Source organism: Bacillus thermotolerans, from assembly GCF_000812025.2.
In the GTDB taxonomy this organism is placed as follows: Bacteria; Bacillota; Bacilli; order Bacillales; family Domibacillaceae; genus Quasibacillus; species Quasibacillus thermotolerans.
On the sequence record NZ_JWJE02000030.1, the window covers coordinates 1 to 49,040 of the forward strand.

Here is a 49,040-nt window from a genome sequence, read left to right on the forward strand (position 1 = left end):
AAGCTCCCTTCCGTCCGCTCGACTTGCATGTATTAGGCACGCCGCCAGCGTTCGTCCTGAGCCAGGATCAAACTCTCCAAAAAGATGTTTGCATTGCACAGGATGTGCAGGCATCTGCGTTGTCACAGGACGTGACGATCTTAGCAGATGATCCTTTACTCATAATTAAATCAAGAATTAACTGGCATGTATTTTGTTCAGTTTTCAAAGATCAATTTCAACGTCACCGTTTTCAGCGACCTTATTAATATAACAAATTCCAAAGTTTGTGTCAACAACTTTTTTCAATTTTTTTGTCGAATTGAATATTGTTATTGGCAACGCATATAAATATACCACCTGTTGCTTTTTCACGCAAGTGTTTTTTTACTTCACCGATTCATAAAAAGGTCCACACCTTTTCCCGTCTTTTGGCAAGCATAGGCTCGGTCCTTTTTCCAAATAAAAAAGGATGCCCTTCAGGCACCCCTTTCTCTATTCTTTGTGTCTCATTAACGGGAAGAGCAGTACATCACGAATGGAAGGAGAGTTCGTTAGAAGCATAACAAGGCGGTCAATGCCAATACCTAGTCCTCCTGTTGGCGGTAAACCATACTCTAATGCTTCTACGAAATCTTCATCCATTTCATGTGCTTCATCGTTTCCTTGTTCACGTTCTTTCAATTGAGCTTCAAATCGCTCACGCTGATCAATTGGATCATTTAGTTCAGTGAAGGCATTGGCGTGTTCACGGCCAACAATAAATAACTCGAATCGATCTGTGAACCTTGGATCTTCATCATTTTTCTTCGCTAACGGAGAGATTTCAACCGGATGTCCGTAAATGAATGTTGGCTGAATTAACTTCTCCTCTACCTTCTGCTCAAAGAACTCATTTACAATATGACCATATTGCATTGTTTCCTTGTACTCAATTCCATGCTCTTTCGCCAGGCTGCGCGCCTCTTCATCGGTCATTTCCTTCCAGAAGTCCACACCTGTGTACTCTTTTACTGCATCTACCATATGCAGACGGCGCCATTCCGGCTTCAAATTCACTTCATACTCTCCATAGGTAACGGTTGTTGTTCCATATACCTCTTCTGCAATGTGAGCGATCATGCTTTCTGTCAAACTCATAATGTCTTTATAATCTGCATACGCCTCATACAATTCCAGCATGGTGAATTCCGGGTTATGTCGAGTGGAAACCCCCTCGTTACGGAATACACGACCAATCTCATAGACTTTTTCCATGCCGCCGACAATTAACCGCTTTAAATGAAGTTCAATCGCAATACGCATGTAAAGCTCCATATCTAGAGCGTTATGATGCGTAATGAATGGGCGCGCTGCTGCCCCTCCGGCAATAGAATGCATCATTGGGGTCTCTACCTCTAGATAGCCTTGATCGTCCAGGTAGCGTCTCATTGACTGAATAATTCGGCTGCGAGAGATAAATGTTTGTTGACTTTCAGGGCTTGCAATTAAATCCAAATAGCGCTGCCGGTAGCGCTGCTCTACATCTTTCAAGCCATGGAACTTATCAGGAAGCGGACGCAATGCTTTCGTTAGAAATACATATTCGCTTACCTTAATAGATAGTTCTCCCACTTTCGTCTTGAACACTGTTCCACTTACGCCGACAATGTCCCCGAGATCCGTCATGTTGAAGATTTCATACGCTTCCTCTCCAACAGTGTCTTTGCGCACATAAATTTGAATTTGTCCGGATAAGTCCTTCACATGGGCAAACCCAGCTTTTCCTTTTCCGCGCTTTGTCATTACACGTCCTGCGATAGTGACCTGTTCCTCTTTCTCTTCCAGCTCTTCTTTAGTGAGCGATTCATATGCCTCAAAAACCTCTTGAGCTGTATGAGTTCGCTCAAAGCGCTTGCCAAAAGGATCAAGCCCCTTGTCTCTTAATGTTTGCAGTTTTTCTCTTCTGACCAGCAGCTGATCATTTAATTCCTCATGGCTCATTTTCTTCACTCCTATTTCATGATCGCTTTCGCAAATTATCCAGCCTGTGTAGACGCTTCCTTCTCAGTTGCCTCTTCAGCAAAGTTCGTCAACAGTGTTGCCAGCTCATCTCTTGTTTCGCATGCATTAACTTGTTTGCGTACGTGGGCATTTCCGCGAATACCTTTCAGATACCATGCAGCATGCTTTCTCATCTCGCGTACAGCAATATTTTCATTCTTCAACGCAATTAAGCGATCCAAGTGCAGCAGACAAACGTTGATTTTTTCCTTCGCTGTCGGCTCTCCCATTGATTCGCCCGTTTCCAAGTAGCGGACTGTACGGTAAATCATCCACGGGTTCCCGAGAGCTGCCCGTCCAATCATTACACCGTCGACACCTGTTTCATCAAGCATACGCTTAGCGTCTTGCGGTGTCTGCACATCTCCATTGCCGATCACTGGGATGTTCACCGATTCTTTAACTTCCTTAATAATATCCCAATTCGCTTGACCTTCGTACATTTGAACGCGTGTGCGGCCGTGAAGAGCTACCGCTTGTCCGCCTGCCCTCTCAACAGCGCGAGCATTGTCTACAGCATAAATATGATCCTCGTCCCAGCCCATGCGCATTTTGACTGTAACCGGTTTGCTCACCACATCTGTTACAGCAGCTACCATTTCATAAATCTTATCTGGATCAAGCAGCCACTTAGCACCAGCGTCACACTTCGTGATTTTTGGCACAGGACACCCCATGTTAATATCAATAATATCAGCATTTGTGTTCTTATCTACGAAGCTTGCTGCCTTTACAAGGGATTCCTTCTCTCCTCCAAAAATCTGCAGGCTGAGCGGTTTTTCTCTTTCATCAATGTAAAGCATATTCATTGTTCTTTCATTTTGAAGAATGATCCCCTTGTCGCTGACCATTTCAGCACATACAAGACCAGCTCCGAATTCTTTTACCGTCAGACGAAAAGCAGAATTGCATACTCCCGCCATCGGAGCGAGCACAACCGGATTCTTCATTTCAATATTTCCGATTTTCAACACGTTTATCACCTTCCTCTCTCACCCTTCAGCAGCGGCTCATCGGCTGGCAGGCATCATAAACTTTATATAGAAACATCTCTTCTATCCGGCGACAGACAGTAGAATATTTTAAATAACTTCTGCACTCTATTATATAAGAAAATTTTCTCCGTCCGCTTGCTTCCACAAACGAACACCTTCTCTTCCTTGAACGGCCGATACAAGATCTTCTAAGGACTGATCACTACCCGGCATAAGAGCTTTTGGTGCAACTTCAGCAAGGGGGATCAGTACAAACGCACGTTCCAGCATTCTAGGGTGCGGAATGATAAGGTTCTCTGATTTTATATTGTCTTGGTTATACATTAAAATGTCAAGGTCTATTACCCGGGGACCCCACTTAAACTCTCGAACGCGGCCCAGCTGCTGTTCAATCAGCAGACAAGCTTCCAGAAGCTCTTCCGCACTCAAAGAAGTGCTTGCCTGCAAAACAAGGTTTAAAAATGCCGGCTGTTCTGTGTAACCCACTGGATCTGTTTCATAAATAGAGGATACTCTTTCGATTCGGATCTTCTCATGGGCGTCCAATAGACGAATAGCTTCCTGCAGATGACTGAAACGATCACCTAAATTTGTACCAAGCGATAAAAAAGCTCTATTGTCCATATTGTTCTCTTCCTCTCGTTACCTCAACCGCCACATGATCATAGTGGCCTGGAATCGGAGGATCCGGCTTGATTACTTTAATGGTACAAGAAGAAATAGACGGAAATCTCTCAAGCAAAGCACCAGCTATTTGCTCAGCTACCGACTCGACAAGCTTAAAGGTTTTCTTTTCAGCAATCTCCTGACACACTTGGTAAACCTCTCCGTAATTCACCGAATCCTCCAAGTTATCTGTCCTGCCTGCTTTCTGCAGCGGCACGGTGAGTACGGCATCTACAATAAAGCGCTGACCCAGCCGATTCTCTTCAGGAAACACACCATGATATCCATAAAACTTCATACCTGTTACATAAATTTTATCCATCTCTTTATCCCTTCCCAACTAAAGCATCCATCATTTTAGCCATACGGCTGATCGGCTTCACGTCATGAACACGGATAATATGGGTGCCTTTTTCAATACCATAGCAGCAGACAGCACCTGTTCCTTCCATTCTTTCATCCACCGGTAGATCAAGAACATGGCCGATAATGCGCTTTCTTGATACACCGAGAAGAACAGGGAACCCTAATGCAGCAAGCTTATCTAAGTTTTGAATTAAGAGAAGGTGCTGATCCATGTCCTTTACAAACCCAAGACCCGGATCGAGAATAATCTGACCCTCCTTGACACCTGCTTTTAAACAAATATCAATGCTTTCATATAAGTCAAGCAGCACATCGCGAAGGAAGGAATCATACTCCTCGTTTTCCCTATTATGCGTTAAGATAATGGGCACATTCTTCTCAGCAGCTACAGCGGCAATTTCAGGGTCCTTCTTCGCCCCCCAAATGTCATTAATGATATGAGCGCCTGCTTCTACCGCGCGGCTGGCCGTTTCTGCTTTATATGTATCAATGGATAGAGGTACGTCAGCAGCTTCAGCTACTGCTTGAATAACGGGAACTACCCGCCCGATCTCTTCCTCCGCAGAAATAGCTGTGTAACCAGGCCGAGTGGATTCACCTCCGATATCAATCATATCAGCTCCAGCTTCGGTCATTTCTTTGGCATGAGCGACAGCTGCTTCTAAACGGTCAAATCGTCCACCGTCAGAAAACGAATCAGGTGTCGCATTTAAAATACCCATTACATATGTTTTTTTCGTAAAATCTAATGTGTATGGACCAGCTAATACTTTCACCTTTTTTGCTCCTTCCATCTTTCAAACTGTTTACATTTTAACACGATTAGACTGTACGCATAAAAAAACAGGCTGATTTCTCAGCCTGCTTTCGCACGTATTTCTTATTCTTCGTCAAAGTCGTATAGTGGTGTACTTAAGTAGCGCTCACCGTTACTCGGAATGACAGCTACTACTTTTTTGCCTTTGCCCAGCTTCTCTGCCACTTGTACCGCTGCTTTGATCGCTGCACCTGAAGAGATTCCTCCAAGAATACCTTCTTCACGGCCAACTTTTCTTGCCATTTCGAACGCTTCATCATTCGTAATGGTGATGACCTCATCATAAATTTCTGTGTTTAATACATCTGGCACAAAGCCGGCGCCAATTCCCTGGATTTTATGAGGCCCTGGTTTACCGCCGGAAAGAACCGGAGAATCTGTTGGCTCTACTGCGTAAATTTTCACTTCAGGAAATTTCTCCTTAAGCACTTGGCCTGCACCAGTAATCGTACCGCCTGTTCCGATACCAGAAATGAATGCATCTACTTGATCCATCTGCTCTACAATCTCTTTGCCTGTTGTCTGGCGGTGGATCTCCGGGTTTGCTTCATTCTCAAATTGCTGAGGCATGAAATAGCCTTTCTCCTCTGCCAGCTCTTTCGCTTTACGGATCGCTCCGCCCATTCCATCAGGTCCTGGAGTTAGGACAAGCTCTGCTCCATAAGCACGAAGAAGCTTGCGGCGCTCCATACTCATTGTTTCCGGCATAACAAGGATTGCACGGTAACCTTTCGCCGCTGCTACCATCGCTAAACCAATTCCCGTATTTCCACTTGTCGGCTCAATAATTGTGCCGCCCTTTTGAAGCTTTCCTTGCTCTTCTGCTGCCTCAATCATAGCTAATGCAATACGATCCTTTACGCTGCTTCCCGGATTCATATATTCTAATTTCAAATATACATCTGCACTATTTTCTCCAACTACATTGTTCAACTTTACGATTGGTGTTTGACCGATTAATTCGGTTATTGAATTTGCTACACGCACCATTTCCGCCACCTCAATCCCGAGTATTTTTATTGGTTAAATTAAATTTATCAGTCATTTCAAAAAAAGTCAATTATTTAATTTCTAATATACGCCTATTTAGAGAAAAAACCTGCAAAACATAAAATGTTTGCAGGTTCTCCACTAGTTAACCGAGGAAGCCTCTTCCTTCATCTGCTCAAGTTCATCCTTTGTGAAAAGATAGGTTTCATTACAGAAGTGACATTGCGCTTCTGCTTGTCCATCTTCATCAATCATTTCTTGAATTTCCTCTTTGCCTAGCCCGATAATGGCATCTCCAAACCGTTCTTTAGAACAAGTACACTCAAAGCGGACTGGCATTGTTTCAAGAACCTTCACGTTTTCCTCTCCCAAAATGTAATAGAGAATCTCCTCAGGTGATAGTCCTTTCTCAATCAACTTTGAAATCGGGGTCATGTTCGTGATTTGCTCCTCAATGCGAGAAATCACATCCTCTTTTGCACCAGGCATAATCTGAATAATGAATCCCCCTGCTGCCAAGATAGAGTTATCTGGATTGACAAGCACACCTACACCAACGGAAGATGGAACCTGTTCAGAGGAAGCAAAGTAATACGTAAAGTCGTCTCCAATTTCTCCAGAAACAATCGGCGTCTGTCCACTGAAGTGATCGCGAAGGCCTATGTCCTTTACTACTGTCAGCGTGCCGTTTGTGCCGACCGCACGCCGTACATCTAATTTTCCTTGAGCATTTAAATCAAAATGTGTCTGCGGATTGGTGACGTATCCTCGCACGCTGCCTTGTGTATTCGCATCTACAAGAATAGCCCCAATTGGACCTCCGCCTTCTACCTTGATCGTTATCTTGTCTCCGCCCTTCATCATGGCTCCCATCATGACACCCGCTGTCATGGTGCGGCCGATCGCTGCGGATGCCGTTGGCCAAGTATAATGCCTTCTCTGAGCTTCGCCGACTGTTTCGGTCGTATTAGCTGCATAAGCACGAACCTGTCCATCAAAAGCCAATGCTTTCACCAAATAATCCTTCACGAGAAAACCCCTTTCTCTCTAAATTTAAATGTTGCGTTTATAGATTAAACACAGCCCCTTGAGCGTTAAAAACGGATCAACAATATCAATACTCTCAGCTTCTTTACCGATTAAAGGTGCCAAGCCGCCCGTCGCGATAACCGTTGGCGTCTTTTCGCTTTGTTCCTTCATTCGGTTCACAATGCCATCGACCTGGCCGACATACCCATATAATATACCCGCCTGCATAGCCGCCACTGTGTTTTTGCCAATAACATTTGCCGGACGGGCAATTTCAATACGCGGAAGCTTTGCAGCTCTGGAGTAAAGAGCTTCTGTGGAGATTGTGATACCAGGTGCAATCGCTCCTCCCATATAGTGACCGCCTTCATCAATATAACAGTACGTAGTAGCCGTACCAAAATCAACAATGACGAGCGGGCTTCCGTATTCATGAATACCAGCCACCGCATTTACAATCCGGTCCGCCCCTACTTCTCTCGGGTTCTCATATTTAATATTTAAGCCAGTTTTGATACCAGGCCCTACAATCATGGGCTTTACGTGAAAATACTTCTTGCACATTTGCTCAAGAGAAAACATAATCGGCGGGACCACTGAGGAAATGATAATTCCCTCAATTTGCTCAAACGTAATGCCGACATCTTGGAAAAGGCTTTTTACAATCATGCCGTATTCATCTTCTGTTTTATGTCGGCTTGTCTCTATTCGCCAATGAAACTTTAATTTATCATTTTCATATACACCTAACACAGTATTTGTATTCCCTACATCCAACACAAATATCACAGTTTTCACCACACTCATTTAAACTTTTTCTTGCCGACATTCATCATACCACATAAAAGCGCTAACATCATTATTCTCTCTCCTTAAATAGACCTAAGTCTTTGGAAGAAAACACCTCTATGAATAAGCTTCTGCAGCTTTTATTCTTTCATTCGCCCTTTTATCTTCTAAGGAGCCAAGCAGATAGATGTTCAGCACGAAAAAAAGACGCCGATAATGCTCGGCGTCTTTTCCATGTTAAGCTTTTGGATCGTCTTCTTTGTCTGACTCCTTCGGCACCTGCTCTTCAGAAGGGTTGTTCTCTTCTTGAACAGGCTCTGCCTGCTTTTGCACGTTCACTTTCACTTGATCATTTGAGGAGGAAATTTCGATCGTTTCCTTCTTCTCGTCTGACGCATACTTACGGTCAGGCAATGTGCCGTGATCCATGAGGTGCTTAATTTGGTCAGCATCTAGAGTTTCAACTTCAAGAAGTGTGTTAGCGATCAGTTCCAGCTTGTCACGATTCTCAGTCAGGATGTTCTTCGCACGTTCATAACATTCTTTAATAATCGTCTGAATTTCACGATCAATTTCATAAGCAATTGCATCTGAATAGTTCGGTTCATTGTTAATATCGCGACCAAGGAAGACTTGTCCTCCAGAGCTTTGGCCGAATTGCAGCGGTCCAAGCTTATCACTCATACCAAATTCCGTTACCATTCGGCGAGCAATGCCTGTTGCACGCTGGAAGTCATTATGAGCCCCTGTAGATACCTCACCAAAGATAATATCCTCAGACACCCGGCCTCCAAGCAAGCCAGTAATTTTATCAAGAAGCTCTGGCTTTGTCATGAAGTAACGGTCTTCCTTCGGCAACATAACTGCATAGCCGCCAGCCTGTCCACGAGGAACAATTGTTACCTTATGAACCATGTCCGCTTCATCTAGCACAAGGCCGATGACGGTATGTCCAGCTTCATGAAAGGCCACAATCTTTCTCTCTTTCTCAGAAATGACACGGCTCTTCTTCGCTGGGCCGGCAATGACCCGGTCAACCGCTTCATCCACATCGCGCATATCAATTCGCTTCTTGTTCTGTCGAGCAGCTACGAGAGCCGCTTCGTTTAACAAGTTTTCCAGGTCTGCCCCTGAAAATCCAGGTGTTCTAAACGCAATGGCTTTTAAGTCTACTGACTCATCAAGCGGCTTATTGCGAGCATGAACACGAAGGACTGCTTCACGCCCCGTAACATCTGGGCGGTCAACTGTAATTTGACGGTCAAAACGTCCCGGACGCAGCAAAGCCGGATCCAGGATATCTGGACGGTTTGTCGCAGCGACGATAATAATACCTTCATTGGCGCTGAATCCATCCATTTCAACTAGTAACTGGTTCAGTGTTTGCTCACGTTCATCGTGACCGCCGCCTAAACCAGCGCCACGCTGACGTCCAACCGCATCAATTTCATCAATGAAAATGATACAAGGTGCATTCTTCTTAGCATTCTCAAACAAGTCACGTACACGAGATGCACCAACACCAACAAACATCTCAACAAAGTCCGATCCACTGATAGAGAAGAACGGTACACCAGCTTCGCCAGCTGCTGCTCGTGCCAAGAGTGTCTTACCAGTTCCCGGAGGCCCTACTAAAAGCACCCCTTTAGGGATTCTAGCTCCTAGTTCTGAGAACTTACGAGGATCCTTCAAGAACTCAACTACTTCGACTAACTCTTGCTTCTCCTCATCTGCTCCCGCTACATCTTTAAATCGGACTTTTTTCTTCTCATCATTGTACAAGCGGGCTTTGCTCTTACCGAAATTCATAACCCGGCTGCCGCCGCCTTGTGCTTGATTCAATAAGAAGAAGAATAAAAGAAAAATAATTAAGAATGGAATGATTGTGGTGAAAAAGGAAACCCATCCGCTTGTCTCTTTAGCAGGAAGAACTTCTACCTCAGTATCCTGTGCTGCCGCGTGAATACGCTCCAGCATATTCTCACTGTTCATCACGTACGCAAGGAAGTATTCACCTTCCTGCGCGCCTTCGAGCTGACCGCGAATTTCATAGACTCCTCTTTCCGGCTGCATAGAGAATGTCTCCACTTGGCCGTTTTCGAGCTGTGTAATAAACTCGTTATAGCTTATATTTCTATTGGGTTCATTACTGTTGTTGAAGTAACTGACAACTCCAATAATGACAAGAAAAACAAGTAAATAAAATATGGTATATCTAAAAATACGGCTCATCCCTGACCTCCTCCCACGGACAAAGTGCTGTATACAATACTATCATAGTAAAACTTGCCATTACAACTATTTAGCATACGGTTAAAGCTATTCCTGCACCTACCTAGCAACTTGCCTTACTCCTCTGTTGCTCTTTCATATATCTCGGGTTTTAGCACCCCAATATAAGGAAGGTTACGGTATTTTTCCGCATAATCCAAACCATAGCCTACAACGAATGCATCTGGAACATTGAAGCCAATTATATCCGCCGCAATAGCCGCTTTTCTTCCTGTCGGTTTATCCAGCAGCGTAACGATTTTAATGGACTTTGCCTTCCTGTATCTGAATAATTCCACAAGATAGCTTAATGTTAAACCGCTATCAATAATATCTTCAATAATCAGCACATCTCGGCCTTCTACAGATGTATCCAGATCTTTAACGATCTTCACTTCACCTGAAGAAGTAGTCGACCTCCCATAGCTTGATACATCCATAAAATCCATTTCTAAATAGGTGTCCATGCGCTTCAGCAAGTCAGACATAAAAGGCATTGCACCTTTCAATACCCCGACAACAAGTGGAAACTTGTCTTTATACTCTTCTGTAAGCTGAAGTCCAAGGTCCTTAATCTTCGCTTGAATTTCTTCCTCTGTAATCAGTACTTTCTCAATATCCTGATTTAGCAACTTGTTAGCCTCCTAGAAGTGATTACTACTTGTATAGAATAAAAAAACTTGACCGTCAGTCAAACCTGTTTGTTCGTACCTGGACCTCTTAAGGCCCGGAACCCAAATCAGCTTCCCCTCATGATCTGTGACGATTGGCCACTGCATCCTTTTAGAAAGAGGAACCTTCTCATCAATAAATAGATCCTTCAACTTCTTCGAACCATCCATGCCTTTTGGGTGAATTCGGTCTCCTTGCCTGCGTGTGCGTATGCAAAGCGGGAGCTTCACTTGCGAGGACAGAACGAAGCAGCTTTCCTTGTCCCTATTTTCCGAGTCATTCCTGCTGAGGGTAAATTCCCCTCCGTACGGCCATGAGATTTGTTCTCCTACATTTAATTCAAAAGCGTAGTCCTGAGCCTCTGCCTGACTAAATCGAAAGACACAGACCTGATACTCGCGGCAAACTTTCAGCCCATGCGGCAAGTCCAATGTCCATGAGGGTTTTTCCTGCTTTAGAAGCTGTAAGATTTGTTGAATATGTATGAAGGAGAAGGGGGTTTTGTCTTTGTAGAGATAGTTTAATATTAGATGAATCCCTCTTCTTTGTAAAGGCAAAGGCATTGCGAGAAAAGGCTTAATATCGAGCACTGATTCATGCTTATTTCTTCGCCACACCTTACTCATTTCCTCCCGGGCGAGCTCATCCAAAAGCAAGCGGTCAGCCCTCTCCTCCTCGCTGAACCGCTGAAAATGCTCATGAACTTGAGGGTTCTCCTTCTTTAAAAAAGGAAGAACAACATGCCGGAAGCGGTTGCGCGTGTAATCTGCTTTTTCATTGCTCGGATCACGCCGGGGATTGAGCTTATAATGAGCGCAATACCTTTCAATCGTTTCCTTATCAAGCCCCAGCAGCGGACGAATAATTTCTTTTTCCCCGAAAGGCCTCCTTACTGGTATTCCTTGCGGGTTCCCTCCTCTGGTCATCTGCATTAGTACCGTCTCGACCTGATCATCCCCATGGTGAGCAAGCGCCAGCTTACCTGCTTTCATCCTCTCCATTCCTCTTTTAAAGAAATCGTATCGAACGCGCCGGGCGGCTTCCTGAAGTCCCTCGCCAGATACCTCCATCTCCTTCGCTACATCAATTTGCTCCGAATAAAAAGGTATGTTTCTCTCGATGCAAAAATGTTCTACAAATTTCAATTCGCTGTAGGATTCTTCGCCTCTGAACATATGATCCAAATGCAGGGCACAGACCTCAATTGCCAGGCTTTGCCTCCGGTCAGCTAAGTAAGCAAGCAGCGATAGAGAATCAGGTCCTCCGGAGACGCCTACGGCAATAATGTCTCCTTTTTCAATTAATTGATGCCGATGAATAAATGTCTTTACCTTCTCTTCATATGCCAGCATATGCTCCTCTTCCTGCCTTTTTTATTTACTATACTATCATTGTTGTTAAACAGCGCCAAAGAGTCACATAAGTACTTCCGTTAAAATATACAACACATACAAGACGGCTGTTCCTAACACAGAGGCCAGACCAAACAGCTGTTTCTCTTTTTTTTGCTGCCGGCGCCGGGCGGTTCTTCCGTTATTCTTTACTGAATGAGAGGGGCGGCTGGACGGTTTTCTGCTTTCGTGAGAAGCAGCTCCGAGCGCCTCAAGCAATTCCTCTCTCATTTCCTGGGCAGATGCATATTCCCCTTGTAACGCTTTAACCAGTACAGGAGCATAGGCTCGGAGCTCCTGTTTTTGCTTAACCTTCAAAATGAGCTGTCTGCTTCCTGTGCCATCCCGCAAAAATCGCTCTGGATACACGAGGTTGACCGCTACCATAGCTGCGGCAAACAAATCATAAGACGGCTCTGCTTTTCGCGAGCCCGCCCGCCAATATCCTCGGTCAAAAAATTCCGTGTACTCTTTTACAGAGCGCCCGATTTTCGTTGTTCCGCCAACATCTACGCAGCGCAGGGCAAATGGCGGACCCGAGACAATTAAATTGTCAGGCTTTAAATCACCGAACACCCACCCCTCTTCATGGAGCGCATGCAAATTCTCTAATAGCTGCAGAAGCAGCACGCCAATCCAGGAGGGGCCTCTTGCTTTAATAAAATCTGTCAAAGTTGGTCCCTTTATATATTCCATAACATAGAACGAATAAACACTGCCTCCGTTTTCCCAGTCATCTGCATCTAACAAAGAAGGCCCCAGGGAAGACCCTCGGACCTTGGCAAATGCTTTTAATACGTTTATTTCCGATGTGATGGACAGTGGCTGACTAAACTTTAAAGCGGCTTCCCCATCTGCTCCATTCACTAAATAAACGGTACCTGTTGCTCCTTGGCCAATTTTCCGCTCCACTAAATAAGTCTGCTTTTTCCATTTCCCATGTATGACTGTGCCGCGAGAGACGTTAAACAGATTTTTCGATGTATTCGTCATCTGTCGGCAGCCAGCCTTTCTTATGTCTTTTTCCTTTAAACTTGGAAATGGCTTCTCGAATAGCAGGACCAGTTGGTGTTAAGCCGCCCGGAGACAGCTTAGAGAATACGGCTGGCAGAGATTCCAGCGTCGGCGTCCAATCGATCAGCTGTTCCGTTTCTTTTCTTTTCCCAGGAAATATAGAAAGGGAAAATAGGTTGCTCCCCATTCTTGCATTCAAGCTTAGCGATAGATCAAGGAGCGCTTCCTTAACAGTTGGCAGTTTGCTAGCCATACTCGCACTTGTATCAACTAATATCAATACTTCTAGATTGGCTGTTTCTCCTAACTCATCGACTACTTCCATTACTTCTCCGCGTGTATCTGGGGGGAGTGCTTCAAGATCAGTTTCTTTGTGCAAAATCTTTTTTAACTGTTCATTGACCACTCCCTGCAAGGTTTGAGTCATGGCTTGTCTTGTTACCATTTGTACAGTATGGGACAGCTGTGTTGCATAAACCGTCTGGCTGATTCCTCCACCGGAAAGGGCAATCTGATCAATCTCGTGCAGGCCTCGCTGATTCGATGCATCTTCATCTATGATGCCGATTACATTGACTGTAATACCCTGTTCCCGGGCTAGCACTGCCATGGCTGACGGGTCTTCACCGTTGTTTGAACAGCCGTCTGTCAGCAGCAAAATCTGTCTAATCGTCCCTTGCTTCATCATAACCCCTCCAACCTTAACGAGTTATCAGTATTCTCGCCGAGGCAAGAGAGATTTATACTTATAGAAAAGGAAACTCATCAATTAGGAAATTTTCTTTTTCTTTCTTGAGAAGCTTAAATGCATTGGGATAGATGTCCATTTTGGCAGGTTGTGCTCGACTTTAACGACGACAACCGTCATGTCATCCTGGATTTCCCCCGACCTTGTCCGGATCACTTCCTCCATTAACAAGTCAGCCATGGCCTGTGGATCATCAGTCTCTATTTCTTTAATTTTCCGCTTCATCCACATATCATTGTTCTCTATGTTTCTTGGTCCTTCAAATACACCGTCACTCATCATAATCACTAAATCACCGGACTTCAGCTGTTCACTGACCGTATCCACTTCAAATTCCTGCAAAATGCCGATCGGCAAATTGCTGGCTTCGATCTTCGTTACATTTTCGCCCCGCTTAATAAAGCTAGGAGTTGATCCAACCTTCAGAAAATTAGCTGCAGCATCCTGTAAATTAATAATCATTAAGTCAAGTGTAGAGAAAATCTCATCCGTTGTCCGTAAAGATAGAATAGAGTTGACAGACTTAATAGCGACTCTTTCTTCGATGCCTGACTTCAGGATTTGCTGAAGCAGGCGAAGCGTTTCATGGCTTTCATAATGAGCCCGCTCACCATTGCCCATTCCGTCGCTGATGGCAACCGCATACTTTCCTGCCCCCAGCTCGATGGTTGAATAGCTGTCGCCTGAAACTAAACCTCCGCCTTTGGCTGCATGAGCCACGCCCGTACCAACGGTAAAGGCCTTGGCAGACCGGAATGTAACCTGGCAGGTGCCTGCAGGGTCATCCTCCTGTTCTTCTCGGTGAACAATGACATGATCGCCCAGGATATCAGAAAGCATTGGGGCGATCAGCTTCTGGCATTCCCCGTGGCTGTTATACATAATTGGTATCTTTACCTCTATATCTACGTTGCTCTTCTGCAAGCTGTATATGTCCACCTGCTCTATTTCGAGACCAAATGCCTCAATCGCTTCCAGGATCTGTTCTTCTTGATTATAGTGGTTTTCTCTCTCTCGCTGAATTTCTTCAGCAAAATCATTCATCACCTCGGATACGCCTTTTAATTGGTCAGCCACTAGCTTACGGCTATCATGCACTTGCTTTTTAAGCTTTTGATTCGCTTGATAGTAAGTTAATTGCTGCTGGATGGCCTCTTCTACTCTTTGAGAACGGAAACAATGGGCATCCAATTCCTTTGTCAGCGGCTGCGACAGCTCTGTTTGTCCGTTATCCAGTTCATAGAGCACTTCTTTCATCAGGTTGTACGTGTGATGGAAGTTCTTCGTCCAGCACTGCTCCTTCTTAAAGCAGGTTTGGCATGTTTTTTCCGTTACTTGGCTTAAAAATATATCCATCTCCCGCTCTTCATAATCATCAAGCTGCTCTACATTGATCTGTGAAAAGCTTTTGGATAGAGCCTGGAACACATCTGAGAACTGCTCTACACGGCTCGCCGTGACATCGCGCATTTTCCGCAGGTATTTCTGCTGCTCGTTAGAATACTCAGCCGTTCCTGGGATCAGCTTGGCCAGCTGGTCAGTGAACATCTTCGGCGTTAAGAACAGGAGAGCAATGGCGATGAGTGACTCATATATGGTCGGCATCAATGCGCTTCCTTGATCTCCATACATGCCCGCCATTAAAGTGGCCACGATTAAACCAGTCGCGGCGCCGGCCTTTCGCCATTCCCTGAGCAGCCCGCCCAGCAAGCCCGAAAAGGCCAATAGACTCATTTGAAAGAAGCTTGCCACATTTGCCAGACTGAAAATCAGCCCGGTGACTACACCGACAGTAGAGCCGATAGCAGCCCCTGATATGAATGAGAAAATCAGCACTAGATAACGCGAGAAGATGTGCTCAATCGATAGACCATAGATCGTCCAGCCGATCGTTCCGGACGTGATCGAGGCCAGCATGATAATTAAGCTGACAACCTCTTCCGTTTTTAATGCTTTCATTCGTTTTCTAAGTGATAAAAACGGAATGCTCTGCATAAATATTAATGTCAGTACAAAAGCAAGGGATGCTTCAATCCCTGCCATCATCAGGTCGTAGGCAAAGGTGGAATGACTGTCTTGGAAGTAGGAAAAGACAACTTTGACTGACAAAACGGTGAAAAAGACGAAGAACGGCAGAGAGACCGTATCTTCTTTATGAAGATTCTTCAGCAGCCGGTAGGAGACTAAAAAGAGGACCATACAAGCAAACGTATAACCCGCCTGCTCTATCGAGAGTGACAAGGCCCCCGCAAGCAAGCCGACCAGGGCGAGCGGTGCGCAGCTCCTTCTTAGCATAAATACAGCAGCAAAGAACGGCAGGGCAAATGGTGTTAAATGAGACAAGATGAGCGCCCGTCCTAGCAAGAAACCAATAAACAATAAGATGAAACCCTTCTCTAGCATCAGTGTCTGAATAGAAACAGAGAATTGTTTCATTCCCTTCATTACCTCTGTCTTCGTTTCTTCAAAATCAGTTGAGTTTACTGTTTCAGTTAGGGTGCTTTCCGCTTTCTCCATAGTTAACACTCCTCTTCCGTTTCTTTTTCGCCAATTATATAGGACGCTTCTTTCAAAGTTTGTCAAAAAGGCAGACTTGCCCCTAAAAACCGTTCGACAATCACGTTTAACACGGGTTTAACGGCTTCCTCTCCCCCCTTAAAAATCCTTTATGCCCTTTGCTGCAGCCTCTAATAAAAGGACAAACCATCAATCAGTCAAAAAACAACAACATTCTTTTACAAAATGCTAAAAAACAATTGACATATTCCTATTATGTCAGTATTATATTCATTGTGCTTAAGATTACTTGTCACTTTGGCGGTGTAGCTCAGCTGGCTAGAGCGTACGGTTCATACCCGTGAGGTCGGGGGTTCGATCCCCTCCGCCGCTATTTATAGACAGCCAAGTATTTCTTACGTGCCAAAGAGAAATAAGATAACCTGGCCCGTTGGTCAAGCGGTTAAGACACCGCCCTTTCACGGCGGTAACACGGGTTCGAATCCCGTACGGGTCATCGGCAAAAAAGCCAGATTCCTGTAGATCCAAGAGGTCTGTCAGGAATCTGGCTTTTTATTTTCCTATCTAATTTAATTGCACAAAAAAGCGGCTCTGACCTATACGTCTAGAGCCGCTTTTATTTTATATTATGCTGCTAAGTGATAACATAGCGATTAAATAGGCAGCAATTACCCTCTTCTTGCTCCTCTTCCACCTCGGCGTGATTCTGTTTGGCGCTTTAAGGTAGACAGACGATCTTCACTGTCCTTTAAGAAGCGGGCCATTTTCTGTTCAAAAGTCTCCTTCGCAGGAGCTTGACTTCCTCCGCGTGGACCTTTAGAGCGATAATCATTGTTTCTTGGACGAGAAGAACGATGAGAGGATGATGATGCCGGCTGATCCTTTGCTTTGCGAATAGACAGGCCGATCTTTCCATCATTCTCCACATTAATGACTTTCACTTCTACTTCGTCACCAACTGACAGATGATCGTTAATATCCTTCACATAGTTGTCCGCTACTTCACTAATGTGTACTAATCCTGTTGAACCACCTGGAAGTTCAACAAACGCTCCAAATTTAGTGATCCCTGTCACCTTACCTCGTAATTTGCTGCCTACTTCGATTGACATAAAAAAAATGTTCCTCCTTAGAAATGATCAAACTTTATCCTTTATTATATTACGTAAAAAAAAGGTGTCAATATACCCTTTCTTATTCTTTACTTTCCTCGCTGCCTTCTTCGGACTCAGGCAAGTTAAAAATGATCTCTCCTTCATCTGAAAGAAAGTACTTCTTCCTTGCCAGCTCAGCGATATACTCATCATCCTCAAGCTTCCTCAACTCTTCTTCGTACCGCTTCTGCTTCTCCTTGAGTTCTGCCAGTTCAGCCTCTGCCTGTTCCTTGGCTAATTTCTGCTCCTCGAGATAAGCGTTCTTTGACCAAAGCGTAGAAAGCAGGCCTGCAAAAACAAGCAGAGCGATAATAGCAAAGGCTGCCAGCCTTCTAAACAGCTTGCTTTTGTGCCTGGCCAGAAACTGGTCCTTTTTCGCACGGCTGAAGACAAAGGCGTTTTTCAGTTTCGTTACTTTGCGCTTATTTAAACCGCTCATTTTTCTTCCTCCCGGCTTACTTTTTCCAACGGTCTGCTGCATTGTTAACTTTATTCTTGATGTATAGGAAAAATCCTGCCACTTCCTTCTGGAAATTTTCCGCTTTTTTTCGCAAGCTGGCTGGGAATATACGCCAAATGAGCAGAACAGGTGAAAAAATAATCTTTCCTATTAATAATAATAGGGAAAGGATCATTTTGGCAAGGAACAGAAGGGATCTTTTAAGGAAGATCAGTAATGCTTGTACCGTTTTCAGCAAGATGGTCAGCGGCGTAATAATAAGCAGGTGGAAGCACTTCTTTAAAAACAGAAAAGTGCGTACGGCAAGGAAAATCAGCCGTTCCAGAATCTTTAAGTACATATGCTTAAACAAGGCCTGGTAGGCAGAAAATCCGCAAAGCAAAGCTAGAAAAATATAAAGATGAACCTCGCCGAAATTCACCTGGTATAAGCTGTAAAAAACTAATAAACCAAATAAACACCAAAATATAATATCTGTAAAAAAAGAAATGAGCCGCGCGCGCTTGGGCCGTTTCAAAAACCTTTGATACGTATCCAGCAGGGCGCCAAATAAAAGGCCCATCGCGATCATCGCCAGCATCGTTTCAAATTGAGTCGTTAGGCTCATTTAAACAATTTGCCAAACAAGCCTTTTGTTTTTTCTCCAGGTGACTGATCCATATAGACAAGACTGAAAATGCGCCCCTTAATGCTGACAACTCCCCGGTCTACATCCAGATTCTTCATCTGCAGATTTTCCCCTTTAATAACGAGAATTCCCATGATCGTCATTAGCAGGAACTCTTCACTATCAAAGCTCTCCACCTGCTTTACCCCTGTAATCTCCAGCACTTTTCTTCCCTGCATAGTAATATCATGTGCATTAGATGCTCGATGATCTGTTGAATCATGCATCTGATTCATAGCTCTCCCCCTCACTGCAAAGTACAGGCTTTTCCACTAATTGTATGCCTGCACCTGAGAAACTATGAAACCGAGCAAGAAAAAAGCTCTCCCAAAGCTGCTTACAACAGCTCTAGGAAAGCCTTTTCGTTATTCGTTTATCCGCTCTTCCTTCAGCACTTCATACATGCCCGCGGCTTCATCTTTTTTCGTCGTTTCTTTCAGTGCTTCTACCCGTACAGTCAGCACACGCTGCCCTAAACGAACCTTCAGTTCATCGCCTTCCTTTACATTTGAGCTTGCTTTGGCAACCGTGCCATTAATCGTGATTCGTCCCTGGTCTGCTACTTCCTTAGCAAGCGTTCTTCGTTTAATTAATCTAGAAACCTTTAGAAACTTGTCTAATCTCATCGTTGACATATTTTCCTCTCCTTTACATCCCCAATTTCTTCGCTTCATCCCAATAAGCGTCCAGCTCTTCTAACGTAAAGGCACTGAACGGCCGGCCACTCTCTTTTACTCGTTTCTCTACATGAGAAAAGCGCCGGTAGAATTTCTCATTGGCTTTAGCAAGCGCCTCTTCAGGATGAATCTCATAAAAGCGGGCTACATTAATAAGTGCAAACAGCACATCTCCGAACTCGTCCAGCTGCTTGCGGCTGTCACCGCTCTGTACTTCCTCTAAGAATTCCTGCCACTCCTCGTTAGCTTTCTCGATAGCTCCCTCTGCTTCATCCCAGTCAAAGCCCGCTTTTGCTGCTTTTTTCTGGAATTCATGCGCACGCATTAAAGCCGGCAAGCCCTTCTCTACTTCATCTAATCGCAGATCGGGCTCCTTCTGGCCCTTTTCCTGCTTTTTAATCTCCTGCCAGTTTACGACTACCTCCTCCGCACTTTCCGCTTTCGCTTCTCCAAATACGTGAGGATGGCGGCGGATCATTTTCCGGGAAATAGACTCAATCACATCCTCGATGGCAAACATGCCCTCGTCCTCTCCAATTTGCGCATGGAGCATGACTTGCAGCAGCACATCCCCCAGCTCTTCCGCCATGTCTTCTTCATCCTGCCGGTCGATCGCATCCAAGACTTCATAAGCTTCTTCGATTAAGTACTTCTTCAGTGACTCATGCGTTTGCTTGCGGTCCCATGGACAGCCTTCGGGGCTGCGCAGCACGGCTATAATTTCGCGCAGCACATCAAATTCTCTATACGTATCTTCCTCTCTCTCAATAGGCGGCACATAAAGAGAGGTCAGGTTACTCAGCTCCATTTGCCGGTCTAATTCATATAAAGGCAGCTTCTTTACTTGTTCATTTCGACTGCCTGCAGCCGTCACTAAAGTTACCTCGTATTCATCCGGATACTTTTCCATAAGCGTCAGCTTAATGTCGGAAGCCACAAATGCATCATATACTTGCGCAATGACTATGTGCTGAAAAATATTAAGGTGATTCCTTCGCAGGTCTGTTCCATCAAGAAATTGGAAACCTTCAATCGGATCCGCTCCGACAGCAGAGAATAGATCGTCGAGAAAGCTGTGGCCGCCGGCAATGTCGACAGTGAGGTCTTTCTGCTGCTCCGCTCTCTCTAATAGAAGCTGGACCGTTTTTTCCGCAATCATTGGGTGGCCTGGAACCGCGTAAACGACTTGGCCGTGCTCTTTGGCCTGCTCTGCAAGTTGGGCAGCAATCTCTTCATATACCGCTTCGAATTGATCATGCTTTTCATAGACGGAGTCAAAGCTCTCAAACTGTACGCCTTCCTGCTCAAGCTCCGCTATGACAGGGTGATCGAGCGTCCGGACAAACAGCTGATCTGCCTGCTTTAACAGCCGATAGACACCGAGCGGCAGCTGCTCTATGTCTCCAGCTCCTAAACCGATAATGGTAATGGTAGAAGTCATATGGCCCTCTCTCTTTCTATAGAAATTTTCCTCTTCTCAGCTTATCGCCGAAAGGAAGGTACTGTAATTCTTCATCTGTAAACAGTTTAACTTTTATCATCATATAAATAAAAACAAAAGCACCGATTGCTGTACTGCTTAACGCGAGGACAGTCATCGCTAAGCGGCTGTCCAGCTGAAGCCACCCTGTATAGTCTGCCACCCACCGCCATGCGTACAGGCTGAGCGTCATAGCGGCAGCCGCTAATACTGCTTTCCCTGCTGATTTTTGTATAAAAAGAGAAGACTTTCGTTTTTTCCACAAGGCAGCCGACAGCATCAAGACCACTCCTGCAAGGGCAGCTGTTGTCGATAGAGCAGCCCCTGCTGTTCCATAAGCAGGTACAAGAACGATGTTGCCTATATATTTCAGTGCAATACCTGCTAAAAAAGCTGCAGCCGGTATTCCGTCATAACCAAGCCCTTGCAGCACACCGGAAAGTACGGCAGCAAGTGAACTAAACAGCACTGCCGTGCAAAAAATGGACAGCACAAGGGATCCGCTGCTATTTTCAAACAGCATCGTATTAACAGCATCCATGATATTGATCAGGCCTGCCGCAGCGGCCAATCCAAATGCAAAGCTTGCCTTCAAGGCCAGCTGGATATGACGGTCTAATTCTTCATATTGCTTTCGCTGAGAAGCCATGGTGACAAGTGGAACGACTGCTAGAGCTAATGACACGGCCGCTGTTGTTCCTAGCTGCAGCAGCGGCTGCCCACGGTCGTAAACCCCTTTCTCACCCTTAGCTTCCCACGCCCCCCTGCCGGCTTGAAGCAGCCCCTCGTACAGATTAAAGGAGTCTACGAGCTGGAAAAGAATCAGTCCCATTCCCGGCAGACAAATAATGGCTCCCTTTATGAAAAGTCCGAGAAGTTCTCTTCTCTGTCCGCTCCTTTTGATCTGTGACGGCTTCACAGACACCCTTCTGCTTCTTATAAAGTAAAGCAAGATCCCTGTGCCTGCAAGCCCGCCCGCTAAGGAACCTGCAAACGCTCCGGCTCCTGCCGCATACAAGGAAGCTCCTTGCCCGATCAGCCAATATGAAAAGAACAAAATCCCGCCAACGCGTACAGCCTGCTCGACCGTTTGGGATAAGGCTGTCGGTATCATATTATTCTCGCCTTGAAATATCCCCCGCCATACTGTCAAAAAAGGAAGCAGCAAAAACGACAAGGATGCTACTTGCAGAAGCGGCTGCAGGGAAGCATCGCCCATGGCATCTGCTATCCATTTGGAACCAAAGAAGACAGCGGCCCAAAGGACGAGCCCAAAGATACCAGTGACGTAATAAGATGAGCGAATCACCTCCTGCCTGCGTCTCTCATCGCCTGCTGCTTCCGCAATCATCTTGGATACGACGACAGGGAACCCATATGTAGCCAAGGAAAGGGCGATTCCGTAAACTGGATACACCTGCTGATAAATATAAAAGCCAATGTCCCCTACAATATTTTGAAAAGGAACTCGGTATACAGCGCTTAATATCTTGACGAAGACAGCGGCCGCCGTTAAAATGACTGCTCCCTCGACAAGCATATTTCTTTCTCTTTGTGTTCCCATCTTGTAACCCCCGGACTTTCAAACAAGCTACTACCAACTTAATCGATTTCCACGAAAAAAGGAAGCAGCTTTTCCTCTGCTTCCTCTCCCGTTAACTCTCCATTTGTCTTGCTAAAAAGCTGGCGGCCGTTTCAGCCGACTTCTTCTCTACATCTCCCATTGAGCGTTCGTTAGAAAAGATAACGACTACACCGATTGGATCGCCGCCTGCAATAATTGGTGATAAGGTATAAGACTGCACATGTTCTTCACGACCATCTACAAATGAAACATTTGACTGCGGATGGTTAAGTATACTTTGGCGGTCATCGATAGCTCTTTCAAGGAGCTCGCCGATATTTTTATTTACGTACTCTTTTTTAGAAACTCCTGCGACGGCAATAATGGCATCACGATCACAAATTAATACAGAACAGTTCAGACTATCATTTAAAGCCTCTGCATATTCTTCAGCAAAATCTCCTAATTCACTAATTGGGGAGTACTTTTTCAGGATCACTTCGCCATCACGGTCAACAAAGATTTCCAGCGGATCCCCTTCCCTGATTCTTAACGTACGGCGGATTTCTTTTGGTATAACAACCCGCCCTAAATCGTCAATTCGACGAACTATACCAGTTGCTTTCATCTCATGCTGCCTCACTTTCGTCAAATGATTCATTGACAATGCATACAACATTGTCCTTGTGACGTTAGTATCTTTCATTTAGAACGTTCTATACATTTTTTCTATTTTTTTGAATGGCTGTGCATGAAAATCAAGGAAGATAGCGAAGGTTCTCCTGCTCAGGTAATTCGATGATCACTCTTCATCCAACATTTCGAACGAGCGTTCCAAGGCCTTACACATCTATAAAGGCTTCTTTATTTTTTAGCCTGTTCCAGATTTTTTATAATATCAAAGGCGATCGCAAACCATTCATCAGTCGACTTCCTTCTTATATCGATCGTGATTTTAAGCTTGCTGCCCTCCATGCCGATTCCTACTTCACGTCCATGCTTGCTGCAAATCGTAAAGACCTTCGAGCCATCCACCTGAGCTGTGCCTTGTTCGCTCATTAGGATATATACACTGTCTTTCTCCTGCTTGATCAACTCTAATCCTGAGACGGTTGCATGCACCTTCATTTCAGCTACTTTGAATAGATCAGCCACCTCACGAGGATACTCGCCGAAGCGGTCGATCATCTCCTCCTGCAGCTCCTCCATCTCTTCTAGCGAGTCAATGCTTCTAAAGCGTTTGTACATTTCAATTTTCTGCCGGCTGTCATTAATATAGGTATCCGGGATATAAGCATCAATCGAAATTTCCACCTCAAATGGCGGCACGGTCTCCTTGTTCCCTGTGCCTTGCTTTCTTTCAATTGCTTCCTTCAGCATTTGTGAATACAAATCGAAACCGACGGAATCAATAAAACCGTGCTGCTGTGAACCAAGCAGATTTCCAGCACCGCGGATGGACAAATCCCGCATGGCAATTTTGAATCCTGAGCCAAGCTCTGTAAATTCCTTGATCGCCTGCAGACGCTTTTCTGCCGCTTCTGACAGCACTTTATCTTTCCTGTACATAAAGTACGCATAAGCGACACGGTTAGAGCGTCCGACACGGCCCCTAATCTGATAGAGCTGAGACAAGCCCATTCGGTCAGCATCATGGACAATGAGCGTATTTACATTAGGAATATCCACACCCGTCTCAATGATGGTCGTTGTCACAAGCACATCCGACTCTCCCTCTAAAAAGCTGAGGATGACATTTTCCAGCTCGCTCTCTGTCATCTGGCCATGTGCATAGGCGACACGCGCATCCGGGGCGAGCATGGCAATCTCGTCCGCTTTCCGTTCAATGTCTTCTACCCGGTTATACAAATAAAAGACTTGGCCATCCCGTGCGAGCTCCCGCTCAATCGCTTCTCTAATTAAAGCAGGATTGTGCTCTGTCACATAAGTTTGAACAGGGAAACGGTTTTCCGGCGGTGTTTCAATAACAGACAGGTCGCGCACACCGAGCATTGACATGTGCAGCGTACGCGGAATAGGCGTCGCCGTTAAAGTCAGCACATCCACGTTGGTCTTTAACTGTTTAATTTTTTCTTTATGGCGCACACCAAAACGCTGCTCTTCATCCACAATTAAAAGCCCTAGATCGCGGTACTGAATGTCCTTAGACAGCAGGCGGTGCGTGCCGACCACGATATCAACCGTTCCGCTTTTCAGCCCCTTTATGGTCTCCGTCTGCTGCTTTCTCGTCCGGAAGCGGCTCAATAGCCCCACAGTAATCGGGAAGCCTTGAAAACGCTCAGAGATCGTTTCATAGTGCTGCTGAGCAAGTATAGTCGTAGGCACAAGGAAGGCCACTTGCTTGCCATCACTGATTGCTTTAAACGCCGCTCGAATAGCCACCTCTGTCTTTCCATACCCTACATCGCCGCATAGAAGGCGATCCATCGGGCGCTCCTTCTCCATATCAAATTTGATTTCCTGGATAGAGCGAAGTTGGTCCTCTGTCTCTTCATAAGGAAAGGCCGCTTCAAACTCACGCTGCATTTCTCCATCCGGCGAGAAGGCATACCCTTTTGCTGCTTCTCGTTCGGCATATAGCTTGATTAAGTCGTCTGCTATATCTTCTACAGAAGACTGGACCTTACTTTTTACCCGCTTCCATTCATTTCCGCCAAGCTTATATACTTTTGGCTCTTTTCCTTCGGAGCCTACGTACTTTTGGACAAGCTCAATCTGCTCTACCGGTACATAGAGCTGATCGGTGCCCTGATATTTAATGTTTAAGTAATCCTTGTGAGCTCCTTTAATCTCAAGCGTTTCAATGCCGAGGTATTTACCGATACCATGATTGACGTGAACAACATAGTCTCCTGGCTTAAGCTCTGAATAACTTTTAATCCGTTCAGCATTTGACAGCTTTTGACGCCGCTTGTTCCTCTTGGCTTTTTTATTGAACAGCTCCTGCTCTGTGACCACAGCCAATTTCAGGCCTGTAAATTCAAACCCCGAGCTTAACGAGCCGATTCCTACTTGTACGGCATGCTCTGTGACTATATTTTTCTCAGTTGAAGCAGCGGCCTCAATCTCGTAATCTTCTAATGTTTGTTGAATCTTCTTTATTCTCTCCACATTCTCGCCGAGGAAAAGCACCGTCATGCCAAGCTTTTTCCACCGCTCTACTTCTGTGTGAAGCACATTCATTTGCCCATGGAAATCCTGCATAGGCCGGGACGAAAACTTAACAATGTTCGCCGGCTTCGTATTAGGCACCTTACGCATCAGCAAGGACAGATGAATAACAGGCTGGCGGATCGATGACATCGTGTCCGAGAAGGTGTGTGACATTCTCACGTCGTGAACAATTTTTCCTTCCTCAAGCAAAGCCGTGTACCATTCTACTTCTTCCTGTTCAAGAGAATCGCTAATTTCTCGAATTCGGCTGATTTCATCAAAAAAGATGATGCCCTCTTCCTGTAAATAATCCATAAGGTGCATCGGCTGCTTATAGAGCAGAGATATATACTTTGATAACCCTTCTATTGGTATTCCCTGCTTCAGGCGGTCAATTTCTGACAAAATATTTTCCTTCATTAATTGGCTAGTCTCTGCCTGTTTCACTTTCTTTAAAGAGCGGTCAAGCTGCTCCTCAAGGCGCTGGGCCAATACGATCAGCTGCTCCGTTGTGTAGGGAAGTTCTGTTACCGGGCTGATTTGTATCGATGTCTTGTTCTCAATAGAGCGCTGATTTTCAATGGAAAACGTTCGAATCGAGTCCACTTCTGTATCAAATAGTTCTATCCGCACGGGGTGTTCTGAGGTTAGCGGGTAAATATCTATGATGCCTCCGCGAAGGCTGAACTCCCCCGGAGCATCCACCATGTCGGCACGCTGGTATCCCATTTGCAGAAGCCGATTCATCGTTTCATCTAAGTCAATATCCTCTCCAACGGTAAGCGTCTTCTGCAGCCGCGCCCATTCTTCTTTAGGAGGCAGCAGCTTTCGGAATCCTGCCATAGGAACCACATAGATCCCCTTCTCGCGCTGAACAAGATGGTTTAGTACTTCAATACGCTGAGCCCGGAGCTCTGGGCTGGCAATGCTGATTTCCGCAGCAATTAATTCATTCGCTGCATACAAATAAACTTCCTGCTCATCCACAAATTGAAGCAAGTCATCGTACAGTTTCTGTGCCTGCAGCAGATTATGCGTCACAACGATAATCGGCTTATCCGTTCTTTCATACGCTGCAGCGATAAATAGAGCTCGGGAAGATCCCGATAACCCTGAGACAAGCTGCTCCTTGATTCCTCCTGCAACCCCGTTGAGAACCAGTTGAATATCATTATTTTGCAAGAGAATTTCCTGTAAACTCTTCACTCATCTTCCTCCCCTTATCATGAACCATTTCTCATCTATTAAGAAAATGCTTGTATATTTACCATATTGATAGTATGAATGCAAATAGAAAAACGCTTTGGATTCTTATCCAAAGCTCTTTAGTGTATAAAATAATCATATTGATGAAAATCGGGATTTTGCTGCAGTGATTCCTGACAGTCCTCACAGATGGTCTTAATCGTTATATTACCCTCTTGATCGTATTGTACCATTTCTGCTCTTTCATCCTCGGTTAACGCGTGGAAACCAAGCTGCTGAGCGGAAACAGCTGGTGACTCTACACTTCCCACCCTCATTTTACAATGACGGCAAATGTATTTAATAGACATATGCGTCCTCCTTCTCTGCCGGCTATCCATTACTACCGATAGTGTGGACAAAGAACAGATAATTTATTCACGATTGGATGTTGTACTCGTTCATCACTTCTAGAAAAGGTTTTTCAAGCCAAGACTCTACTGCATCTGCACTTTTGACGACGGCTTCATCCAATTTCCCGCGCTCTTCCGGTGTAAACTTTCCGAGAACATAATCTACAACCTTCTGCGGTGGAGCGGGACGATCAATACCAATACGGATCCGGTTAAACGCTTCTGTGCCGAGGTGCTGAATGGTAGACTTCATTCCATTGTGTCCGCCTGCACTCCCTTTTTGACGAAGGCGAATTCTGCCCGCCGGCAAATCAAGGTCATCGTAAATAACCAGCACATCCTCAGGCTCTATATTGTAATAACGCACAACCTCGCCAATGCTTTCTCCTGATAGATTCATGTATGTAAGCGGCTTAAGCAGAATGGCTTTTTCAGCACCTTTTCGGATCATCGTATAGATCCCTTTATGCTTCGATTCTGCAAGCGGTGATTGGAAGCGATCTGCTAGCTCATCAATAACCTCGAAGCCGATATTATGCCGCGTTCCTTCATACTTGGCGCCAGGATTTCCAAGACCAACGATTAATTTCATATTTTGCACCTCAGGTTCTTCAAGTGTTCATTAGATTAAGTATAACGTACATCGATCAGAATTTGTACGGCGAATTCTTCTTTCCTTATAACTGCAAAAAGAAACCAGCTTGAAAATCTCTTTCCAAGCCGGTCTCTTGCTCCTTCTTATTCCTTGCCCTCTGTGTTTTCTGTGTCCTCTTCTGTTTCTGGAGTATCCGCTTCTGCCTCGTCTGCTTCTTCTTCCTCTGTGCCACTGTCTTCTGCTTCTAAAGTTGGAGCAAGAACAGACACAATGACCTCCTCATCCTCGTGTTCAATCGTGAAGGAATAACGATCGCGAATATCACCAACCGTTAAGCTGTCACCGATACCTAAAGAAGATACATCAACCGCAACAGCATCCGGTGCTTCGCTGACTTTCGCTGTTACTGACATAGTAAACAGCGGCTGCTGAATGACGCCTCCTTCTTTCGTGCCGGCTGCTTCTCCCTCCAGATCTACCCGAGCATCTACGGTAACCTCAGAGGATAAGTCAACAGCTAGGAAATCCGCGTGAATAATTTGTCCTTTAATTGGATCTTCCTGGTAGTCATGAAGAATGACATTGTGCTTGTTTCCGCCAACATTCAGAGAAATGACGCCATTACGCCCTACTTCCTTAATCGTCTTTAAAAAATCGCTTTCACTCACAGCGATTGCTTCGGGGTCTGTACCTTTTCCGTATACAACAGCAGGAAATAAACCTTCTTCTCTTAGTTGGGTTTTAGCTGACCGTTGAAAATCGTTACGCTTTTTTGTTTCAAGTACTGTACTCATTGAGAGAACCTCACCTTCTTATACATTTGCAGTTGTTGTCTATATATTTTTGTCTTCTCTATACATTCCCGTTTTTTTAGACATTTAAACGTCAAACGACCAAGAAGGAAGGTTCTGCTGCTTTCAATAAAAAAAGGCCCCTTAAGAGGCCTTTTCTACATTAATCGAACAGTGTGCTGACTGATTGCTGTTCATGAACGCGGATAATCGCTTCACCGATAAGTGGAGCAACAGACAGCTCAGTGATTTTTTCAATTCTTTTGTCTTCAATTAAAGCAATTGAGTTGGTAACGACAAGCTCTTTAATATTGGAGTTATCAATACGCTCAATCGCTGGACCGGAGAGCACAGGGTGTGTACAGCAAGCATACACTTCTTTCGCTCCATTTTCGACTAGAGCGCTTGCAGCTAAAGTAATCGTGCCGGCTGTATCAATGATATCATCGATTAGAATAGCTGTTTTGCCTTCAATGTTTCCGATAATGTTCATCACTTCAGCGACATTTGGTCTTGGACGGCGTTTGTCAATGATCGCAATCGGGGCTTTCAAGCGATCCGCCATCTTGCGCGCACGCGTCACGCCTCCATGGTCTGGAGAAACGATGACTACGTCATCTCCATTGAAATTCTTCTTGTTAAAGTAATTAGACAGAATAGGCTCAGCCATTAAGTGATCGATTGGGATATCGAAGAAGCCTTGAATTTGCGGCGCATGTAAATCAAGTGTGATCACACGTGTAGCACCTGCCGTTTGCAACAGGTTCGCAACAAGCTTAGATGTAATCGGCTCGCGCGCCCGCGCCTTACGGTCCTGCCGTGCATAGCCGTAATAAGGGATCACAATATTAATAGTCTTCGCAGAAGCACGCTTTAACGCGTCAATCATGATCAAGAGCTCCATCAGATTTTCATTGACTGGTGCGCTCGTGGATTGAACGACATACACATCACAGCCACGGATGCTCTCTTCAATGTTAATTTGAATTTCTCCATCGCTAAATCGCTTAACAGAACACTTTCCTAACTCTACTCCAATAATCTCTGCGATCTCTTCTGCGAGTTTGCGATTAGAGTTTAAAGAAAAAAGTTTTAACTTTGGATCTACGTACTGGTTAGGCATGAATGGACCCCCGCTTTTATTTTTTCGAATTTAAGTTCTCTACGTAATTCTCTTTGTTGACTTGACGGGCACGAGCCACCGATAAAGCATTTCCCGGTACATCATCTGTAATAGTTGAGCCGGCTGCTACATATGCTCCTTTTCCAATTGTCACCGGGGCAATAAGGTTAGAGTTGCAGCCGATGAATGCATCGTCTTCAATCTTTGTCAACGCTTTGTTCTTTCCGTCATAATTTACTGTAATCGAACCACAGCCAAGATTCACACCGCTTCCTACTTCAGCATCGCCAATATAGCTTAAATGAGAAGCTTTGCTGCCCTTTCCAAAGGTCGTTTTCTTCACCTCTACGAAATTGCCGATCTTTGCTTCATCACCGATTGCAGAAGCTGGACGAATATGGGCAAATGGACCGATCGCTACACGTGAACCGACCTCGCTATCCGCTGCTACAGAGTGGCGAACCACAGTTTCATCACCGATTTGACAGTTATCAATTTCACTATTTGGCCCAATTTCACATTCTGAACCGATCACCGTACGGCCTTTTAGAACCGTTCCCGGATGAATCACTGTATCGGAGCCGATGGACACATCTGGTCCGATAAATGTATTTTCTGGACTGATAATCGTGACACCATTACGCATATGCTGCTCATTAATGCGACGGCGCATGATTGTTTCCGCCTGGCTTAAAGCCACACGGTCATTTACTCCTAATGTCTCATTGAAATCATCGGTTTGATAGGCTGCTACCGTCTCCCCGGCTTTCTTTAATATTTCAATAACATCCGGTAAATAATATTCTCCCTGAGCATTGTCATTTGATACTTTCTTTAATGTATCGAATAAGTAACGGTTATCGAAGCAGTAAGTGCCGGTATTAATTTCCTTTACTTGCCGCTCTTCTTCTGTAGCATCCTTATGCTCCACGATCTTCTCTACCATGCCATCTTCGCCGCGGATAATTCTTCCGTATCCGTCAGGCTGATCGGCATAAGCTGTTAAAATCGTCGCTTTGGCTTGCTGCTCTTCATGATACTTCACAAGCGCTTCCATCGTGGACGGCTTAATGAGCGGAGTATCGCCGCACACCACAAGAGTACAGCCTTCTTTTTCGCCAAGAAGTGCTTCTGCCTGCATGACTGCATGGGCTGTTCCAAGCTGCTCCTCCTGTAAAGCAAACTCACTCTTTCCTTCAAGATAGCCTTTGACCTTCTCTGCTCCATGGCCAACGATAGTGACAATTTGAGCTGTATGTAAAGAAGAAATGTGATCAATTACGTGTTCTACCATTGGTTTTCCACAAACAGGATGCAGTACCTTGTAAAGCTTTGATTTCATACGAGTACCTTTTCCTGCTGCAAGAATAACAGCGTAAATATTCGTCATTGGAGGTCCTCCTATAACCTTTTGTCCTTAATTGAATATATCTTAAAAAAGGGCGCATTTCAAGATGATTAAAAAACGTCAAATTATTGTCACGTGATGGGAAAAGGAAAAAAGCAGGGAAGGAAAAAAGTGGTTTTAGGCAAAAAAAAGAGCCTTACATAAGAAGTAGGCTCTTGTTGTATTTTAGGATCAGGAAGCTCCAGCTTCTTCTAATTCAACTTCTTCCAATTCTCCTAAGCGGTGATATTCTGTTAAAACAGCATCTTGGATCTTCCCGCGTGTATTAGAGTTGATTGGATGAGCGATATCGCGGAACTCGCCATCCGGCGTACGCTTGCTAGGCATTGCTACGAATAAACCATTATTCCCATCAATTACACGGATATCATGGATAACAAACTCGCTGTCCAGTGTAATAGAAGCAATGGCTCTCATACGTCCATCTGTGTTGACACGTCTCAATCTCACATCAGTTACTTCCATTTCTGTTCACCCCTTTTCCCTAATAAAAGCCTACGTATCCTATTCAACAATTTTTCAAATATTCCTTCATTTTTTTGAGAAAAAATATAATAAATTTTACTTTGCTAAACATTTTTTCCTATTTGAGGATAATCTTCTTATTTCATACAATTCACCTTTATTTTAGCAGGAAAGCATGAAAAAAGCACCTGCAATTTCTGACAGGTGCCTACCGAAAAAAGAACGAGCTTTACTTTACTAAAGCAACGACTTCCACTTCAATTTTCACGTCTTTCGGAAGTCTCGCCACTTCTACACAAGAACGTGCCGGTTTGTGATCTCCGAAATACTCTGCATAAATCTCGTTAATGATGCCGAACTCTTCCATGTCAGCGATGAAAACCGTCGCCTTGACTACCGTATCAAGAGAAGCACCCGCTTCTGCTAAGACAGCCTGGAGATTACTGAACACTTGATGAGTCTGTTCTCTTACATCCCCCGCTACTAGTTCTCCTTCTGGTGTTAGAGGAATTTGTCCGGAGCTGTAAAACATGTTATTAACGATAATCCCCTGTGAATATGGGCCGATAGCAGCTGGTGCTTTATTCGTTGATACTACTCTCATTCTCTTCTCCCCCTACAAAAATGAAATGTTTTTAGTAAAATAATTTCCCTCTACTACTTTGATGGCAGACTGACGGATATCCACATCCTTCAGCTTCATAAGAGATATGTAATCTTCTACCAATCTCTCCTCATTATATTCTGCCTCCACTAAAACAGCAATGCCTGCTACCGTTGCATTAAATTCAGCCAGCAGGCTGATCATACCGTTGATCGTACCGCCTGCTTTCATAAAATCATCAACAAGCAGCACTTTGGAGCCTTCCTTCAAGCTGCGCTTTGCCAATACCATTGTCTGGATGCGCTTGGTTGAGCCGGACACATAATTAATGCTTACAGTTGGCCCTTCTGTCACTTTGCTATCTCTTCTAACCACAACGACCGGCACATTCAGATGGGCGGCAATCGCATGAGCAATTGGAATCCCTTTTGTTGCCACTGTCATCACCGCGTCAATTTCTGCTCCTGCATAAGCAGAAGCAATGAGCTTACCGACTTGGTGGACAATTTGCGGGTTCCCCAGTAAATCCATGATATACAGGTATTCGCCCGGCAAAAGCCTTTCGGGATTTTCCAGCTGGTCACAGAGATTCGCAATGAATTGTCTTGCTTCATGTTCATTCACTCGCGGAAAGTACTTTACGCCTCCTGCAGCTCCAGGCACGGTCTGAAGCGTTCCAATGCCCCTCTGTTCAAAGGTTTCTTTCACAATAGCCAAGTCTTCACTAATTGAAGATTTTGCTGATCCATAACGTTCAGCAAAAAACGTTAAAGGAACGAGCTGGCGGGGGTGTTCTAGTAAATAGTGAGTTATGTCTATTAATCGTTCACTTCGACGAAATTTCATGCTTGATTGCCCTCCTGAAGAGAAAAACCGAATATTTATTATTAAATATAACCTAACATACGGTTTTATTCAACCGGAATTCCATCTCCGAGCAGGCGTACCGCATATACTTGATCGCAGAACCCCTTTAATCCGTTATACACACGATGCATTCTTGAGTCGTATTGAATAAGTCCGAAAACGGTAGGTCCACTGCCGCTCATCAAGACGGCATCCGCTCCAAAGCGCTCCATTTGCTCCTTGATCTGTGCCACTTCCGGATACATTTTCAATGTTACCGATTCAAGCACGTTTCCAAGGTTACGACACATTTGCTGATAATCTCCTGTTTCAATGGCTTCAACCATTTTTTCCGTGTTCGGATGCTTCAAGCCATCCAGCTTTAAATTTTTGTAGACTTCTGCCGTGGAAACGCCAATCGTCGGCTTAGCAAGAACAACCCAGCAATTCGGCGGCGGCGGCAGAAGCTTAATCTTTTCTCCTCTTCCTTTAGCTAGAGCGGTTCCGCCATATACACAAAAGGATACATCTGAGCCAATTTCAGATCCGAGCTCAGCCAGCTCATCTACACTTAATCCAAGCTGCCATAGCTTATTCAAGCCTTTTAATGTAGCCGCTGCATCACTGCTGCCGCCCGCTAAGCCAGCCGCCACAGGAATCACCTTTTGAATGCCGATTTCTACTCCTGAGCGGATGCCATACCGTTCTTTTAGCAGCTTAGCTGCCTGGTACGCCAAGTTCCGGCTGTCATCTGGAACAAACCGGTTATGAGAAACTACTCTAATTTCATCTTTCCGAAGCTCTTCTAATTCTATCCGATCAGCCAGGTCAACTGTCGTCATAATCATTTCTACTTCGTGATAGCCATCCGGCCGCTTGTGCAACACATCTAGCGTTAAATTAATTTTTGCCGGCGCTTTGATCATTATCTTCACAATAAACACCTACTTTGCGCGCATTACAGTTTAGCTTATTTTATCATAAAGTTAAATGCGATTTGTCAATATGATGCACTCGCATGTAAGAAAAAAGACCGGGCCAGTTTCCGGTCTTTATTAGTTTATAAGGAGCTTTCCTATTTCACAACTTTAAACCTGTCCTCATTGGCTAAAATAAGACAAAAAAAGAGCCGGAATTTCTTCCGGCTCTTTGGCGGCTTTTTGTAAGACATTTCTAAAGGATTAACGCTTGTTAACGAGTTGATTTTCTGCCAGCTCAATCGCACGCTTTACCATGTTGCCCGCATCACGAGCGGTAATGCCGCCCCAGCCTTCCCGTTGCACGGTGTCATAAAACCCTAACTCTTTCGCAAGCTCTTCTTTTAACTGGTCAGACATGATTCCTCTTCTTCTGCCCATTCGAAGTCCCCCTTTTGCCGCCATTCATAGCTTATCCAGCCTGCTTAAAAGAATGAAAGGAAATAATAAGAAAAGCGCTCTATCAAAGACAAGCAGGCTGCTGAATAAAATGTGGCTCATATAAAAAGCAGTAAACACGATCGTTTACTGCCGGCTCACACTGCATTCTCTGCTGTATCTTCAAATGTTAATTCAACTGTTTCCGTTAGAACATCCGCATAGCTGTACGAAACTCTTTCAAATGCATTCTCGTCTTGGTCTAACTCGACGACGAAGACAGCTTGATAGGTTTCAGCCAGCACCCCGCTACGTTCAATGGTTTTGCGGCGTCCTCCGTTTGCTTTTAACAAGAGTCTTTTTCCTAGGTTTGAATCAAGAGACTTTTTGATATCGGCTAATGTTTTTGGCATCCGCTTACACCTCACTGTTCTTATAGTAACACACTTTTCGAACTTAGTCAAGCAAACAAAATATTTTATCAGTGAAAAAGCCCTCTTGTCAATAAATTTTGTTCTACAAAATCTTGCTTTTTTCACCATACCTTTAGCATGCCCAATATATCTATAATCATGACAACTCTTTCTTCAAGCTTTCTCTTCTTCTTCAATAGGGGGCTGAAAGGGCATCCCTAAGCGAAGCACTCCCTTTGTCTCTATCCCTCCCAAGCCTTTCCCCCCTGTTAACGTATTCCTCAGCACTTCCCGAACGTCTACCATTTCATTAAACGGCGTAAATCCGATTTTAGCTGAGATATAGACTGGGTCTAGAGCATGAATATTGACCCGGGAAGGGGAACTGGCGAAATTAGCCCCTGCCCGGATTAATGATTCGAAGTGGGATTGACAGGCCCCTGCAAAGATGACCAACTGATCTAGATGAGAGAATTTCCTTCTTGCCAGCCGCACCGTCTGGACAAAATACTTGGAGTGACGATACGCCTCGAGATCCTCCTTGTTTCCTTTGGTCTTTGAATAAGAATCATGCCCGGTAATGATCAGGATATCCGGCCGGTACTCCTCAAGGAGGGCCCCGATCTTTTTTGGCATCTCCTCTTCCTGGCAATGCACTCCGTAAACTGGAAGTCCAATCTTCTCATAGGCATCCAGGCACTTTTTTAAATAATTTGAGTCGCCGTCCATGTGCAGCACTCTTCCGGGGATTTGAAAGACGTCATTCTCTGTGCGATATCCGTTCGTCGCCCGGTATTCCTGCTTTTCCCGGATGAGCTCAAGCTCCTGTCTAAATAGATGCAGGGATTGTTCTTCTTTCTTTTTAGTAGCGCGCATCATCCGTTCCTGTTCTTCTGGCTTTACTTCGATTAAATCAGAAAAAGGGGCATCTGCTATCAAGCGATACTCCTCCCCTGACAAAATCGCTATTTTTCCTTCATCGGTTTCTTTAATATCTGTCACCCGGAATAAAATATCGTTGCCATAAGACGGGCGGCTCACAATTGAATCAATACGGATTGTCATATGATCATCCCCGTTACTTTTTACTCTTCTATGTATTCTATGCATCGAAGAGAGAATACGGGAATCGAAATTCAAGATTTTATGTAGATGATTGATAAACTAAAAAAATCCGCCCAACATTTATTGGACGGATGAGGAAAAGGCAGGATAAAGCGCATCAGATAAACGAGCGAACTCCTCCAATGACAAGGACTCACCTCTTCTAGAAGGAGCAATCTCTGCTTCATTCAAAGCTTGGACAATGCTCTCTTTCTTTTCTTTCCCCTCTGAAAGCTGGCTCGTTAAATTGTTCAATATGGTTTTTCGACGCTGGGCAAAAGAGGCGCGTGTCACCGTAAAAAAGAATTCTTCACTTTTCACTTGAACAGCAGGAGTGTTTCTTCTCGTTAATTGAATGACAGCAGAATCTACATTCGGCTGCGGCATGAAGACAGTTTTTGGCACGATGAATGCCACCTCTGCTTCTGTGTAATACTGAATGGCAATGGAAAGTGAACCGTACTCTTTCGTTCCGGGGCGCGCTGAAATACGGTCAGCCACTTCCTTCTGCAGCATAATGACCATCCCTTCGAACGGCACTTTCTCTTCTAGAAGCTTCATAATAATCGGGGTCGTGACATAGTAAGGCAGGTTTGCCACAATCATTAACCGGGAAAAGCCGGCAAACTCCTCTTGAACGATCTGTTTTACATCAGCCTTTAACACATCTTTATGAATGACCTTCACATTGTCATACGGGGAGAGCGTATCTTCCAAGATGGGCAGGAGCCGCTGGTCAATTTCAAAAGCTACCACTTTTCCAGCCGTTCGAGCTAAATGCTCTGTGAGCGCGCCAATCCCTGGGCCAATTTCGATCACGCCTGTATCTTTTCCTAATTCGGCTGTATTGGTAATTCTGTGAAGAATATTGGGGTCAATCAAGAAGTTTTGTCCTAGGCTTTTTTTGAAAGAAAAACCGTATTTCTCCAGAATTTCTTTCGTTCGCGTCGGAGTAGCAATATCTTTCATTTCTTTTCCTCCTGTAACACTTCTGTTAATGCACGGGCAAATTGCTCCTGTGTGATCTGAAACATGATCAGCCGTTTGTGCAGCTGTTTGCCGTTTGTATAACCAATCTTCAGCTTCTCACCAAGCTTCTCTCTCCGCTCTCGCGCTTTAGCACCGCCAATTAGTCCAGCGTCTATAAGGTCTTCTTTTGTAATATGCTCTGTTGCCTCTGCTTCTACAAGCTGTGCGGCCTTTAGTGCCCTTCTAATCGCCTCATCTGATGCATGCTCTACACCTACACCTCTGCCTCTTTTTTCAATGGCTTCATGCTTCGGCAAAAAGGCATGTTTACAGTCAGGCACATGCTGAGAAATGATGTGACGAATTCGCTCTCCCGGGTAATCGGGATCCGTAAAAATAATAACGCCTCTTTTTTCGTGGGCCAGCTTAATTTGCTCAATGACCGAAGGCGGGACCGCTGAACCGTTTGTTTCAATCGTATCGGCTTCCACCGCCCGCTGAATAGCTGTCGTGTCGTCCCGGCCTTCCACCACAATAATTTCTTTAATCTTCATCCTGCTCACCGCTGAATTCGGAAAAGCTCAAAGGCGTTTTCAGTTGTAGCTTGAGCAATTTCCTCGTAAGAAACACCCTTTAATTCGGCAATCTGTTCAGCAACCAGCTTCACATAAGCCGGCTCGTTACGCTTGCCTCGGTATGGATGGGGAGCTAAATACGGGCAGTCTGTTTCAATAAGCAGCTTGTCCAAAGGTACAGCTTCTGCTACTTCTTTTGGCTTTTTGGCATTTTTGAATGTTACAGGACCACCAAGGGAGATATAAAAGTTCATGTCAACACATTCTCTTGCCGTTTCGACACTTCCGCTGAAGCAGTGCATAATGCCGCCCACTTCTTCCGCTTTCTCTTCTTTTAAAACCTCAACAATGTCTTGTGTCGCTTCCCGATTGTGAATAATAATCGGAAGCTTTACTTTTCTTGCCAGCTGGATCTGCTTGCGGAACACTTCTTTTTGTACATCTTTTGGAGACTTATCCCAGTGATAATCAAGTCCCATTTCCCCTAGTGCTACCACCTTTGGATGGCTAGCAAGCTCTTCAATCCAAACAAGATCTTCATCCGTCATATCGATGGCATCTACAGGGTGCCATCCGACACTGGCATACAAGAAGTCATACTCCTCGACCAATGCGATCGCCTTTTCAATCGTTGGGCGGTCAAAACCAACGACGACCATATTCTTTACACCAGCTTCCTGCGCCCGTTCGATTACCTCTTTTACATCTTCATCATATTGTTCAGCATTCAAATGCACATGCGTATCAAATAACAATTCGTATACCCTCCCTAAAAGAAAAACATAGATGTTTCCGTTGGCAAAGTGTTCCACGTGAAACATTCTATGTTTTCCCATTTCATCATTTATTTAATCCGTGAGCCATTCGGCAGGCTATCATCTACGGAGGCTAGAGATAGTGTGCCATCCTCTGATTTACCCGCAAGAATCATTCCTTGAGATAACTCTCCTCTCAGCTTCACAGGCTTCAAGTTCGCCACCACAATAACTTTGCGGCCAATCAACTCCTCAGGCTCATAATGCTCAGCAATGCCGGACACTACCTGACGCTTTTCAAAGCCTAAATCAAGCTGGAGCTTCAATAGTTTATCTGCTTTCTTCACCCGCTCAGCTTCAATAACTGTTGCAGAGCGCAGGTCCACATTCATGAAGTCATCAATTTTGATTTCTTCTTCAAGCTCGACCTTTACTTCTTCCTTCGGTGTTTCCTTTGTCTCTTCTTTTTGAGGAGCACCTTGCATCTTCTCTCTAATGTAAGCAACCTCTTCTTCTACATCCAGACGCGGGAAAATCGGTGTTCCTTTCTTCACTACCTCTACTCCTTCTGGTATAGAACCAAATTGAGCAAGGCTTTCCCATGATTGCAGCTGCTCTTCTTGAACATTTAATTGTTCAAAAATAGCAGATGGGGTTTTAGTTAAAAACGGCTTTAGCAGAACGGCTATTCTGCGCAGCGACTCAGCTAAATGTACCATGACATCACCAAGCTTGTCTGTCTCTTCAGACTTTGCCAGCACCCACGGCTGTGTTTCATCAATATACTTATTCGTCCGGCTGATCAGCTGCCAGATAGAAGCCAGAGCAACTGAGAACTCCATGTTCTCCATTGCTTTCTCGTATTGCTCTACCGTTTCTAGATTCATCTGTTTCAAATCTTGGTCGAACTCACTATTTGATCCTTTGTAAGAAGGGATCACGCCATTAAAGTATTTATTGATCATCGCTACTGTGCGGTTTAGAAGGTTGCCCAGATCATTCGCTAAATCATAATTAATGCGTTCAACAAAGCCCTCGGGTGTAAATACACCGTCTGAGCCGAACGGTACTTCACGAAGCAGGTAGTAGCGAAGAGCATCCAGGCCATAGCGGTCAATCAATGTAACAGGATCCACTACGTTGCCTTTTGATTTAGACATTTTCCCGTCCTTCATCAATAGCCATCCATGGGCAAACACTTTCTTAGGAAGCGGCAAATCGAGTGCCATTAGCATGATTGGCCAGTAAATAGTGTGGAAACGTACAATTTCCTTTCCAACTAAATGAACATTCGCTGGCCAGTACTTCTGATATTTCTCGTCATGATCCGTTCCATATCCAAGAGCAGTGATATAGTTCGTTAACGCATCAATCCATACATAGATGACATGCTTTGGATCACCCGGTACCTTAATTCCCCAATCGAACGTTGTACGAGATACAGCCAAATCCTCTAATCCAGGCTTAATGAAGTTATTGATCATTTCATTTTTCCGTGATTCTGGCTGGATAAATTCTGGATTCTCTTCATAAAATTTCAGCAAGCGGTCCGCATACTTGCTCATACGGAAGAAGTATGATTGCTCCTTCACTCTCTCCACCGGTCGTCCGCAGTCCGGGCAGTTCCCGTTATCAAGCTGCAGTTCTGTAAAGAAAGACTCACATGGCGTACAGTACCAGCCTTCATATTCACCCAGATAAATATCACCTTGGTCAAGCAGCTGCTTAAAGATCTTCTCGACAATTTGCTTGTGTCGTGTCTCTGTAGTCCGGATAAAGTCATCATAAGAAATATCCAGCTTGCCCCAAAGGTCTTGAATACCAGCAACAATACTGTCCACATATTGCTGCGGTGTTACTCCAGCTTCTTCTGCTTTTTGCTGAATTTTTTGCCCATGCTCATCTGTTCCCGTTAAATACATAACATCGAACCCGCGCAGACGCTTGTAGCGGGCCATTGCATCACCTGCTACTGTCGTATAAGCATGTCCGATATGCAGATTTCCGCTCGGATAATAAATAGGCGTTGTTAAATAAAACGATTTTTTTTCGTTACTCACGTTACACAGCCTCCTTAGCCCTTAACTCTTATGTAGAAAAGCCCTCACCTAATGGTTGAGAGCTCTATATGTTTGCCGCTTCGTTTTGCAGGCAATCTCTACTGAAATTACTGACATTATAGCTAATATATGCAAGAAATATACCTTATTGCCGTAAAAGAACACTTCTTTTATTGTCTCTTATTTGGCTTCAATTGTAAATAATAAACTCTTTTCTTTCTATCTATTTTAGTAAATTCGACATTTTTTATAAATTATTCGACATACCGTCTTTTTTTCACTTCCTTTTATTTGAAAAAGCCAGCAAACGTTGATATATCAACACTCAATCAACTTACATTTATTAGAAAAATTACATTTTCTTGTTGACGATTATGGTAAGAGCTGGTATGATAGTAACAGAAATAAAAATTATGTCGAAAATTGACGATAAATAAATGATAGAATAGTAGAATAAATGAAAAGATCAGGAGGAAAATATAATGAAATCAACTGGGATTGTACGTAAGGTTGACGAGCTAGGAAGAGTCGTTATTCCAATTGAATTGCGTCGCACATTAGATATTGCTGAGAAAGACGCCTTGGAAATTTACGTAGATGACGACAAGATCATCCTGAAGAAATACAAGCCAAGCATGACTTGTCACATTACTGGGGAAGTATCTGATGATAACATTAAGCTTGCTGGCGGAAAATTAATCCTTAGCCGCGACGGCGCCGAGCAGCTCATGAAAGAAATCTCTCAACACTTCTCTGCTATTAAGTAAAAGAAGAGGCTTCATAACTAAATGACGGTTCAGCAGAGGATATAATGGTCCTTATGCTTTTTATATGGAAACAGGCGGATCTATAAACGAATCCGCCTGTTTTTTTGCCGCTTTGCAGTACTAAGCTATCCTTTAGCTTTCGTCAACATGATAAGCCTGATAAACCTCCCGCTTCCCTACTTTTCGGTCATGGGCCGTCTGCTTGATCGCTTCTTTCGAGGAAAGGTTCTTCTCTTGTATATAATAATTAACATGCTCCACGATGGAATAAGAAGTCCACCATTCCTCTTCTTCTGTTGATACTGCCTGCTGGTTGCCTTCTATAATTAAACAAAATTCTCCAAGCAGCTGTTCCTCTTCTGCCCACTCCAATGCTTCCTCGATCGTCCCGCGCAAAAACTCTTCGAATTTCTTTGTCAGCTCCCGGCACAATACAATGGAGCGCTCTCGTCCCAGCATATCTGCCATTAAGCGTAATGTATCCTTTAAACGGTGGGGAGACTCGTAAAGAATAAAAGTGTCCTTCAGACGGTTTAACTCTATCAGCTGCTCCTTCTTTTCCTTCTTATTTCGGCTAAGAAAACCGAAAAAGTAAAACGGCTGCGGAGCAAGACCGGAAGCGATCAGAGCAGTCAACGCTGCATTGGCGCCTGGCAAAGGAACCACTGGAATATTCCGGTCAATAGCCGCTTTCGTCAGCTCATAGCCGGGATCCGAAATAGATGGCATCCCTGCATCGCTGACAAGAGCAACTATTTCTCCGTTTTGCATTCGTTCAAGCAACAGTCGGCCGCTTTTTTCTTTGTTATGTTCATGATAGCTTGTTACAGGTGTATCAATCTCAAAATAATTACAAAGCTTCTTTGTATTGCGTGTATCCTCCGCCGCAATGACATTGGCTTCCTTCATGATGCGGAGCGCGCGAAAAGTCATATCCTCTAAGTTCCCAATCGGCGTAGGCACCAGATAAAGAGCGCCTCTTTCCTCTTCTTTAAAGCTGTTCTGCCTGGCAATCACAATGGCTCCCCTCCCGCTGCAAATACTTTATTTTTTGTGGACGTGTCAACTGCTTAAAGGCATACTCCGCCCGCATGGCCTCCGTAATAGTCGGAAAAACTTCGGCATGAATCAGCTGCACCGGCCGCCTGCTTCTCGTATACTTGGCCCCTTTTCCTGCGTTATGAGCTGCTATTCTCCGCTCCAGGTTGTTCGTGTAGCCGGCATAGAAGGACTGGTCCCGGCATTTCAATACGTAGAAAAAGTGGTTATTGTTCTTTTCCATATAGCATCTCTCTTACTTCTTCTGTATATTCTCCCTGGTCATCATAGACAAAAAGCGGCGGCAGGATTTTTAGATCCGGAGCCCCGTCCTTCATTCCTTCGATCAATATCGTATTGGCTTCTTTTCCTTTCTTCGGGTAAACGAAGCGCAGCCTCTTTGGCTCCAGACGGTATTTTCTCATTAACGTCACCAAGTCCAAGAGCCTTCCCGGCCGATGGACGAATGCCGCTTTTCCTCCCTGCTTTAGAAGCTGGCTGCTTGAGCGGATACAATCCTCCAGCGTACAAAAGATTTCATGGCGCGCAATGGCTAGGTGCTCATTCGGATTGATTTCTTTATCAGACGGCGTGGTAAAATACGGCGGATTGCAGGTCACCACACTGTGCTTTTCGTAACCAAGCTGAGCAGGTGCCTCCTTTAAATCACCATGTATCATGGTAATTTGATGCTCTAGCTTGTTATACTCTATACTCCTCACCGCCATATCATGAAGCCGCTCCTGGATTTCCACGCCAATAATAGGCACCCTTGTTTTCGCACTCATTAATAACGGCACAACGCCGTTTCCTGAGCATAAATCGACGATGGATCCTTTTTTCAGCGGGAGATAAGCAAATCTAGCCAATAGCACTGCATCTAAAGAAAAAGCAAAGACGGATGGGCTTTGAATAATTCTCAGCTCCTCCGCCAGTAAATAATCCAATCTTTCATCCTCTTTTAATAACACCAACTGGCCTGTCCTCCTATTTGATTTCCACTCACACAAAAAAGAAAGGCCATACCGTCCTTCTCTCATTCTGCGCTTTTATATCGCTGATCAGCAAGAGAATTACCGGCACCGGCCTTTCTGCAAGGTGTGTCTTACTTTTTATTCAAAAATGATAAACAAAACAAGCAATCTTCATCTTTTCTTGGGCTGCCAAAATGGATGTTGCAAATATGAAACCCTTCTTGATAAAGTCTCGCTAGATTGTCGTACCCTTCGCCAATATCCATCAGCTGTGAAGAGCCTGCGCTAGAATTTTTTTTGTTCTTCTTCTGGGCAGCACGGCTGCGGGAAGCATTCAGCTCCTCCAGCCGCTGTCTCAAGTGTTCGTTCTCTAATTGTAAAAAGTGGTTTTCCTCCACCATATCAGCCAAATTCGTTTTTAATGCGACGAGTCGGTTGGATAATTGGCTGATTTGTTGTTCCATGTCGCGAATTGCCTCTAAAAACTCTTTTTTATCCACTCGTTCCACCCCACTACTCTGTGGCTTGTGCTGACAAGGCATCTTCCGCATTCATGATTTCTTCAATCGTGAATTCTAACACCCGCTCTTGTTCGAATAATTCTACTTGAAGCACCCGCTCCAAAATGTTTAGGCCGACGACTTTCCCAGCACCGTTCGGCGTCTTGATTTTAGATCCCACATCGGGAAGAATTGCCTTTGCTTCTTCATATTCATCATTCTCATACTTCAAGCAGCACATTAAGCGACCGCATAATCCCGAAATTTTTGTAGGGTTTAACGAAAGGTTCTGATCCTTAGCCATTTTGATTGAAACCGGCTCAAAGTCTCCTAGGAACGTGGAGCAGCATAGCATTCTGCCACACGGCCCAATGCCGCCAAGCATCTTTGCTTCATCCCGGACCCCAATTTGCCGAAGCTCAATTCTCGTACGAAACACAGAGGCTAAATCCTTTACCAGTTCCCGGAAATCCACTCGCCCGTCCGCCGTAAAATAGAAGATAACTTTATTTCGGTCAAAGGTGTATTCCACATCTACAAGCTTCATCTCTAATTTGTGCTCGGCAATTTTTTCACAGCAAATATCAAAGGCTTCCTCAGCAGCTGACCTGTTTTCCTCTATAATTAACCGATCCTTCTGATCCACTTTACGAATGATCTTCTTTAGAGGGAGAACAACATCATCTTCTTCCACCTTTTTCGGTCCCACGACGACTTCTCCATGCTCGATTCCTCTGGCTGTTTCAACAATAACGTGATCACTCTTTTGAACCCCTAAGTCCATTGGATCGAAATAATATATTTTACCCGCTTTTTTAAAGCGTACTCCTACTACATCATACAAAGGATGGACCCCCCTGCAACTTTAGCACAAGCTGCTCCATTAGCAGCTGTGGATTCATATTGGACTCCAGCCTACGCTTTGCTTCCAAAATAGCCGTAATCTGCTCTGCTGTCCTCCCGGCGGATGAATGCAGAGCTTGGTTTTTCAGCAAAGCCAGCTGATCCGGGAAAGCTAAATCCTGTTCCTTTCCCGTTTGTACCATCATTAAGTCCTTAAAAAGCAACAACAAAAGATCCAGCGCAAGATTGACCTGTTGTTTATCTTTGAAATGACTGTTGAAGTCTTCCTGTAACTTTACCATTGCTTCTAGTGACTGTTTTTGAAGCACTTCATGTAATTTTAACACTATTCTACGCGACTGTGCAAACCACTCTTCGCGGCTGAGACGAAGCGCTTCTTCAAGGTTATTGGTCAGATTGGATACAAGGGAAGCCATTGGAATAGAAATGCCTTCTCCGATCAGCTGATCTTTTAAAATGGATGGAGACAGAGGCTTAAAGGAAAGCAGCTGGCAACGGGAGATAATCGTTGGGAGCATTCGCTGATACTGCTCGGTTAAAAGTAATGCGGTTGTATCCGATGCAGGCTCTTCTAAAAACTTTAACAAGCTGTTAGCTGCACTGGCTGTCATTTTATCCGCATGCTCAATAATATAAATTTTCCGGTCGGCCTCCACGGCTGCCTTGCTGAATTCCTGTTGCAGTAAAGCAATTTGCTGCTTTTTAATGGACGCACCGTCCGGTTCAATCACATGCACATCCGGGTGATTCCCGTGATCAATCCTGCGGCAGTTTCGGCAGTTTCCACACGGCGGCTCCTCTCCTTCACAAAGCAGACTTTTGGCAAAATGCAGGGCCGCTTTCTTCTTGCCTGTTCCCGGGTCGCCTTCCAACAAGTAAGCATGAGCCACTCTATTCTTCTCTAAGCTATTCTTCAACATTTTGAGCACTACAGGCTGCAGTTCACTTAACTCTTTCCATGTGTCGGTCAATGTCATCCCCGCTTATGTGTATAAATTGATGATCAACCCTTCGATTTCTCCAATTCTCTTAAGTAAATCGATGGTTGTTTTTTCTTTATTCGTCACCTCTGCTGCGAGATGAACTAATTCCTCATCTAGCATTTCAATAATCGTAAGCTTTCGCCCTTCCCCGAACTGATTCCAAGTATGGGCATTTTTCATGCTTAATCCCGCATCAACCGCTTCTTTCATAAATTGACGAACAAGTGTTTTATATTTGACGACATCCTGGAACTGGCGTGAGCGGGCCAGCCTCTCTCCTGCCTCTTCGATACTTGTTAACAGTTTGGTTAAATCCTGCCTTTTCCATTCGCTATTCTTCGCTTTAAGCGCTTCACTAAAGGCAGAGGGTTTGGCTGTTTGAGGCTTCTCATCCGTAATCCGGTGCTGATTCATCCTAATATTATTGTCTTTTCGGATTTTCATCATCATATCCTCTATTAAAATTGATGGAATTGTTCAACTGGCAACACAAAGACAGTAGCTCCGCCTACAGGAACTTCTACAGGGTAAGGAACGTAAGAATCTGCGTTTCCTCCCATCGGTGACACAGGCGCCACAACTTGATCGCGTGATTGGCAGTTATCCTTTATGATATTAAGTGCATGTTCAAGGCGAATGTCATCTGTTCCAATGATGAACGTAGTGTTTCCCGCCTTCAGGAAGCCCCCTGTAGTAGCAAGCTTCGTTGCTCTGAAATTATTGTCAATTAAAGCCTGAGACAAACGTTGGCTGTCCTGGTCCTGCACAACAGCTAATATTAACTTCATCCTTACTCCTCCCTCTATGTTCCTCTTACTATTATAACAAGAAAAAACGCATTTTTTGAATTGTACATAAATGATTAGTAAAAAAGAACCCTAATCAGGATTCTTTTTTACCGCACAGAGCCGGTCACCCTCTCCATGATAAGCTTTAAGCTGTCCTCGTATACCTGTTCCATATCCGCTTCCGCATCAATCCGCTTGATTCGGCTCGGGAACTTGCCCAGCAAGTGTAAATAGCCTTCTCTTACCTTCTCATGAAAAGCAAGCCCCTCTAAGTCCAATCGATTAATCTCTCCACTTCGGTGGGCTTGAATGCGCGCCAGCCCCACTTCAGGCCGGACATCAAATAATAGGGTTAAGTCAGGCATAAATTCATCAATCGCAAATTGGTTTATTTCATACACGTCTTCCATTCCAAGCCCTCGAGCATGCCCTTGATAAGAAAGAGAGCTATCAATGAAGCGGTCACACAGCACCACTTCTCCTCGCTCAATCGCCGGTTTGATTTTTTCTACGAGGTGCTGCCGCCTCGCTGCTGCATAAAGCAGGGCTTCTGTGCGGCCATCCATCGTTGTATTCTCCTTATTCAGGATCACTTCACGTATCTGTTCAGCGATCGCAATTCCTCCTGGTTCCCTGGTAGCTGTAACAGCCAGGCCTTCCTTTCTCAAACCTTCTGCCAGCTTACTCATGATGCTCGTCTTGCCGGCTCCCTCCGGTCCTTCAATTGTAATAAACCATCCTTTTTTCATATGACCCTCCACAATATTTCATCCATTAGATTGTGCCTCAGAAAAGACTGCCAGCTTTCCCTTACTGAGCTGTTCCCCTCCTTGAATATGTATAGGCTGGGTAAGGAGTTCTCTAAGTACACCAGCTTGTCTCGCTGTCATCCGTTCTCCTTTCATTATAAACGGAATACCCGGCGGATAGGGAATGATCGTTTCAGCTACTACCCGGCCAGCTGCTTCCTGAAGTGTCACCCATTCTGTGGGACAATGCACTTGCAGCTCATAGGGTAACGCAAGCTCTATCAGCCCCTCCTGATAAACTGGCAGCTTTATAGAAGAAAGAGGCATATATCTCTCTTCTAACCTGCATATTTCCAGCTTCGTTTCTAGCTGATTCATGAACTCGCACTCTCCTTCTTTCAATAAAGGGAATGTGCATAACACCTGTAACGGATCGGCCAGCTCTGTATAAATTCCTGATTCCTCTAACTTGGCTTGAAGCTCATAGCCAGTGTAGCCCTTTTTTCGCAGCACAAGCTTTAAAGGATCGTCAGGAAACACGGTATCTATCTGTTTTTCATGGAAAAGAGCTGCTGCTTTGTCTCTCATCTTTACAGTGAAGAGGATATCTGCTTCTGTTATGCTCGCCAAGTATGCACGAGCTATATCCAGAGAGGCCATAATAGGATAAGAAGGGCTGCTGGATTGAAGCACCTGCAAATAAAATTCCAACTCCTCCAATGGCACAGCTTCCGACTGAACATGGAGATAAGCCCCCATTGTCATGGCAGGCAACATTTTATGAGCAGAGTGAACTACAATGTCTGCTCCCATGACGAGCGCACTTTCCGGAAAAGGCTTTGGCAAAATAAAGTGAGGACCATGTGCTTCATCAACTAACACAAATGAGCCATTTTTCTTGGCCCATTCAATGATTTCCTGCAATGAAGCCGCGCCGCCATAATACGTTGGATACGTTAAAATAAGCGCCTTGACAGAACCATAGCAGCGGTAGGCCTGTTGGATGGTTTCCAATTCCACCCCGCCTGCAGTTTCCGTTCGTTCGTCTTCAGCTGTTCCAACAAAAACAGGGCGCAGCTTCGCCAGCTTCAATGCATGAATAATAGACTTATGGCAATTGCGCTGAACGAGTACGGTATCTCCCTCCTGACAAACTGCCATCACCATAGCCAAATTTCCAACGGTACTTCCATTTACTAGGAAATAGCTTTTTCTCGTTCCGTACAAGTCTGTCAAAAGCTGCTGCGCCTCTAAAATGCAGCCTTCAGGAGAGTGAAAATCGTCCATACCTGTGATCTCGGTCACGTCATATTGGAGGAAAGATTGAAATTCAGGAAGCTGTTCAAACACCTGTAGCTGTCCATATTTGTGGCCAGGCACATGAAAGGACAGCGGCTGTTTTCTTTCATGTGCCTGCAAAGCTTGAACAATAGGTATATGCTTTTGATTCACTTGACTCTCTGCCTTTCGTATATGTTTCTCCTAGCCTAACATACTATTTTGCCAGGATCACGAAAAAACAGAAGGCTTACGAATCTTTCTTAATTTCTTAACAAACTCCTTATATCTACTTTCTTCCGGCTCAGTATTCACCATTTCCTGTTCACACTCCTTACAGACAAACGACGAACAAATATACATACCTTCCTTCTTCTCTTCCTCACAAACAATACACTCTTTCATTCTCTCCACCTCCTAAAAGCTAGTATGTCCTCCTGAAAAAAAAATATACGAATCTAGTGAGAAAAATAGGCTTCTAAGATAGAAGAGAGAAATGAGAATTACTACACTATGGAAATATAAAAAAAGAACAGTCCAAAGACTGTTCTTGTCAGGTGCCTGGCAGCGTCCTACTCTCACAGGGGGAAGCCCCCCAACTACCATCGGCGCTGAAGAGCTTAACTTCCGTGTTCGGGATGGGAACGGGTGTGGCCTCTTCGCTATAGCCGCCAGACTGTATAAGGTTGAAAGAACGTTGTTCTTTCAAAACTGGATAATATGCTTGGGAAGTAACCGGCAATACCTTGCCATTTTGTTGTGTGTTGTCCAGCTCCGGCTCCTCGACACTCGAGTCAAATAACCGTCCGCTTCCAAGGCTTAGCGCCTCTCCAGCGTCCAAACATTTGCTTGTCGTGTCTATGCAGTCGCCTCTGCTTTTCTGATTAGGATAAGTCCTCGATCGATTAGTATTCGTCAGCTCCACGTGTCGCCACGCTTCCACCTCGAACCTATCTACCTGATCATCTTTCAGGG

At 44.6% G+C, this 49,040-nt stretch carries 51 protein-coding genes, 2 tRNA genes and 3 rRNA genes; 3 read left to right on the forward strand and 53 right to left on the reverse strand.

The window, feature by feature from the left end; translation table 11 throughout:
• The 15 genes from QY97_RS12015 to spoIIE form a co-directional block, all read right to left on the reverse strand.
• Nucleotides 1–83 (reverse strand): 16S ribosomal RNA (locus QY97_RS12015); the annotation flags it as partial.
• A 391-nt stretch (nucleotides 84–474) separates the two neighbouring features.
• Entirely contained in the window at nucleotides 475–1,962 is a 1,488-nt protein-coding gene (gene lysS / locus QY97_RS12020) for a lysine--tRNA ligase (RefSeq protein ID WP_039234667.1), read from the reverse strand.
• Between the two features lie 35 nt (nucleotides 1,963–1,997).
• Nucleotides 1,998–2,996 carry a tRNA dihydrouridine synthase DusB gene (gene dusB, locus QY97_RS12025; RefSeq protein WP_039234670.1) on the reverse strand — a complete coding sequence of 333 codons (999 nt, stop codon included), beginning with the start codon at nucleotides 2,994–2,996 and terminating at the stop codon, nucleotides 1,998–2,000.
• A 129-nt stretch (nucleotides 2,997–3,125) separates the two neighbouring features.
• Nucleotides 3,126–3,641: a 2-amino-4-hydroxy-6-hydroxymethyldihydropteridine diphosphokinase gene (gene folK / locus QY97_RS12030; protein WP_039234673.1), complete on the reverse strand. Its 516-nt coding sequence runs from the start codon at nucleotides 3,639–3,641 to the stop codon at nucleotides 3,126–3,128.
• Entirely contained in the window at nucleotides 3,631–4,005 is a 375-nt protein-coding gene (gene folB / locus QY97_RS12035; RefSeq protein WP_039234676.1) for a dihydroneopterin aldolase, read from the reverse strand. The genes folK and folB overlap by 11 nt, the downstream gene beginning before the upstream one ends.
• A gap of 4 nt (nucleotides 4,006–4,009) precedes the next feature.
• Complete coding sequence (gene folP, locus QY97_RS12040; RefSeq protein ID WP_039234679.1) at nucleotides 4,010–4,843, reverse strand: dihydropteroate synthase; 834 nt, start codon at nucleotides 4,841–4,843, stop codon at nucleotides 4,010–4,012.
• An 86-nt stretch (nucleotides 4,844–4,929) separates the two neighbouring features.
• Nucleotides 4,930–5,856: a cysteine synthase A gene (gene cysK / locus QY97_RS12045; protein WP_039234681.1), complete on the reverse strand. Its 927-nt coding sequence runs from the start codon at nucleotides 5,854–5,856 to the stop codon at nucleotides 4,930–4,932.
• A 141-nt stretch (nucleotides 5,857–5,997) separates the two neighbouring features.
• Complete coding sequence (hslO, locus tag QY97_RS12050; RefSeq protein WP_039234683.1) at nucleotides 5,998–6,885, reverse strand: Hsp33 family molecular chaperone HslO; 888 nt, start codon at nucleotides 6,883–6,885, stop codon at nucleotides 5,998–6,000.
• Nucleotides 6,886–6,909: 24 nt separating this feature from the next.
• On the reverse strand, nucleotides 6,910–7,674 hold the full coding sequence (locus QY97_RS12055; protein ID WP_175286639.1) for a type III pantothenate kinase: 765 nt from the start codon (nucleotides 7,672–7,674) through the stop codon (nucleotides 6,910–6,912).
• Between the two features lie 237 nt (nucleotides 7,675–7,911).
• Nucleotides 7,912–9,906: an ATP-dependent zinc metalloprotease FtsH gene (gene ftsH / locus QY97_RS12060; RefSeq protein WP_039234688.1), complete on the reverse strand. Its 1,995-nt coding sequence runs from the start codon at nucleotides 9,904–9,906 to the stop codon at nucleotides 7,912–7,914.
• A gap of 116 nt (nucleotides 9,907–10,022) precedes the next feature.
• Nucleotides 10,023–10,577, reverse strand: a complete 555-nt coding sequence (hpt, locus tag QY97_RS12065) for a hypoxanthine phosphoribosyltransferase (protein WP_039234691.1) — start codon at nucleotides 10,575–10,577, stop codon at nucleotides 10,023–10,025.
• A gap of 12 nt (nucleotides 10,578–10,589) precedes the next feature.
• Entirely contained in the window at nucleotides 10,590–11,969 is a 1,380-nt protein-coding gene (gene tilS, locus QY97_RS12070; protein ID WP_046128740.1) for a tRNA lysidine(34) synthetase TilS, read from the reverse strand.
• 63 nt (nucleotides 11,970–12,032) lie between these two features.
• Complete coding sequence (locus QY97_RS12075) at nucleotides 12,033–13,001, reverse strand: protein kinase domain-containing protein (protein WP_039234694.1); 969 nt, start codon at nucleotides 12,999–13,001, stop codon at nucleotides 12,033–12,035.
• Nucleotides 12,973–13,707: a VWA domain-containing protein gene (locus QY97_RS12080; protein ID WP_039234698.1), complete on the reverse strand. Its 735-nt coding sequence runs from the start codon at nucleotides 13,705–13,707 to the stop codon at nucleotides 12,973–12,975. Before QY97_RS12080 ends, QY97_RS12075 begins: the two co-directional genes overlap by 29 nt.
• A gap of 84 nt (nucleotides 13,708–13,791) precedes the next feature.
• Complete coding sequence (spoIIE, locus tag QY97_RS12085; RefSeq protein WP_039234701.1) at nucleotides 13,792–16,287, reverse strand: stage II sporulation protein E; 2,496 nt, start codon at nucleotides 16,285–16,287, stop codon at nucleotides 13,792–13,794.
• 299 nt (nucleotides 16,288–16,586) lie between these two features.
• Between spoIIE and QY97_RS12090 the strand changes: the two genes are divergently transcribed.
• Nucleotides 16,587–16,660 (forward strand) — tRNA-Met (locus tag QY97_RS12090).
• A gap of 51 nt (nucleotides 16,661–16,711) precedes the next feature.
• Nucleotides 16,712–16,783 (forward strand) — tRNA-Glu (locus tag QY97_RS12095).
• Nucleotides 16,784–16,955: 172 nt separating this feature from the next.
• Here QY97_RS12095 and QY97_RS12100 read toward each other — a convergent pair.
• The 25 genes from QY97_RS12100 to metG form a co-directional block, all read right to left on the reverse strand.
• Nucleotides 16,956–17,399, reverse strand: a complete 444-nt coding sequence (locus QY97_RS12100) for a S1 domain-containing RNA-binding protein (protein WP_039234705.1) — start codon at nucleotides 17,397–17,399, stop codon at nucleotides 16,956–16,958.
• 82 nt (nucleotides 17,400–17,481) lie between these two features.
• Nucleotides 17,482–17,880, reverse strand: coding sequence for an FtsB family cell division protein (locus QY97_RS12105; protein ID WP_039234708.1), 399 nt, complete (start codon nucleotides 17,878–17,880; stop codon nucleotides 17,482–17,484).
• Nucleotides 17,881–17,896: 16 nt separating this feature from the next.
• Nucleotides 17,897–18,508, reverse strand: coding sequence for a spore cortex biosynthesis protein YabQ (yabQ, locus tag QY97_RS12110; RefSeq protein WP_039234711.1), 612 nt, complete (start codon nucleotides 18,506–18,508; stop codon nucleotides 17,897–17,899).
• Complete coding sequence (gene yabP / locus QY97_RS12115) at nucleotides 18,505–18,804, reverse strand: sporulation protein YabP (protein ID WP_039234713.1); 300 nt, start codon at nucleotides 18,802–18,804, stop codon at nucleotides 18,505–18,507. Before yabP ends, yabQ begins: the two co-directional genes overlap by 4 nt.
• A 129-nt stretch (nucleotides 18,805–18,933) precedes the next feature.
• Nucleotides 18,934–19,194 carry an RNA-binding S4 domain-containing protein gene (locus tag QY97_RS12120; protein ID WP_039234805.1) on the reverse strand — a complete coding sequence of 87 codons (261 nt, stop codon included), beginning with the start codon at nucleotides 19,192–19,194 and terminating at the stop codon, nucleotides 18,934–18,936.
• 22 nt (nucleotides 19,195–19,216) lie between these two features.
• Nucleotides 19,217–20,686, reverse strand: coding sequence for a bifunctional methyltransferase/pyrophosphohydrolase YabN (gene yabN, locus QY97_RS12125; RefSeq protein ID WP_039234716.1), 1,470 nt, complete (start codon nucleotides 20,684–20,686; stop codon nucleotides 19,217–19,219).
• Between the two features lie 16 nt (nucleotides 20,687–20,702).
• The gene (locus QY97_RS12130) at nucleotides 20,703–22,289 is read right to left on the reverse strand and encodes a putative polysaccharide biosynthesis protein (RefSeq protein WP_039234724.1); all 1,587 of its coding nucleotides are present in this window, start codon (nucleotides 22,287–22,289) and stop codon (nucleotides 20,703–20,705) included.
• A gap of 91 nt (nucleotides 22,290–22,380) precedes the next feature.
• Entirely contained in the window at nucleotides 22,381–22,917 is a 537-nt protein-coding gene (gene spoVT, locus QY97_RS12135) for a stage V sporulation protein T (RefSeq protein WP_039234726.1), read from the reverse strand.
• A gap of 236 nt (nucleotides 22,918–23,153) precedes the next feature.
• Complete coding sequence (gene mfd, locus QY97_RS12140) at nucleotides 23,154–26,669, reverse strand: transcription-repair coupling factor (RefSeq protein WP_039234728.1); 3,516 nt, start codon at nucleotides 26,667–26,669, stop codon at nucleotides 23,154–23,156.
• Nucleotides 26,670–26,788: 119 nt separating this feature from the next.
• On the reverse strand, nucleotides 26,789–27,019 hold the full coding sequence (locus QY97_RS12145; RefSeq protein ID WP_039234730.1) for an anti-sigma-F factor Fin family protein: 231 nt from the start codon (nucleotides 27,017–27,019) through the stop codon (nucleotides 26,789–26,791).
• 67 nt (nucleotides 27,020–27,086) lie between these two features.
• On the reverse strand, nucleotides 27,087–27,653 hold the full coding sequence (pth, locus tag QY97_RS12150) for an aminoacyl-tRNA hydrolase (protein ID WP_039234732.1): 567 nt from the start codon (nucleotides 27,651–27,653) through the stop codon (nucleotides 27,087–27,089).
• Between the two features lie 146 nt (nucleotides 27,654–27,799).
• On the reverse strand, nucleotides 27,800–28,450 hold the full coding sequence (locus tag QY97_RS12155; protein WP_039234734.1) for a 50S ribosomal protein L25/general stress protein Ctc: 651 nt from the start codon (nucleotides 28,448–28,450) through the stop codon (nucleotides 27,800–27,802).
• Nucleotides 28,451–28,610: 160 nt separating this feature from the next.
• Complete coding sequence (locus QY97_RS12160; protein WP_039234736.1) at nucleotides 28,611–29,570, reverse strand: ribose-phosphate diphosphokinase; 960 nt, start codon at nucleotides 29,568–29,570, stop codon at nucleotides 28,611–28,613.
• Between the two features lie 16 nt (nucleotides 29,571–29,586).
• Complete coding sequence (glmU, locus tag QY97_RS12165; protein ID WP_039234737.1) at nucleotides 29,587–30,960, reverse strand: bifunctional UDP-N-acetylglucosamine diphosphorylase/glucosamine-1-phosphate N-acetyltransferase GlmU; 1,374 nt, start codon at nucleotides 30,958–30,960, stop codon at nucleotides 29,587–29,589.
• Between the two features lie 189 nt (nucleotides 30,961–31,149).
• Nucleotides 31,150–31,443: a septation regulator SpoVG gene (gene spoVG, locus QY97_RS12170; protein WP_039234746.1), complete on the reverse strand. Its 294-nt coding sequence runs from the start codon at nucleotides 31,441–31,443 to the stop codon at nucleotides 31,150–31,152.
• Nucleotides 31,444–31,672: 229 nt separating this feature from the next.
• A complete protein-coding gene (locus tag QY97_RS12175) occupies nucleotides 31,673–32,047 on the reverse strand; it encodes a RidA family protein (RefSeq protein ID WP_039234749.1) in 375 nt (124 codons plus the stop codon).
• 12 nt (nucleotides 32,048–32,059) lie between these two features.
• The gene (gene purR, locus QY97_RS12180; protein ID WP_039234752.1) at nucleotides 32,060–32,893 is read right to left on the reverse strand and encodes a pur operon repressor; all 834 of its coding nucleotides are present in this window, start codon (nucleotides 32,891–32,893) and stop codon (nucleotides 32,060–32,062) included.
• 65 nt (nucleotides 32,894–32,958) lie between these two features.
• Nucleotides 32,959–33,828, reverse strand: a complete 870-nt coding sequence (ispE, locus tag QY97_RS12185; protein WP_039234755.1) for a 4-(cytidine 5'-diphospho)-2-C-methyl-D-erythritol kinase — start codon at nucleotides 33,826–33,828, stop codon at nucleotides 32,959–32,961.
• A 246-nt stretch (nucleotides 33,829–34,074) separates the two neighbouring features.
• Nucleotides 34,075–34,251 (reverse strand): small, acid-soluble spore protein, alpha/beta type, encoded by a 177-nt coding sequence (locus tag QY97_RS12190; protein WP_039234758.1) that lies wholly within the window; start codon nucleotides 34,249–34,251, stop codon nucleotides 34,075–34,077.
• A gap of 155 nt (nucleotides 34,252–34,406) precedes the next feature.
• Nucleotides 34,407–34,661 carry a biofilm formation stimulator Veg gene (gene veg / locus QY97_RS12195; RefSeq protein ID WP_039234761.1) on the reverse strand — a complete coding sequence of 85 codons (255 nt, stop codon included), beginning with the start codon at nucleotides 34,659–34,661 and terminating at the stop codon, nucleotides 34,407–34,409.
• Nucleotides 34,662–34,835: 174 nt separating this feature from the next.
• Complete coding sequence (gene yabG, locus QY97_RS12200; protein WP_039234763.1) at nucleotides 34,836–35,726, reverse strand: sporulation peptidase YabG; 891 nt, start codon at nucleotides 35,724–35,726, stop codon at nucleotides 34,836–34,838.
• Nucleotides 35,727–35,846: 120 nt separating this feature from the next.
• Nucleotides 35,847–36,734, reverse strand: coding sequence for a 16S rRNA (adenine(1518)-N(6)/adenine(1519)-N(6))-dimethyltransferase RsmA (rsmA, locus tag QY97_RS12205; protein WP_039234766.1), 888 nt, complete (start codon nucleotides 36,732–36,734; stop codon nucleotides 35,847–35,849).
• Nucleotides 36,731–37,288 (reverse strand): ribonuclease M5, encoded by a 558-nt coding sequence (gene rnmV / locus QY97_RS12210; protein WP_039234769.1) that lies wholly within the window; start codon nucleotides 37,286–37,288, stop codon nucleotides 36,731–36,733. Before rnmV ends, rsmA begins: the two co-directional genes overlap by 4 nt.
• 5 nt (nucleotides 37,289–37,293) lie before the next feature.
• Nucleotides 37,294–38,064 (reverse strand): TatD family hydrolase, encoded by a 771-nt coding sequence (locus tag QY97_RS12215; RefSeq protein WP_039234772.1) that lies wholly within the window; start codon nucleotides 38,062–38,064, stop codon nucleotides 37,294–37,296.
• Between the two features lie 89 nt (nucleotides 38,065–38,153).
• Nucleotides 38,154–40,124 carry a methionine--tRNA ligase gene (gene metG / locus QY97_RS12220; protein ID WP_039234775.1) on the reverse strand — a complete coding sequence of 657 codons (1,971 nt, stop codon included), beginning with the start codon at nucleotides 40,122–40,124 and terminating at the stop codon, nucleotides 38,154–38,156.
• Between the two features lie 482 nt (nucleotides 40,125–40,606).
• Here metG and QY97_RS12225 point away from each other — a divergent pair, with 482 nt between their 5' ends.
• Complete coding sequence (locus QY97_RS12225; RefSeq protein WP_039234777.1) at nucleotides 40,607–40,891, forward strand: AbrB/MazE/SpoVT family DNA-binding domain-containing protein; 285 nt, start codon at nucleotides 40,607–40,609, stop codon at nucleotides 40,889–40,891.
• Between the two features lie 132 nt (nucleotides 40,892–41,023).
• Here QY97_RS12225 and rsmI read toward each other — a convergent pair whose 3' ends face one another.
• The 13 genes from rsmI to QY97_RS12290 form a co-directional block, all read right to left on the reverse strand.
• On the reverse strand, nucleotides 41,024–41,905 hold the full coding sequence (gene rsmI / locus QY97_RS12230; RefSeq protein ID WP_039234806.1) for a 16S rRNA (cytidine(1402)-2'-O)-methyltransferase: 882 nt from the start codon (nucleotides 41,903–41,905) through the stop codon (nucleotides 41,024–41,026).
• Nucleotides 41,883–42,173: a GIY-YIG nuclease family protein gene (locus QY97_RS12235; protein ID WP_039234779.1), complete on the reverse strand. Its 291-nt coding sequence runs from the start codon at nucleotides 42,171–42,173 to the stop codon at nucleotides 41,883–41,885. Before QY97_RS12235 ends, rsmI begins: the two co-directional genes overlap by 23 nt.
• The gene (locus QY97_RS12240; RefSeq protein WP_039234781.1) at nucleotides 42,157–42,903 is read right to left on the reverse strand and encodes a tRNA1(Val) (adenine(37)-N6)-methyltransferase; all 747 of its coding nucleotides are present in this window, start codon (nucleotides 42,901–42,903) and stop codon (nucleotides 42,157–42,159) included. The genes QY97_RS12235 and QY97_RS12240 overlap by 17 nt, the downstream gene beginning before the upstream one ends.
• A 131-nt stretch (nucleotides 42,904–43,034) precedes the next feature.
• Nucleotides 43,035–43,403: a DNA replication initiation control protein YabA gene (gene yabA / locus QY97_RS12245; protein WP_039234784.1), complete on the reverse strand. Its 369-nt coding sequence runs from the start codon at nucleotides 43,401–43,403 to the stop codon at nucleotides 43,035–43,037.
• 13 nt (nucleotides 43,404–43,416) lie between these two features.
• Nucleotides 43,417–44,247: a PSP1 domain-containing protein gene (locus tag QY97_RS12250; protein ID WP_039234788.1), complete on the reverse strand. Its 831-nt coding sequence runs from the start codon at nucleotides 44,245–44,247 to the stop codon at nucleotides 43,417–43,419.
• On the reverse strand, nucleotides 44,240–45,238 hold the full coding sequence (gene holB / locus QY97_RS12255; protein WP_099098558.1) for a DNA polymerase III subunit delta': 999 nt from the start codon (nucleotides 45,236–45,238) through the stop codon (nucleotides 44,240–44,242). The genes QY97_RS12250 and holB overlap by 8 nt, the downstream gene beginning before the upstream one ends.
• A 12-nt stretch (nucleotides 45,239–45,250) precedes the next feature.
• Entirely contained in the window at nucleotides 45,251–45,694 is a 444-nt protein-coding gene (locus QY97_RS12260; RefSeq protein WP_039234790.1) for a YaaR family protein, read from the reverse strand.
• A 14-nt stretch (nucleotides 45,695–45,708) separates the two neighbouring features.
• Complete coding sequence (locus QY97_RS12265; RefSeq protein ID WP_039234793.1) at nucleotides 45,709–46,038, reverse strand: cyclic-di-AMP receptor; 330 nt, start codon at nucleotides 46,036–46,038, stop codon at nucleotides 45,709–45,711.
• Nucleotides 46,039–46,145: 107 nt separating this feature from the next.
• On the reverse strand, nucleotides 46,146–46,787 hold the full coding sequence (gene tmk, locus QY97_RS12270) for a dTMP kinase (RefSeq protein WP_039234796.1): 642 nt from the start codon (nucleotides 46,785–46,787) through the stop codon (nucleotides 46,146–46,148).
• An 18-nt stretch (nucleotides 46,788–46,805) separates the two neighbouring features.
• The gene (locus tag QY97_RS12275; RefSeq protein WP_039234799.1) at nucleotides 46,806–48,239 is read right to left on the reverse strand and encodes an aminotransferase class I/II-fold pyridoxal phosphate-dependent enzyme; all 1,434 of its coding nucleotides are present in this window, start codon (nucleotides 48,237–48,239) and stop codon (nucleotides 46,806–46,808) included.
• 57 nt (nucleotides 48,240–48,296) lie between these two features.
• On the reverse strand, nucleotides 48,297–48,470 hold the full coding sequence (locus QY97_RS19980) for a sigma factor G inhibitor Gin (protein ID WP_083965864.1): 174 nt from the start codon (nucleotides 48,468–48,470) through the stop codon (nucleotides 48,297–48,299).
• Between the two features lie 154 nt (nucleotides 48,471–48,624).
• Nucleotides 48,625–48,741 (reverse strand): 5S ribosomal RNA (gene rrf, locus QY97_RS12285).
• A gap of 209 nt (nucleotides 48,742–48,950) precedes the next feature.
• A 23S ribosomal RNA gene (locus tag QY97_RS12290) occupies nucleotides 48,951–49,040 on the reverse strand; the annotation flags it as partial.

Coding starts and splice junctions, on each gene's coding strand:
- QY97_RS12100 (WP_039234705.1), bottom strand. CDS start 17,399: ATGTCAATCGAAGTAGGCAGCAAATTACGAGGTAAGGTGACAGGGATC.
- lysS (WP_039234667.1), bottom strand. CDS start 1,962: ATGAGCCATGAGGAATTAAATGATCAGCTGCTGGTCAGAAGAGAAAAA.
- spoIIE (WP_039234701.1), bottom strand. CDS start 16,287: ATGGAGAAAGCGGAAAGCACCCTAACTGAAACAGTAAACTCAACTGAT.
- QY97_RS12105 (WP_039234708.1), bottom strand. CDS start 17,880: ATGAGCGGTTTAAATAAGCGCAAAGTAACGAAACTGAAAAACGCCTTT.
- QY97_RS12175 (WP_039234749.1), bottom strand. CDS start 32,047: ATGAGAGTAGTATCAACGAATAAAGCACCAGCTGCTATCGGCCCATAT.
- QY97_RS12075 (WP_039234694.1), bottom strand. CDS start 13,001: ATGACGAATACATCGAAAAATCTGTTTAACGTCTCTCGCGGCACAGTC.
- yabN (WP_039234716.1), bottom strand. CDS start 20,686: ATGACTTCTACCATTACCATTATCGGTTTAGGAGCTGGAGACATAGAG.
- tmk (WP_039234796.1), bottom strand. CDS start 46,787: ATGAAAAAAGGATGGTTTATTACAATTGAAGGACCGGAGGGAGCCGGC.
- QY97_RS12190 (WP_039234758.1), bottom strand. CDS start 34,251: ATGGGCAGAAGAAGAGGAATCATGTCTGACCAGTTAAAAGAAGAGCTT.
- purR (WP_039234752.1), bottom strand. CDS start 32,893: ATGAAATTTCGTCGAAGTGAACGATTAATAGACATAACTCACTATTTA.
- spoVT (WP_039234726.1), bottom strand. CDS start 22,917: ATGAAAGCAACTGGTATAGTTCGTCGAATTGACGATTTAGGGCGGGTT.
- yabP (WP_039234713.1), bottom strand. CDS start 18,804: ATGAATCAGATGCATGATTCAACAGATCATCGAGCATCTAATGCACAT.
- folK (WP_039234673.1), bottom strand. CDS start 3,641: ATGGACAATAGAGCTTTTTTATCGCTTGGTACAAATTTAGGTGATCGT.
- yabQ (WP_039234711.1), bottom strand. CDS start 18,508: ATGAGCCTAACGACTCAATTTGAAACGATGCTGGCGATGATCGCGATG.
- QY97_RS12155 (WP_039234734.1), bottom strand. CDS start 28,450: ATGAGTACAGTACTTGAAACAAAAAAGCGTAACGATTTTCAACGGTCA.
- glmU (WP_039234737.1), bottom strand. CDS start 30,960: ATGACGAATATTTACGCTGTTATTCTTGCAGCAGGAAAAGGTACTCGT.
- tilS (WP_046128740.1), bottom strand. CDS start 11,969: ATGCTGGCATATGAAGAGAAGGTAAAGACATTTATTCATCGGCATCAA.
- QY97_RS12160 (WP_039234736.1), bottom strand. CDS start 29,570: ATGCCTAACCAGTACGTAGATCCAAAGTTAAAACTTTTTTCTTTAAAC.
- yabG (WP_039234763.1), bottom strand. CDS start 35,726: ATGACAATCCGTATTGATTCAATTGTGAGCCGCCCGTCTTATGGCAAC.
- veg (WP_039234761.1), bottom strand. CDS start 34,661: ATGCCAAAAACATTAGCCGATATCAAAAAGTCTCTTGATTCAAACCTA.
- QY97_RS19980 (WP_083965864.1), bottom strand. CDS start 48,470: ATGAAAGAGTGTATTGTTTGTGAGGAAGAGAAGAAGGAAGGTATGTAT.
- QY97_RS12120 (WP_039234805.1), bottom strand. CDS start 19,194: ATGAGATTAGACAAGTTTCTAAAGGTTTCTAGATTAATTAAACGAAGA.
- ftsH (WP_039234688.1), bottom strand. CDS start 9,906: ATGAGCCGTATTTTTAGATATACCATATTTTATTTACTTGTTTTTCTT.
- spoVG (WP_039234746.1), bottom strand. CDS start 31,443: ATGGAAGTAACTGATGTGAGATTGAGACGTGTCAACACAGATGGACGT.
- QY97_RS12145 (WP_039234730.1), bottom strand. CDS start 27,019: ATGTCTATTAAATACATTTGCCGTCATTGTAAAATGAGGGTGGGAAGT.
- QY97_RS12080 (WP_039234698.1), bottom strand. CDS start 13,707: ATGAAGCAAGGGACGATTAGACAGATTTTGCTGCTGACAGACGGCTGT.
- folP (WP_039234679.1), bottom strand. CDS start 4,843: ATGGAAGGAGCAAAAAAGGTGAAAGTATTAGCTGGTCCATACACATTA.
- cysK (WP_039234681.1), bottom strand. CDS start 5,856: ATGGTGCGTGTAGCAAATTCAATAACCGAATTAATCGGTCAAACACCA.
- QY97_RS12225 (WP_039234777.1), top strand. CDS start 40,607: ATGAAATCAACTGGGATTGTACGTAAGGTTGACGAGCTAGGAAGAGTC.
- QY97_RS12260 (WP_039234790.1), bottom strand. CDS start 45,694: ATGAAAATCCGAAAAGACAATAATATTAGGATGAATCAGCACCGGATT.
- QY97_RS12235 (WP_039234779.1), bottom strand. CDS start 42,173: ATGGAAAAGAACAATAACCACTTTTTCTACGTATTGAAATGCCGGGAC.
- rsmA (WP_039234766.1), bottom strand. CDS start 36,734: ATGAAAGATATTGCTACTCCGACGCGAACGAAAGAAATTCTGGAGAAA.
- rnmV (WP_039234769.1), bottom strand. CDS start 37,288: ATGAAGATTAAAGAAATTATTGTGGTGGAAGGCCGGGACGACACGACA.
- QY97_RS12265 (WP_039234793.1), bottom strand. CDS start 46,038: ATGAAGTTAATATTAGCTGTTGTGCAGGACCAGGACAGCCAACGTTTG.
- pth (WP_039234732.1), bottom strand. CDS start 27,653: ATGAAATTAATCGTTGGTCTTGGAAATCCTGGCGCCAAGTATGAAGGA.
- folB (WP_039234676.1), bottom strand. CDS start 4,005: ATGGATAAAATTTATGTAACAGGTATGAAGTTTTATGGATATCATGGT.
- QY97_RS12130 (WP_039234724.1), bottom strand. CDS start 22,289: ATGGGAACACAAAGAGAAAGAAATATGCTTGTCGAGGGAGCAGTCATT.